The organism is Pseudomonas sp. 14P_8.1_Bac3 (genome assembly GCF_025466085.1).
In the GTDB taxonomy this organism is placed as follows: Bacteria; Pseudomonadota; Gammaproteobacteria; order Pseudomonadales; family Pseudomonadaceae; genus Aquipseudomonas.
In genome coordinates this window covers 1-57318 of the sequence record NZ_JANLOD010000017.1, presented here as the reverse complement: position 1 = coordinate 57318, position 57318 = coordinate 1, and the positions used below count along the sequence as shown (strand labels likewise).

At 61.5% G+C, this 57318-nt stretch carries 53 protein-coding genes (1 of these 53 only partly in view); 38 read left to right on the top strand and 15 right to left on the bottom strand.

What is annotated here, in order from left to right; translation table 11 throughout:
- The 17 genes from fliQ to NTD84_RS05245 form a co-directional block, all read left to right on the top strand.
- A protein-coding gene (gene fliQ, locus NTD84_RS05325; RefSeq protein ID WP_262163956.1) for a flagellar biosynthesis protein FliQ crosses the window boundary here: on the top strand, window positions 1-85 show its 3' end. Its footprint begins 185 nt before the window's first position; the window shows 85 of its 270 coding nt (coding positions 186-270); its start codon lies off the left edge, out of view; the stop codon is at window positions 83-85.
- A 3-nt stretch (window positions 86-88) separates the two neighbouring features.
- The gene (gene fliR / locus NTD84_RS05320; RefSeq protein ID WP_262163955.1) at window positions 89-874 is read left to right on the top strand and encodes a flagellar biosynthetic protein FliR; all 786 of its coding nucleotides are present in this window, start codon (window positions 89-91) and stop codon (window positions 872-874) included.
- 3 nt (window positions 875-877) lie between these two features.
- Complete coding sequence (flhB, locus tag NTD84_RS05315; protein WP_262163954.1) at window positions 878-2017, top strand: flagellar biosynthesis protein FlhB; 1140 nt, start codon at window positions 878-880, stop codon at window positions 2015-2017.
- Window positions 2018-2256: 239 nt separating this feature from the next.
- The gene (gene flhA, locus NTD84_RS05310; protein ID WP_262163953.1) at window positions 2257-4386 is read left to right on the top strand and encodes a flagellar biosynthesis protein FlhA; all 2130 of its coding nucleotides are present in this window, start codon (window positions 2257-2259) and stop codon (window positions 4384-4386) included.
- Between the two features lie 11 nt (window positions 4387-4397).
- The gene (flhF, locus tag NTD84_RS05305; RefSeq protein ID WP_262163952.1) at window positions 4398-5726 is read left to right on the top strand and encodes a flagellar biosynthesis protein FlhF; all 1329 of its coding nucleotides are present in this window, start codon (window positions 4398-4400) and stop codon (window positions 5724-5726) included.
- Window positions 5727-5841: 115 nt separating this feature from the next.
- Complete coding sequence (gene fleN / locus NTD84_RS05300; RefSeq protein ID WP_008001746.1) at window positions 5842-6672, top strand: flagellar synthesis regulator FleN; 831 nt, start codon at window positions 5842-5844, stop codon at window positions 6670-6672.
- On the top strand, window positions 6669-7409 hold the full coding sequence (fliA, locus tag NTD84_RS05295) for an RNA polymerase sigma factor FliA (protein WP_007894214.1): 741 nt from the start codon (window positions 6669-6671) through the stop codon (window positions 7407-7409). Before fleN ends, fliA begins: the two co-directional genes overlap by 4 nt.
- Before the next feature lie 167 nt (window positions 7410-7576).
- On the top strand, window positions 7577-7948 hold the full coding sequence (locus tag NTD84_RS05290; protein WP_003183998.1) for a chemotaxis response regulator CheY: 372 nt from the start codon (window positions 7577-7579) through the stop codon (window positions 7946-7948).
- 22 nt (window positions 7949-7970) lie between these two features.
- On the top strand, window positions 7971-8759 hold the full coding sequence (locus NTD84_RS05285) for a protein phosphatase CheZ (RefSeq protein ID WP_262163951.1): 789 nt from the start codon (window positions 7971-7973) through the stop codon (window positions 8757-8759).
- Between the two features lie 46 nt (window positions 8760-8805).
- Entirely contained in the window at window positions 8806-11052 is a 2247-nt protein-coding gene (locus NTD84_RS05280; protein WP_262163950.1) for a chemotaxis protein CheA, read from the top strand.
- Between the two features lie 51 nt (window positions 11053-11103).
- Entirely contained in the window at window positions 11104-12240 is a 1137-nt protein-coding gene (locus tag NTD84_RS05275) for a chemotaxis response regulator protein-glutamate methylesterase (RefSeq protein ID WP_262163949.1), read from the top strand.
- Window positions 12240-12980, top strand: a complete 741-nt coding sequence (locus tag NTD84_RS05270; RefSeq protein ID WP_262163948.1) for a flagellar motor protein — start codon at window positions 12240-12242, stop codon at window positions 12978-12980. Before NTD84_RS05275 ends, NTD84_RS05270 begins: the two co-directional genes overlap by 1 nt.
- A gap of 15 nt (window positions 12981-12995) precedes the next feature.
- Complete coding sequence (motD, locus tag NTD84_RS05265) at window positions 12996-13886, top strand: flagellar motor protein MotD (RefSeq protein ID WP_262163947.1); 891 nt, start codon at window positions 12996-12998, stop codon at window positions 13884-13886.
- Between the two features lie 39 nt (window positions 13887-13925).
- Window positions 13926-14714 carry a ParA family protein gene (locus tag NTD84_RS05260; RefSeq protein ID WP_262163946.1) on the top strand — a complete coding sequence of 263 codons (789 nt, stop codon included), beginning with the start codon at window positions 13926-13928 and terminating at the stop codon, window positions 14712-14714.
- Complete coding sequence (locus NTD84_RS05255; RefSeq protein WP_262163945.1) at window positions 14714-15607, top strand: CheW domain-containing protein; 894 nt, start codon at window positions 14714-14716, stop codon at window positions 15605-15607. Before NTD84_RS05260 ends, NTD84_RS05255 begins: the two co-directional genes overlap by 1 nt.
- A 74-nt stretch (window positions 15608-15681) precedes the next feature.
- A complete protein-coding gene (locus tag NTD84_RS05250; RefSeq protein WP_008024622.1) occupies window positions 15682-16167 on the top strand; it encodes a chemotaxis protein CheW in 486 nt (161 codons plus the stop codon).
- Complete coding sequence (locus tag NTD84_RS05245) at window positions 16168-16560, top strand: DUF2802 domain-containing protein (protein ID WP_262163944.1); 393 nt, start codon at window positions 16168-16170, stop codon at window positions 16558-16560. It begins immediately after the preceding gene.
- Between the two features lie 132 nt (window positions 16561-16692).
- On the opposite strand, the gene NTD84_RS05240 is transcribed toward NTD84_RS05245, so the two are convergent.
- Both NTD84_RS05240 and NTD84_RS05235 read right to left on the bottom strand, forming a co-directional pair.
- A complete protein-coding gene (locus NTD84_RS05240; protein ID WP_262163943.1) occupies window positions 16693-17022 on the bottom strand; it encodes an EscU/YscU/HrcU family type III secretion system export apparatus switch protein in 330 nt (109 codons plus the stop codon).
- Window positions 17019-18593, bottom strand: a complete 1575-nt coding sequence (locus NTD84_RS05235; protein WP_262163942.1) for a flagellar hook-length control protein FliK — start codon at window positions 18591-18593, stop codon at window positions 17019-17021. The genes NTD84_RS05240 and NTD84_RS05235 overlap by 4 nt, the downstream gene beginning before the upstream one ends.
- A gap of 196 nt (window positions 18594-18789) precedes the next feature.
- Here NTD84_RS05235 and ccmA point away from each other — a divergent pair, with 196 nt between their 5' ends.
- The 10 genes from ccmA (at window position 18790) to NTD84_RS05185 (ending at window position 26175) form a co-directional block, all read left to right on the top strand.
- On the top strand, window positions 18790-19425 hold the full coding sequence (gene ccmA, locus NTD84_RS05230; RefSeq protein ID WP_262163941.1) for a cytochrome c biogenesis heme-transporting ATPase CcmA: 636 nt from the start codon (window positions 18790-18792) through the stop codon (window positions 19423-19425).
- Window positions 19422-20090 carry a heme exporter protein CcmB gene (gene ccmB, locus NTD84_RS05225; protein ID WP_090188533.1) on the top strand — a complete coding sequence of 223 codons (669 nt, stop codon included), beginning with the start codon at window positions 19422-19424 and terminating at the stop codon, window positions 20088-20090. Before ccmA ends, ccmB begins: the two co-directional genes overlap by 4 nt.
- Window positions 20091-20185: 95 nt before the next feature.
- Window positions 20186-20941, top strand: coding sequence for a heme ABC transporter permease (locus tag NTD84_RS05220; protein WP_262163940.1), 756 nt, complete (start codon window positions 20186-20188; stop codon window positions 20939-20941).
- Window positions 20938-21114 (top strand): heme exporter protein CcmD, encoded by a 177-nt coding sequence (gene ccmD, locus NTD84_RS05215; protein WP_262163939.1) that lies wholly within the window; start codon window positions 20938-20940, stop codon window positions 21112-21114. The genes NTD84_RS05220 and ccmD overlap by 4 nt, the downstream gene beginning before the upstream one ends.
- On the top strand, window positions 21111-21566 hold the full coding sequence (ccmE, locus tag NTD84_RS05210; protein ID WP_262163938.1) for a cytochrome c maturation protein CcmE: 456 nt from the start codon (window positions 21111-21113) through the stop codon (window positions 21564-21566). The genes ccmD and ccmE overlap by 4 nt, the downstream gene beginning before the upstream one ends.
- A 3-nt stretch (window positions 21567-21569) precedes the next feature.
- Window positions 21570-23558, top strand: coding sequence for a heme lyase CcmF/NrfE family subunit (locus NTD84_RS05205; protein ID WP_262163937.1), 1989 nt, complete (start codon window positions 21570-21572; stop codon window positions 23556-23558).
- Entirely contained in the window at window positions 23555-24091 is a 537-nt protein-coding gene (locus NTD84_RS05200) for a DsbE family thiol:disulfide interchange protein (protein WP_262163936.1), read from the top strand. Before NTD84_RS05205 ends, NTD84_RS05200 begins: the two co-directional genes overlap by 4 nt.
- Entirely contained in the window at window positions 24088-24558 is a 471-nt protein-coding gene (locus NTD84_RS05195; RefSeq protein WP_262163935.1) for a cytochrome c-type biogenesis protein, read from the top strand. Before NTD84_RS05200 ends, NTD84_RS05195 begins: the two co-directional genes overlap by 4 nt.
- Entirely contained in the window at window positions 24555-25757 is a 1203-nt protein-coding gene (ccmI, locus tag NTD84_RS05190; RefSeq protein ID WP_262163934.1) for a c-type cytochrome biogenesis protein CcmI, read from the top strand. Before NTD84_RS05195 ends, ccmI begins: the two co-directional genes overlap by 4 nt.
- A 13-nt stretch (window positions 25758-25770) precedes the next feature.
- A complete protein-coding gene (locus NTD84_RS05185) occupies window positions 25771-26175 on the top strand; it encodes a hypothetical protein (protein ID WP_262163933.1) in 405 nt (134 codons plus the stop codon).
- A gap of 194 nt (window positions 26176-26369) precedes the next feature.
- Here the strand turns inward: NTD84_RS05185 and NTD84_RS05180 are convergent, their stop codons facing one another.
- The gene (locus NTD84_RS05180) at window positions 26370-27575 is read right to left on the bottom strand and encodes an MFS transporter (protein WP_262163932.1); all 1206 of its coding nucleotides are present in this window, start codon (window positions 27573-27575) and stop codon (window positions 26370-26372) included.
- A gap of 234 nt (window positions 27576-27809) precedes the next feature.
- On the opposite strand from NTD84_RS05180, the gene NTD84_RS05175 reads away from it, so the two are divergent.
- Entirely contained in the window at window positions 27810-28439 is a 630-nt protein-coding gene (locus NTD84_RS05175; protein ID WP_262163931.1) for a DUF5666 domain-containing protein, read from the top strand.
- A 176-nt stretch (window positions 28440-28615) separates the two neighbouring features.
- Here NTD84_RS05175 and NTD84_RS05170 read toward each other — a convergent pair whose 3' ends face one another.
- The 8 genes from NTD84_RS05170 to gcl form a co-directional block, all read right to left on the bottom strand.
- Window positions 28616-29611 carry a sulfate ABC transporter substrate-binding protein gene (locus NTD84_RS05170; protein ID WP_262163930.1) on the bottom strand — a complete coding sequence of 332 codons (996 nt, stop codon included), beginning with the start codon at window positions 29609-29611 and terminating at the stop codon, window positions 28616-28618.
- Between the two features lie 93 nt (window positions 29612-29704).
- Window positions 29705-30529 (bottom strand): ion transporter, encoded by an 825-nt coding sequence (locus NTD84_RS05165; RefSeq protein ID WP_262163929.1) that lies wholly within the window; start codon window positions 30527-30529, stop codon window positions 29705-29707.
- A gap of 21 nt (window positions 30530-30550) precedes the next feature.
- Complete coding sequence (locus NTD84_RS05160) at window positions 30551-31465, bottom strand: urea transporter (RefSeq protein WP_262163928.1); 915 nt, start codon at window positions 31463-31465, stop codon at window positions 30551-30553.
- A gap of 163 nt (window positions 31466-31628) precedes the next feature.
- Window positions 31629-33044: a pyruvate kinase gene (gene pyk / locus NTD84_RS05155; protein ID WP_262163927.1), complete on the bottom strand. Its 1416-nt coding sequence runs from the start codon at window positions 33042-33044 to the stop codon at window positions 31629-31631.
- Window positions 33034-34314, bottom strand: coding sequence for a glycerate kinase (locus tag NTD84_RS05150; RefSeq protein ID WP_262163926.1), 1281 nt, complete (start codon window positions 34312-34314; stop codon window positions 33034-33036). Before NTD84_RS05150 ends, pyk begins: the two co-directional genes overlap by 11 nt.
- A gap of 154 nt (window positions 34315-34468) precedes the next feature.
- Window positions 34469-35362 carry a 2-hydroxy-3-oxopropionate reductase gene (locus NTD84_RS05145; protein ID WP_262163925.1) on the bottom strand — a complete coding sequence of 298 codons (894 nt, stop codon included), beginning with the start codon at window positions 35360-35362 and terminating at the stop codon, window positions 34469-34471.
- A 159-nt stretch (window positions 35363-35521) separates the two neighbouring features.
- On the bottom strand, window positions 35522-36304 hold the full coding sequence (hyi, locus tag NTD84_RS05140; protein ID WP_262163924.1) for a hydroxypyruvate isomerase: 783 nt from the start codon (window positions 36302-36304) through the stop codon (window positions 35522-35524).
- A 137-nt stretch (window positions 36305-36441) separates the two neighbouring features.
- On the bottom strand, window positions 36442-38217 hold the full coding sequence (gene gcl / locus NTD84_RS05135; RefSeq protein ID WP_262163923.1) for a glyoxylate carboligase: 1776 nt from the start codon (window positions 38215-38217) through the stop codon (window positions 36442-36444).
- 267 nt (window positions 38218-38484) lie between these two features.
- Here gcl and NTD84_RS05130 point away from each other — a divergent pair, with 267 nt between their 5' ends.
- Complete coding sequence (locus tag NTD84_RS05130) at window positions 38485-38925, top strand: GlcG/HbpS family heme-binding protein (RefSeq protein ID WP_262163922.1); 441 nt, start codon at window positions 38485-38487, stop codon at window positions 38923-38925.
- Between the two features lie 212 nt (window positions 38926-39137).
- Window positions 39138-39596 carry an REP-associated tyrosine transposase gene (locus NTD84_RS05125; protein ID WP_262163921.1) on the top strand — a complete coding sequence of 153 codons (459 nt, stop codon included), beginning with the start codon at window positions 39138-39140 and terminating at the stop codon, window positions 39594-39596.
- Between the two features lie 103 nt (window positions 39597-39699).
- On the opposite strand, the gene NTD84_RS05120 is transcribed toward NTD84_RS05125, so the two are convergent.
- Window positions 39700-40305 carry a TetR/AcrR family transcriptional regulator gene (locus NTD84_RS05120; protein ID WP_262163920.1) on the bottom strand — a complete coding sequence of 202 codons (606 nt, stop codon included), beginning with the start codon at window positions 40303-40305 and terminating at the stop codon, window positions 39700-39702.
- A 261-nt stretch (window positions 40306-40566) separates the two neighbouring features.
- Here NTD84_RS05120 and NTD84_RS05115 point away from each other — a divergent pair, with 261 nt between their 5' ends.
- The 5 genes from NTD84_RS05115 to NTD84_RS05095 all read left to right on the top strand — a co-directional run bounded on the left by NTD84_RS05115 (window position 40567) and on the right by NTD84_RS05095 (window position 50418).
- Window positions 40567-41700 carry an efflux RND transporter periplasmic adaptor subunit gene (locus tag NTD84_RS05115; protein ID WP_262163919.1) on the top strand — a complete coding sequence of 378 codons (1134 nt, stop codon included), beginning with the start codon at window positions 40567-40569 and terminating at the stop codon, window positions 41698-41700.
- Between the two features lie 13 nt (window positions 41701-41713).
- A complete protein-coding gene (locus tag NTD84_RS05110; protein ID WP_262163918.1) occupies window positions 41714-44797 on the top strand; it encodes an efflux RND transporter permease subunit in 3084 nt (1027 codons plus the stop codon).
- Window positions 44787-47909, top strand: coding sequence for an efflux RND transporter permease subunit (locus tag NTD84_RS05105; RefSeq protein WP_262163917.1), 3123 nt, complete (start codon window positions 44787-44789; stop codon window positions 47907-47909). Before NTD84_RS05110 ends, NTD84_RS05105 begins: the two co-directional genes overlap by 11 nt.
- Before the next feature lie 132 nt (window positions 47910-48041).
- The gene (locus tag NTD84_RS05100; protein ID WP_262164015.1) at window positions 48042-49439 is read left to right on the top strand and encodes an efflux transporter outer membrane subunit; all 1398 of its coding nucleotides are present in this window, start codon (window positions 48042-48044) and stop codon (window positions 49437-49439) included.
- A 64-nt stretch (window positions 49440-49503) separates the two neighbouring features.
- Window positions 49504-50418: a DUF808 domain-containing protein gene (locus NTD84_RS05095; protein ID WP_262163916.1), complete on the top strand. Its 915-nt coding sequence runs from the start codon at window positions 49504-49506 to the stop codon at window positions 50416-50418.
- A gap of 87 nt (window positions 50419-50505) precedes the next feature.
- On the opposite strand, the gene NTD84_RS05090 is transcribed toward NTD84_RS05095, so the two are convergent.
- Both NTD84_RS05090 and NTD84_RS05085 read right to left on the bottom strand, forming a co-directional pair.
- On the bottom strand, window positions 50506-51294 hold the full coding sequence (locus tag NTD84_RS05090; RefSeq protein WP_262163915.1) for a VacJ family lipoprotein: 789 nt from the start codon (window positions 51292-51294) through the stop codon (window positions 50506-50508).
- On the bottom strand, window positions 51287-52585 hold the full coding sequence (locus tag NTD84_RS05085) for a serine/threonine protein kinase (protein WP_262163914.1): 1299 nt from the start codon (window positions 52583-52585) through the stop codon (window positions 51287-51289). Before NTD84_RS05085 ends, NTD84_RS05090 begins: the two co-directional genes overlap by 8 nt.
- A gap of 223 nt (window positions 52586-52808) precedes the next feature.
- Between NTD84_RS05085 and NTD84_RS05080 the strand changes: the two genes are divergently transcribed.
- Together NTD84_RS05080 and NTD84_RS05075 are read left to right on the top strand one after the other, a co-directional pair.
- Entirely contained in the window at window positions 52809-53177 is a 369-nt protein-coding gene (locus NTD84_RS05080) for a hypothetical protein (RefSeq protein WP_262163913.1), read from the top strand.
- A 232-nt stretch (window positions 53178-53409) separates the two neighbouring features.
- Entirely contained in the window at window positions 53410-54474 is a 1065-nt protein-coding gene (locus NTD84_RS05075; protein WP_262163912.1) for an RHS repeat-associated core domain-containing protein, read from the top strand.
- Window positions 54475-54507: 33 nt separating this feature from the next.
- On the opposite strand, the gene NTD84_RS05070 is transcribed toward NTD84_RS05075, so the two are convergent.
- A complete protein-coding gene (locus NTD84_RS05070) occupies window positions 54508-56103 on the bottom strand; it encodes a beta (1-6) glucans synthase (RefSeq protein WP_262163911.1) in 1596 nt (531 codons plus the stop codon).
- Between the two features lie 300 nt (window positions 56104-56403).
- On the opposite strand from NTD84_RS05070, the gene NTD84_RS05065 reads away from it, so the two are divergent.
- Entirely contained in the window at window positions 56404-57255 is an 852-nt protein-coding gene (locus tag NTD84_RS05065; RefSeq protein ID WP_262163910.1) for a glycine betaine ABC transporter substrate-binding protein, read from the top strand.
- Window positions 57256-57318: the final 63 nt, after the last annotated feature.

The following is a 57318-nucleotide window of genomic DNA, read 5'->3' as shown; positions in this document are numbered from 1 at the left end:
GATCGTCTCCGGCCCCTGGCTGGTGCAAACCTTCATGGAATACATCATTCAGCTGTACCACAACATTCCGCTGGTCATCGGTTAAGCCATGTCGTCGCTGCTGCAACTGACCGATACCCAGATCAGTACCTGGGTCGCGACGTTCATGTTGCCGCTGTTTCGCATCGGCTCGCTGCTGATGGTCATGCCGGTGTTCGGTACAACGCTGGTACCGCGGCGGATCCGCATGTACTTCGCCCTGGCGATCACCGTTGTGATTGCCCCGGGCCTGCCGCCGATGCCGCCGGTCAATGTGCTGGACCTTAGCGGTCTGCTGCTGATCGCTGAGCAGATTCTCGTCGGCGCGGCGTTGGGGTTCTCCCTGCAACTGTTTTTCCAGGCGTTCGTCGTCGCCGGGCAAATCGTCGCGGTGCAGATGGGCATGGCGTTCGCGTCCATGGTTGACCCGACCAACGGTGTGTCGGTGGCGGTGATCGGGCAGTTTTTCACCATGCTGGTGACGCTGTTGTTCCTGTCCATGAACGGCCATCTGGTGGTGTTCGAAGTCCTCACCGAAAGCTTTACCACGTTGCCGGTGGGCAGCGGTTTCATGGTCAATCATTTCTGGGAGCTGGCCGGCAAGCTTGGCTGGGTCCTGGGGGCGGCGCTGGTGCTGGTGTTGCCGGCGATCACTGCTTTGCTGGTGGTCAATATCGCGTTTGGCATCATGACCCGCGCCGCGCCGCAGTTGAACATCTTCTCCATCGGCTTCCCGCTAACCCTGGTGCTCGGCCTGTTCATCGTCTGGATAGGGCTTGCGGACATTCTCAATCAGTATCGACCGCTGGCCACCGAGGCCCTGCAGTTTCTACGCGATCTGGCACAGGCGCGCTGAGCCATGGCCGAGAGCGAGAGCGGTCAGGACAAGACAGAAGACCCCACCGAGAAGCGCAAGACCGACTCCCGCGAGAAGGGCGAGATTGCGCGCTCCAAAGAGCTCAATACCCTGGCGATCATGCTGGCCGGTTCTGGCGCATTGCTGATCTTCGGCGGGGCGCTCGCCCAAGACTTGATGGAGTTGATGCGGCAGAATTTTTCCCTGCCGCGGGAAGTCATTCTCGATCAGCGCTACATGGCCAATTACCTGATGAGTTCCGGGTTGATGGCATTGCTGGCGATTCAGCCAATCATGATCACCCTGGTGCTGGCCGCGTTGATCGGCCCCATTTCCCTGGGGGGCTGGCTGTTTGCAGCGGGTTCCCTGGCGCCGAAATTCAGCCGCATGAACCCTGCCGCAGGCCTCAAGCGCATGTTTTCGTTCAAGGCCATCGTCGAACTGCTCAAGGCCTTCGCGAAGTTCCTGATTGTCCTGACCGTGGCGCTGGTGGTCCTTTCTTCGGACATCGACGATCTGATACGCATCGCCCATGAACCGCTGGAGCTGGCGGTCATCCACTGCCTGCAAGTGGTGGGCTGGAGTACGTTGTGGATGTCCTGCGGGCTGATCATCATCGCCGCGGTGGATGTGCCCGTGCAGCTCTGGGAAAGCCACAAGAAACTGCTGATGACCAAGCAGGAAGTGCGCGACGAACACAAGGATGCGGAAGGGCGGCCCGAGGTCAAGCAACGGATTCGCCAGTTGCAGCGCGAGATGTCCCAGCGGCGGATGATGGCGGCCATTCCCGAAGCCGACGTGGTCATCACCAACCCGACCCACTACGCCGTGGCGCTCAAGTACGATCCGGAAAAAGGCAGTGCGCCGGTGCTGTTGGCCAAGGGCAGTGATTTCCTCGCATTGAAGATCCGCGAAATTGCCGTGGCCAACGAAGTGTTGCTGCTGGAGTCACCGGCGCTGGCGCGGTCGATTTATTACTCCACGGAGCTGGAGCAGGAAATTCCGGGCGGGCTGTACCTGGCCGTCGCCCAGGTATTGGCCTACGTCTACCAGATCCGCCAGCACCGCGCAGGCAAGGGCAAGCGGCCTGAGCCATTGAAGGACGATTTGCCGATTCCGCCGGATCTGCGGCGCGATTCCTGAGTTTTAGGGCGGCGGTGCCGGCCTCTTCGCGAGCAAGCCCACTCCCACAGGGGCTGTTGTCGTCCGCGAAATAAACTGTGGGAGCGGGCTTGCTCGCGAAGGCGTCCGTCCTGACCCCGTGAACCCCGAGACACCCCTCTATTCCCTATCCCCGCAAAAAGTTGGAAGGCTTCTTGCAGTAGCCGCTTTGCGCCCGCTTCTGGCGTCAAAAGTTTGCTTTAAAGGAACGGGGAAAACCGGTGGATCGCACTCAGTTACTCAACACTGCTCGCACGAACATGGCAGACCTCAGTCGAGGCAATCTGGGCGTGCCGCTGTTGCTGCTGGTCATGCTGGCCATGATGATGCTGCCGGTGCCGCCGTTCCTGCTGGACGTGTTTTTCACGTTCAACATCGCGCTGTCGATTGTCGTCCTGCTGGTGTGCGTCTATGCCCTGCGGCCGCTGGATTTCGCGGTGTTCCCGACGATTCTGCTGGTGGCGACGCTGTTGCGACTGGCGCTGAACGTGGCCTCCACGCGGGTGGTGATGCTCCACGGCCAGGACGGTCACGCCGCGGCCGGTAAGGTGATCCAGGCCTTCGGTGAAGTGGTGATCGGCGGCAACTACGTGGTCGGTATCGTGGTGTTCGCGATTTTGATGATCATCAACTTCGTCGTGGTGACCAAGGGTGCCGGGCGGATTTCCGAGGTGAGCGCGCGTTTCACCCTCGATGCGATGCCCGGCAAACAAATGGCAATCGACGCCGACTTGAACGCCGGCCTGATCGACCAGAACCAGGCCAAGCTGCGCCGGATGGAAGTGGCCCAGGAAGCCGAGTTCTACGGTTCCATGGACGGTGCCAGCAAATTCGTCCGCGGTGACGCCATCGCCGGCCTGCTGATTCTGTTCATCAACCTGATCGGCGGCATGGCCGTCGGTATCTTCCAGCACAACATGAGCTTCGCCGACGCCGGCAAGGTTTACGCGTTGCTGACCATCGGTGACGGTTTGGTGGCGCAATTGCCATCACTGTTGTTATCCACAGCTGCCGCGATCATGGTGACCCGCGCTTCCGGTTCGGAAGACATGGGCAAACAGATCAATCGCCAGATGTTCGCCTCGCCCAAAGCGCTGGCCGTGGCGGCGGGCCTGATGGCAGTGATGGGCCTGGTGCCCGGCATGCCGCACTTTTCCTTCCTCAGCATGGCAGCCCTGGCGGCCGGTGGCGCTTACCTGTTCTGGAAGAAGCAGAACGCGGTCAAGGTCCACGCCCTGCAAGAGGTCAAGCGTCAGCAGGAACTGCTGCCATCCCCGGCCCGCGCCCAGGAAACCAAGGAGCTGGGCTGGGACGACGTGACACCGATCGACATGATCGGCCTGGAAGTCGGCTATCGCCTGATTCCGCTGGTGGACCGTAACCAGGGCGGTCAGTTGCTGGCGCGGATCAAGGGTGTGCGCAAGAAACTGTCCCAGGACCTGGGCTTCCTGATGCCGACCGTGCATATCCGTGACAACCTCGACCTCGCGCCAAGCGCCTATCGCCTGACCCTCATGGGCGTGATCCTCGCCGAAGCGGAGATCTACCCGGACCGCGAGCTGGCGATCAACCCCGGCCAGGTCTACGGTTCGCTGAACGGCATCACCGCCAAAGATCCGGCTTTCGGGTTGGAGGCGGTCTGGATCGAAGTCAGCCAGCGTGCGCAGGCACAATCCCTCGGTTACACCGTGGTCGATGCCAGTACGGTAGTGGCGACCCACTTGAACCAGATTCTGTACAAGCATTCCAGTGAGCTGATCGGTCACGAAGAAGTGCAGCAACTCATGCAATTGCTGGCCAAAAGCTCGCCGAAACTGGCCGAGGAGCTGGTGCCGGGCGTGGTGTCGCTGTCGCAGCTGCTCAAGGTGCTCCAGGCGTTGCTGGCCGAACAAGTGCCGGTACGCGACATCCGCAGCATTGCCGAAGCGATCGCGAACAATGCCGCCAAGAGTCAAGATACTGCCGCTCTGGTGGCCGCTGTACGCGTCGGCGTATCCCGTGCAATCGTCCAAAGCATTGTAGGCACTGACTCCGAGCTGCCAGTTATCACCCTGGAGCCAAGGTTGGAACAGATATTGCTCAATAGTCTGCAGAAGGCAGGACAAGGCTCGGAAGAGGGCGTTCTGCTGGAGCCAAGCATGGCAGAGAAGCTGCAGCGCTCGTTGATCGACGCGGCGCAGCGTCAGGAAATGCAAGGTCAACCGGTGATTCTGCTGGTGGCCGGTCCGGTTCGCGCGATGCTCTCGCGATTTGGCCGACTGGCAGTCCCGGGTTTGCACGTGTTGGCTTACCAGGAAATTCCTGACAACAAGCAAGTGACCATCGTTGCGACAGTAGGGCCCAACGGCTGAGGTAGTGGTTTATGCAAGTTAAGCGTTTTTTCGCCGCCGATATGCGTCAGGCCATGAAACTGGTTCGTGATGAGCTGGGCGCTGATGCCGCCATCATTGGCAACCGCCGGATCGCCGGTGGTGTCGAGCTGACGGCTGCCCTCGATTACAAACTGTCAGCGCTGGCCCCGCGTGTTCCGAACATGGAACTCGAGGATGAGCTGCGCAAGACTCAGTCGCGGATCGTGACCGCCCAGGCCGAATTGAGCCTGCGCAGTGAGGGCGAGAGCGACAAATCGACCAATCGCCAGTTGTTCGCCGGCCTGCCGTTGACCGCCGCCGAGCCGCTGATCGAGCCGACCTATTCCGAGCCGCGTCGTGCGGCACCGGCCTCCGCGCCTGCCTCGAGCGGCGTCGATCCACGGGCTCTCGATTCGATGCGTTTCGAGCTCAACAGCTTGCGCGAACTGATGGAAGTGCAACTCGGCTCCCTCGCCTGGAACCAGCTGCAAGGCAGCCGCCCGGCCCAGGCCAACCTGTGGCGTCGTCTGCAACGCATCGGTTTGTCCGGCCCGTTGTCCCGTGATCTGCTGGACCTGATTACCGACATTGAAGAACCCCGTCAGGCCTGGCGCATGCTGCTGGCGCACCTGGCGCGGATGATCTCCACCCCGGAAGTCGAGCCGCTGGAAGAGGGCGGCGTGATTGCCATGGTCGGCCCTGCCGGCATGGGCAAGACCACCACCCTGGCCAAGCTCGCCGCCCGTTATGTGCTCAAGTACGGCGCGCAGAACATCGCGCTGGTGAGCATGGACAGCTACCGCATCGGCGCCCAGGAACAACTGAAGACCCTGGGGCGGATTCTCAACGTCTCGGTGACCCACGTCGATCCGGGCCAGTCCCTGGTGCAGGCGCTGGAGCCGTTGCTGCGCAAACGTGTGGTGCTGATCGATACCGCGGGTCTTCAGGCCAGCGATCCGGCACTGCGCATGCAACTCGAAAGCCTCGCCGGTCGCGGCATCAAATCAAAAAACTACCTGGTGTTGGCAACCACCAGCCAGAAACAGGTTCTAACCGCCGCTTATCACAGTTACAAGCGTTGCGGGCTCGCAGGCTGCATCCTGACTAAACTGGATGAAACGGCAAGCCTGGGCGAAGTGTTGAGCCTGGCAATCAGTCATGAATTGCCGGTGGCTTACCTGACCGATGGCCCGCGGATTCCGGATGATTTGCATCTGCCGCGCCGTCATCAACTGGTCAGCCGCGCCGTCAGCGTGCAAATGCAGGAAGAACCCAGCGAAGAAGCCATGGCTGACATGTTCGCTGATATTTACCACAGCCCGACCAAGCAGGTTGGCTAGGTATTAATGAACAATTTTTGTACCTACATCGATGGTCTGCCATGCATTGTTCAGCGACTGAACGCGCAGCCAGTAATGTGGCCTCCGTCTATGCAAGACAAGGTAAAGAAATAACATGGGCAGCATGCATCCCGTACAGGTGATCGCGGTGACCGGCGGCAAAGGTGGCGTCGGCAAGACTAACGTGTCAGTGAACTTGTCCCTGGCTCTAGCTGAGCTTGGCCGGCGCGTCATGTTGCTGGACGCCGATCTGGGGCTGGCGAACGTCGACGTCCTGCTGGGACTGACACCCAAACGCACCCTGGCCGACGTGATCGAAGGCCGCTGTGAGCTGCGCGACGTTCTGTTGCAAGGGCCCGGCGGTATCCGCATCGTCCCGGCCGCGTCCGGCACTCAGAGCATGGTTCACCTGAGCCCGGCCCAGCACGCCGGCCTGATCCAGGCGTTCAGCGACATCGGCGACAACCTCGATGTGCTGGTGATCGACACCGCTGCGGGCATTGGTGACTCGGTAGTCAGTTTCGTTCGCGCCGCGCAGGAAGTCCTGCTGGTGGTCTGCGACGAGCCGACCTCGATCACCGATGCCTACGCACTGATCAAACTGCTGAACCGCGACTACGGCATGAACCGCTTCCGCGTCCTGGCCAACATGGCCCAGAGCCCGCAGGAAGGTCGCAACCTGTTCGCCAAGTTGACCAAGGTCACGGACCGCTTCCTCGACGTCGCCTTGCAGTACGTCGGTGCGGTGCCGTACGACGAAAGCGTGCGCAAAGCGGTGCAGAAGCAGCGCGCCGTCTACGAAGCCTTTCCGCGCTCCAAGTGCTCGCTGGCATTCAAGGCTATCGCGCAAAAGGTCGATACCTGGCCGCTGCCCGCCAACCCGCGCGGGCACCTGGAGTTTTTCGTCGAGCGCCTCGTGCAACAAACGGCAGGACCCGTGCTATGACAGCCAGCGGTTACAACCTCTACAAGAAATCGGCACGTGACGCGCAGTACGAGCTGATCGAGCGTTACGCGCCACTGGTCAAACGCATTGCCTATCACTTGCTGGCGCGTTTGCCGGCGAGTGTGCAGGTCGAAGACCTGATCCAGGCCGGGATGATCGGCCTGCTCGAAGTGTCGACCAAATACGATGCCAGCAAAGGCGCCAGTTTTGAAACGTACGCGGGCATTCGAATCCGCGGCGCCATGCTCGACGAAGTGCGCAAGGGGGACTGGGCGCCGCGTTCGGTCCACCGCAATACGCGCATGGTCAGCGACGCCATTCGCTCGATTGAAGCTAAAACCGGTCGTGACGCTAAAGATCACGAAGTTGCGGCCGAACTCCAATTGAGTCTCGACGATTACTACGGGATTTTGAACGACACCTTGGGCAGCCGTTTATTCAGTTTCGACGATCTGTTGCAGGACGGCGAACACGAAGGGCTGCACGAGGATGGCGCGAGTGCTCATCTCGAGCCGTCACGCGATCTGGAGGATGAACGCTTCCAGGCAGCGCTGGCGGACGCGATTGCCAATTTGCCGGAGCGTGAGCGACTGGTGTTGGCGCTGTACTACGACGAAGAGTTGAATCTCAAGGAAATCGGCGAGGTCCTGGGGGTCAGCGAATCTCGGGTCAGCCAGTTACACAGCCAGTGCGCAGCCCGTTTGCGGGGGCGTTTGGGGGAGTGGCGAGCGCGCTGAAGGCAGTGTGGGGACACTGCGAACGTGGCTGGTGTGGTGTTGAACCGCGCCGGTCTCGATCTGTTGTGCTCCAGACAGTCATCGAGTGTTTTGCCGGATTGATTGAAATGGCGCGTCCAGGTGCTGGGCGCGTTTAAGACTGCTTGGAGGTCGAATTGGACAAGAACATGAAAATCCTCATCGTTGATGACTTCTCAACGATGCGGCGGATCATAAAAAACCTGTTGCGTGACCTTGGGTTCACCAACACGGTCGAGGCTGACGATGGCACTACCGCCATTCCGGTCCTCAACAGCGGGAGCATCGACTTTCTGGTAACGGACTGGAACATGCCCGGCATGACCGGTATCGACCTGCTGCGCCACGTGCGCGCCGATGAAAAGCTCAAGCACCTGCCGGTGTTGATGGTGACGGCTGAAGCCAAGCGCGAGCAGATCATCGAAGCGGCTCAGGCCGGTGTAAACGGCTATGTGGTCAAACCCTTCACGGCCCAGGCGTTGAAAGAAAAAATCGAGAAGATTTTCGAACGCATCGGTTGAGACACTGCGCCACGGGGGAGCTATGGACCACAAAGAATCTTCACAGGGCGATTTTGAATCGACCCTGAAAAAACATGCGGTCGAACTGGTCGCCAGCCTTGAAAAAGGCAAGTTCGGCGACGCTGTGCAACTGATCCATGAGCTCAACCAGACCCGTGACCGCGGCCTGTATCAGGAAGTGGGCAAGCTCACGCGCGAGCTGCATAGCGCGATCGTCAATTTCCAGATTGACCCGCACATGCCGCAAGCCGAGGAAGTGTCCCAGATCACGGACGCCACCGAGCGTCTGGGCTACGTTGTCAAGCTGACAGAGGCCGCGGCCAACCGCACCATGGACCTGGTCGAGAACTCCACGCCACTGGTCAATCGCCTGAGTGATGAAGCCCAGGCGTTGAGCACGGATTGGGGGCGGTTCATGCGCCGCGAAGTCGGGGCTGAAGAGTTCCGCGAGCTGGCACGGCGTGTCGACGGTTTCCTCACCCGCAGCAGCCAGGATAGCCGCGTGGTGTCGAGCAACCTCAACGACATCCTGCTCGCACAGGATTACCAGGACCTCACCGGTCAGGTGATCAAGCGTGTGACCCAATTGGTCACCGATGTTGAAAGCAACTTGCTCAAGCTCGTGCTCATGGCCAGCCAGGTGGACCGCTTTGCGGGCATCGAGCATGACCGTGAAGCGATGCTCGCCGAAAAAGATCCGCAAAAACATCTCTCTCAGGGTGAAGGTCCGCAGATTCATGCCGATAAAAGAGAAGACGTTGTGTCCGGTCAGGACGATGTGGACGATTTGCTATCCAGCCTAGGGTTTTAGACTTTTAGGTTTTTTAGGTTTTTAGACCTGTAGGAGCACACCCTTAATGAGCTTCGGCGCCGATGAAGAGATCCTTCAGGATTTCCTGGTTGAGGCCGGCGAGATTCTAGAGCAACTGTCCGAACAGCTGGTCGAGCTGGAAAGCCGACCGGATGATGCGGATTTGCTCAATGCAATTTTTCGCGGTTTTCACACTGTAAAAGGGGGCGCCGGCTTCCTCCAGCTCAACGAGCTGGTGGAGTGCTGTCACATCGCCGAGAACGTGTTCGACATCCTGCGCAAGGGTGAGCGCCGCGTCGACTCGGAACTCATGGACGTGGTTCTCGAAGCGCTGGATGCGGTGAACAGCATGTTCACCGAAGTTCGCGAACGCAGCCCGATCACGGCTGCCACGCCTGAATTGCTCGCCGCGCTGGCCCGTCTGGCCGAGCCGCAATCGGCCGATCAAGCCGCACCTGTGGCTGAAGTGGTTGAAGCACCGGTTGCCGAAGCCGAGTCGGGTGACATCACCGATAACGAATTCGAACAACTGCTGGACTCGCTGAACGCCGTCAAGGCCCAGGCCGAGGCGCCGGCGGTGGCTCCAGCTGCGCCGGTGGCAGCAAGCGATGCGGCCAGCGACGAAATCACCGATGCCGAGTTTGAGTCGTTGCTCGATCAACTGCACGGCAAAGGCCAGTTCGCCGTCGATGCGGTGGCCCCGACGCCTGCCGCACCCGCGGCGCCAAAAGCGCCCGGCGACAGCTCCGACATCACCGACGACGAATTCGAAGCCCTGCTCGATCAATTGCACGGCAAAGGCAACTTTGCCGTCGACGCGCTGGAATCGGCGATCGCCTCGGTCCCGACCCCGGCAGCCCCAAGCGCCGCTGCGGCCGGCAGCGATCTGATCTCCGACCATGAGTTCGAATCGCTGCTCGACGAACTGCACGGCAAAGGCAAGTTCACTGAAGTCGGCACCGGTTCTGCTTCCTCTTCAGTGGCAGCGCCTGTCGCCAAAGCCCCGGCACCCGCCGCCAAAGCGCCCGAGCCAAAAGCCGAAGCGCCGAAGCCTGCTGCCGCCGCTGCACCGGCACCGGCCCGTGCGCCAGCCCCGGCACCGGCGGAAAAGCCGGCCAGCGAAGCCGAAACCACCGTGCGGGTCGACACCGCGCGTCTCGACGAAATCATGAACATGGTCGGCGAACTGGTGCTGGTGCGTAACCGCCTGGTGCGCCTGGGTGCCAACAGCGCCGACGAGGCCATGTCCAAGGCCGTGTCGAACCTCGACGTGGTCACGGCTGACCTGCAAACCGCGGTCATGAAGACCCGGATGCAGCCGATCAAGAAAGTCTTCGGGCGCTTCCCGCGTCTGGTTCGTGACCTGGCTCGCCAGCTCAAGAAAGAGATCAACCTGGAGCTGGTCGGCGAAGAAACCGACCTCGACAAGAACCTCGTCGAGGCCCTGGCCGACCCGCTGGTCCACCTGGTGCGCAACGCGGTCGACCACGGCATCGAATCGCCGGAAGAACGCGAAGCCTCGGGCAAGTCCCGCGGCGGCAAAGTCATCCTCGCGGCCGAGCAGGAAGGCGACCACATCCTGCTGTCGATCTCCGATGACGGCAAAGGCATGGACCCGAACGTCCTGCGTTCCATCGCGGTAAAACGCGGTGTGATGGACAAGGATGCGGCCGATCGCCTGAGCGACACCGAATGCTACAACCTGATCTTCGCTCCGGGCTTCTCGACCAAGACCGAGATCTCCGATGTGTCGGGTCGTGGCGTCGGCATGGACGTGGTGAAAACCAAGATTTCCCAGCTCAACGGTTCGATCAACATCTACTCGACCAAGGGCCAGGGCTCGAAGATCGTCATCAAGGTCCCGTTGACCCTGGCGATCATGCCGACGCTGATGGTCATGCTCGGCAACCAGGCGTTTGCGTTCCCGCTGGTGAACGTCAACGAGATCTTCCACCTCGACCTGTCGCGCACCAACGTGGTGGACGGCCAGGAAGTGGTGATCGTGCGGGACAAGGCGCTGCCATTGTTCTACCTCAAGCGCTGGCTGGTCAGCTCCGCCGCTCACGAAGAGCAGCGCGAGGGCCATGTGGTGATCCTTTCGGTAGGCACCCAGCGGATCGGCTTCGTCGTCGACCAACTGGTGGGCCAGGAAGAAGTGGTCATCAAGCCATTGGGCAAAATGCTCCAGGGAACCCCGGGCATGTCGGGCGCCACCATCACCGGTGACGGTCGCATTGCACTGATTCTCGATGTGCCGAGCATGCTCAAGCGTTACGCCGCACGGCGTATTTGATTCTGGGGGGGGCGGGGCGACTGAGCCGCGCTCCCGCCTAACGGAGTGTTTATGGTAGTCAAAGTCCTGGTGGTGGACGATTCGGGGTTTTTCCGCCGCCGCGTCTCGGAAATTCTTTCAGCGGATTCGAATATCCAGGTCGTCGGCACGGCGACCAACGGCAAAGAGGCGATCGATCAGGCGCTGGCCCTCAAGCCGGACGTGATCACCATGGACTACGAGATGCCGATGATGGATGGCATCACGGCGGTGCGGCACATCATGCAGCGCTGTCCGACCCCGGTGTTGATGTTCTCCTCGCTGACGCACGAAGGCGCCCGGGTCACCCTCGATGCGCTGGACGCTGGCGCGGTGGATTTCCTGCCGAAGAATTTCGAAGACATCTCGCGCAACCCCGAGAAGGTCAAGCAACTGCTGTGCGAGAAGATTCTCAGCATCTCGCGCAGTAATCGTCGCATCAACAGCTACAGCGCACCGGCACCGGTTGCCGCACCCGCCCCGACCCCGGCGCCTTCCAGCGTTGGCAGTTATGGCAGCAGCGCGCCTGTCCGTCCTGCACCGATCCCGGCCCGAGCGGCGGCGTCGGCCCACGCCCATTCACCGTCGTCACCGGCGCCGAAACGCAAAGCCTACAAGCTGGTGGCCATTGGCACGTCCACGGGCGGTCCGGTTGCCCTGCAGCGGGTACTGACCCAGTTACCGGCCAACTTCCCGGCCCCGATCGTGCTGATCCAGCACATGCCGGCGGCCTTCACCAAGGCGTTCGCCGAGCGTCTGGACAAGCTCTGCCGCATCAGCGTCAAGGAAGCCGAAGATGGCGACATCCTGCGGCCGGGCCTGGCGCTGCTGGCGCCGGGCGGCAAGCAGATGATGATCGACGGCCGTGGCGCGGTGAAAATCCTGCCGGGCGACGAGCGTTTGAACTACAAGCCGTGCGTGGACATCACCTTCGGTTCCGCGGCCAAGTCCTACGGCGACAAAGTTCTGGCGGTCGTCCTGACCGGCATGGGCGCCGACGGTCGTGAAGGCGCGCGCCTGCTCAAGCAGGGTGGTAGCTCGATCTGGGCTCAGGATGAAGCCAGCTGTGTGATCTACGGCATGCCGATGGCCATCGTCAAAGCCGAACTCGCCGACGCGGTGTATGGCCTCGACGACATTGGCAAACACCTGGTCGAGGCCTGTATCTGATGGATGTACTCAGCCTTATCGGGATCATCATGGCGTTCGTCGCCATTATCGGTGGCAACTACCTGGAGGGTGGTCACCTCGGCGCACTGGCCAACGGCCCGGCGGCGTTGATCGTGCTCGGCGGAACTGTCGGCGCCGCCTTGCTGCAATCACCGGTGAGCGCCTTCAAGCGTGCCATGCAGATTCTTGGCTGGATCCTGTTTCCGCCGCGCGTGGACCTGGCCGGCGGCATCGACCGCGTGGTGAACTGGAGCCTGACCGCCCGCAAGGAAGGTCTGCTCGGTCTGGAAGGGGTGGCCGACGCCGAGCCCGACAGCTACTCGCGCAAAGGCCTGCAACTGCTGGTCGACGGCGCCGAGCCGGAAGCGATTCGCAGCATCCTGGAAGTGGATTTCTACACCCAGGAAGCCCGCGACATCGAAGCCGCCAAAGTCTTCGAAAGCATGGGCGGCTACGCGCCGACCATCGGCATCATCGGTGCGGTCATGGGCCTGATCCACGTCATGGGCAACCTGGCCGATCCGGCGCAGCTGGGCAGCGGCATTGCCGTGGCCTTCGTCGCCACCATCTACGGGGTGGCCAGTGCCAACCTGGTGCTGCTGCCGATTGCCGCCAAACTCAAATCCGTTGCCCTGCGCCAGTCCCGTTATCGCGAAATGTTGCTGGAAGGCATTTTGTCGATCGCCGAAGGTGAGAACCCTCGCTCTATTGAGTTGAAGCTTCAGGGCTTCATGGATTGATGGGGGTAATGGACTATGGCGCGTCGCCGGCAACCTGAAGAACACGTCAACCATGAACGCTGGCTGGTTTCCTACGCCGACTTCATCACGTTGCTGTTTGCCTTTTTCGTGGTGATGTACTCGATCTCTTCGATCAACGAAGGCAAGTACAAGGTCATCTCGCAAGCGCTGATCGGCGTGTTCACCGATGCGGATCGCTCGCTCAAGCCGATTCCCATCGGCGAAGAGCGTCCACAAACCGTCACCCCGGCCAAGCCGCTGGTCAAGGACAGCGAGCAGGTCGACGCCGGCATCGCCGGGGCCAGTGATCCACTGAAAAGCATCGCCGACGACATCAGTGCGGCGTTCGGCGACCTGATCGCTTCCAACCAAATGACCGTGCGTGGCAACGAGCTGTGGGTCGAGATCGAACTCAACTCCAGCCTGCTGTTCGGCAGCGGTGATGCCATGCCCAGCGACATGGCCTTCCACATCATCGACAAGGTCGCGGGAATCCTGAAGCCGTTCGACAACCCGATCCACGTCGAAGGCTTCACCGACGATCAACCGATCCGCACCGCGCAGTACCCGACCAACTGGGAATTGTCTTCGGCGCGTTCGGCGAGCATCGTGCGCATGCTGGCGATGCAGGGTGTGAACCCCGGACGGCTGGCGTCGGTGGGTTACGGCGAATTCCAGCCGGTGGCCAACAACGCCACGGCGGAGGGCAGGGCGCGCAACCGTCGTGTGGTGCTGGTGGTGTCGCGAAATCTCGATGTGCGGCGCAGCCTCACCGGCACCGGAACCGCTCATGCGCAACCGGACGCGGCATTGAAGCGTGCTGGCACACAAACTGCACCTGCACCGGTCAAGTCGCCGGGACGAGAGAGCGCCGTCAATTCTCCGTCACCCGCATTAACACGTTGAGCTATTTCCCGGTCGACCCGACCGGGTGGAACAATCCGAATGAGAGTCTGGGCAGTCGCCAATCAAAAGGGTGGTGTCGGTAAAACCACTTCCTCCATCGCTTTAGCCGGGTTACTGGCCGAGGCGGGCAAGCGCGTGGTCGTGGTCGATCTCGATCCCCACGGCTCGATGACCAGCTACTTCGGCTACGACCCCGACACCCTGGAACACAGCAGCTACGACCTGTTCCTGCACAAGGGCAGCGTGCCTCAAGGCTTGCCCGGCCAGTTGTTGTTGCCCACCAGCCACGCGAGTATTTCCCTGCTGCCGTCGAGCACCGCGCTGGCGACCCTCGAGCGTCAATCGCCCGGCCAGAGTGGCTTGGGCCTGGTGATCGCCAAGAGCCTTGCGCAACTGTGGCAGGACTTTGATTACGCAGTGATCGACAGCCCGCCATTGCTCGGCGTGCTGATGGTCAATGCCTTGGCGGCCAGCCAGCAACTGGTGATCCCGGTGCAGACCGAGCACCTGGCGGTCAAAGGCCTGGAACGCATGGTCAACACCCTGGCAATGATCAACCGCTCGCGCAAACAGCCACTGGCCTTCAGCATCGTGCCGACCCTGTTCGACCGCCGCACCCAGGCCTCCCTGGGTACGCTGCGGGTGTTGCGCGACAAATACCCGGACGAAATCTGGCAGGGCTACATCCCGGTCGATACGCGTTTGCGCGACGCCAGCCGTGCCGGCGTCACGCCTTCGCAATTCGACGGCAAGAGCCGCGGCGTGCTGGCATATCGTGCGCTGCTCAAGCACATGCTGACCCAGCAATCCGTCGCGCAGGTGGCTTGATGAATCGCCCGGTCAAGATTACTTCCCGCCCGCAACTTGCCCTGCAGTCTTATCTCGACAGCTTGTTGATGGAGGCGACCGAAGAGTGGCCACCGGAAGTCGAAGCGGTGCCCGACGTCCAAGCGATCGAAGTGGTTGAAGTGGAAGCGGCGCTGGACGAGTTCCAGGCCGCAGTGCTCGAAGAGCAGGCCCGCGATGCGCAGAAACCGGTTGAGAAACCCGCCGCCGTTGTCGCGCCGATCGCGGCACCTGAGGTGAAAGCCCCCTTGGCGCTGGTCGAAGCGCCGGCACCGGTTCTGGCGCCCGTGTCGACCATCGCGCCGCTGCTCCAGGCGCTGGTGCCGCCGATTGTCGAAGTCCACCTGCCCCCGAGCAACACGCCGCCACCGGTGGAAACCGACGGTCGTCCATCCTGGGCTGCGGAGCCGTTCGAATGCCTGTTGTTCGATGTCGCCGGCTTGACCCTTGCGGTGCCGCTGGTGTGCCTGGGCTCGATCTATTCATTGGCCGGTCAGGAGCTGACACCGCTGTTCGGTCAGCCGGAGTGGTTCCTCGGCATCCTGCCGAGCCAGGCCGGCAACCTGAAAGTGCTCGATACCGCGCGTTGGGTCATGCCCGACCGCTATCGCGATGATTTCCGTCAGGGCCTGCAATACGTTATTTCGGTTCAGGGCTATGAGTGGGGGCTGGCGGTGCATCAGGTCAGCCGCTCGTTGCGCCTGGACCCGAACGAAATCAAATGGCGCAGCCACCGGGGTCAGCGGCCATGGCTGGCCGGCACGGTCATCGAACATATGTGTGCACTGCTCGACGTTGCCGCACTGGCCGAACTGATCGCCAGCGGCGGCGCCAAGCACATGGGCGGCAGCAAGCCGATCCATAAACCGACATAAAAACACGCGGGGCAAAATGATTTGCCGTCGCACCGAACACACACCGCCAGGGCGGTTTTTCGAGGGGTCAGGGTATGAATGATAAAGCGTCGTCTGCAAAAGGTTCTGAAGATCCGATCCTGCAATGGGTAACCTTCAAGCTGGACAATGAAACCTACGGCATCAACGTGATGCGCGTTCAGGAAGTCCTGCGTTACACCGAAATCGCTCCGGTCCCGGGTGCGCCGAGCTACGTGCTGGGCATCATCAACCTGCGCGGTAACGTGGTCACCGTGATCGACACCCGTCAGCGCTTCGGCCTGATGAATGCCGAGATCAGCGACAACACCCGTATCGTCATCATTGAAGCCGACAAGCAAGTGGTCGGCATCATGGTCGACAGCGTGGCCGAAGTGGTTTACCTGCGTCAGTCGGAAATCGAAACCGCGCCGAACGTGGGTAACGAAGAGTCCGCCAAGTTCATTCAAGGCGTGTGCAACAAGAACAACGAACTGCTGATCCTCGTCGAACTCGACAAGATGATGAGCGAAGAAGAATGGTCGGAACTGGAGAGTATCTGATTGATTCTTGAGGTGGCGGTCATTGTCCTGTTCCTCTTCTGGGCAGGCACGCTGGCGATGTTTCTGGCGTACATTCGCGGTCAGCGCCAGATCGCCGCGCAACAGGCTCAAGGTGACGTGCTGCGCGATCAGCGCCTCAAGGACCTGGCCAAGCGCGTGGACGATTATCAACGCGGCAACGTGCGCATGGGTGAAGACCTGCATGAACTGCGCGCCGTCGTCGGGCCGTTGCCGGACAAGCTGGCCCAGCTTGAACAGCGCGACCCATCGAGCCTGTCGTTCGCCCAGGCGGCGCGCCTGGTCGGGATGGGCGCAAGCGTCGACGAACTGACCCAGTCCTGCGGCTTGACCCAGGCTGAGGCGGAGTTGATGAGTAAGTTGCACAAGAACTGATTTTTGCGGTTGCCCTGAGACTGCCTCGCGAGCAAGCCCGCTCCCACATTGGATCTTCAGCGAACACGGGTGTCGTGTTCCACCGAGATCCGATGTGGGAGCGGGCTTGCTCGCGAAGGCGTCCTTGAAGCCTCAATAATCATCCCCGCGATCGGTAATGTCCTTCTCGACCATCGGCGCATTCGGGTCATTTCCTTCCGGAAACTTGCCCTTCAAATTCCAGGCAAACGCAATGATCTCGGCGATCGTGCGGTACAACTCCTCCGGAATGCTGTCCCCCAGTTCCATCTTCGCCAGCAGCGTCACCAGCTCGGCATTCTCATAAATAGGCACTTCATAATCGCGGGCAATCCGCAGGATTTCTTCCGCCAGCGCTTCGTCGCCCTTGGCCGTGAGGGTCGGGGCGTGGGTGCCGTCGTATTTGAGGGCGATGGCCTGGCGCGGCGTGTTCGGGTTTTTCATGCGGTTTCGTCGACCCAGCGTTGTTCCAGTCGGGTTTGGGGGCCATGTGCCGGTGTGCCGAGGTGGCAATCCAGATCGCCGACGTTCAGGCCCGAGGCCAGCAGGCGTTCGCGCAACCCGTGCAGATGGCTCTCGATCAGGCTGGCGGTATACGGCCGTTCCGCCCAGAGCTGGCCCGACAGGCTGCCCTGGATCAACTGCGCCTGAATCTGCATCGGCCCCAACGGCTCCATGGCGAAGGCCAGTTCGACGCGCCACAACTGTTGTTTGGGCGCGCGTTCATCACGGTGTTCCTTGGGCGGTTCTTGCTCCGGCGCTTCCTCGCGTTGGAACTTGACCTGCAGCGGCACGATGTCCTGCAGGTTGCGCATCGGGATTTCCAGCTGCCAGGTGCTCATCAGGCGACCGTCGTCGGTGACGCCGGTTTGCTCCAGGCTCGACAGCTGGTGACTTTGCAGGCGCGAGACTGCCGCGGCTGCCAATCGCAGCAAGTGCTCCAGATCACCTTCATCCTCCGCGCTTTGCAGAAAGCGCTCGGGCAGGGGAAAGCTGGTGGGCTGTGGTTTCGCGCTGACCTGGCCGAGCATGCCGAGGGCACTGCGAACAAAGCTGGGCATGGCCTGCGCCAGGGTATTGGCGGCAATGATTGCGCTGAGATTGGTATTCGCCGGCAACCCCTGACTCAATTGCGCGATCACCCTGAGCAGATCGCCTTTCAGGTCGGGGGCCAGCGTCGGGTTTTGCCCGCCGAGCAGTTTCGCCTCAAGGAACGCGCCGCTGTTGGCCAGCGCCAGGGCCAGGCCCTTCGGCGTGCTGAGTTGCTGAACGTCCGGCAGGCCGGCGAGCAACTTGTCCACCGCGGCCCGCAGATCGCTGGAGGTCTGATCCGGGGCGGGGAGGTTTTGCAGGAGTTTGAGCAACCCGTCCAGCGAACCCTGGCGGCTTTGCTGGCTGACCAGTTGCTGGGTGACCGCCAGTTGTTCCTGGCGGCTGCTCAGCGGGACGAATTTCAGGGTCTGGGTGTCTTGCACCAGCGCGCTCAGGAGCGTGCCGATGCGCAGCGGGGTCGGGCTGTCGATGCTCAGCGTGCTGCCGCTCAGCGCCGTATTGAGCAGGCTGACCAGCGAGCGAAACACCGTCGGCTGGCCCGGCACTTGTGGCAGCACCTGCGAGGTCAGCACTTTACCTTGCAACAGGGTGCCTACGGGCAACTGCGCGGTGTCGATGCGGGTGAGGGTGGCGACGCTGGAAGCAATGGCCTGCTGCACCGTCACCGCCAGGTTGCCCGCCGACGGTTGGGTGACCGCCAGGCTCGTGCCCTGGGGCAGTGGCTGGGTGCTGGTGGCCTGGACCGTGGTCTGGCGGCCGCTGTCGAGGGTGACCTTGAGCAGCAGTTGAAAGGTCTGGTCCGCCTGCTTGAGCGACAACACTTCGGCCTTGGCGCTCTGTCCGGCCGCGATCAGGCCTTCCATCGGCGACAGCAGCTTGAGCAGGTCACCGCTGACCACCTGCGGACGCGACGTCGCGGGGATGGGCTGCGGGAGCGGGAGGATGTTCATTTCGCCTGTCATACGCGGTCACAACCTGAGGAAATTGCCCTCTTTAGAGTAGGGCACGGCATGTATAATGCCGCCCGTCTTTCCGAGAGTGGCGAAAACATTGCAATTGTTTGACGCAGCTCTCTGGAACAGGCCGCCAATGTATCTATGCTGCATCTCTTTAGCGGCCGCTCCGCCGCCGACTTGAACCGTAAAGGCCCGTGATCTCTTGACCAGTCCTGTCCTGCAAACCGTTGCCCTCGCCTGTGAGCGAGACCTTCGGCTGCTCTTCGAAAATCTCGAATTGAGACTGGCCAGTGGCGAAATGTTGCAAATCAGCGGCCCCAACGGCAGCGGCAAGACCAGTCTTTTACGGCTGTTGTCCGGTCTGATGCAACCGACCGCCGGTCAGGTCCTGTTGAACGGTCAATCGCTCAACGAACAGCGCAGCGAACTGGCGCGCAACCTGTTGTGGATCGGGCACGCCGCCGGCATCAAAGACTTGCTGACGCCCGAAGAAAACCTCAGCTGGCTTTGCGCCTTGCACCAGCCAGCCACCCATGAAGCCATCTGGGACGCGCTCGCCGCCGTTGGCCTGCGTGGTTTCGAGGATGTTCCTTGCCACACCTTGTCCGCTGGTCAGCAAAGGCGCGTGGCCCTGGCGCGGTTGTACCTCGACAGCCCACCATTGTGGATCCTCGACGAGCCGTTCACCGCGCTCGACAAACAAGGCGTGGCGCAGCTCGAAGAACACCTGGCCTCCCACTGCGAGCGTGGTGGCATGGTGGTCTTGACCACTCACCACACGCTGACCCGGATGCCGGCCGGCTATCGCGACATTGATCTGGGGAATTGGGCCGTATGAGTGTCTTCGGCCTGTTGGTCGCCCGCGAGGCCCGCCTGTTGTTCCGTCGACCTGCGGAACTGGCCAACCCGCTCGTCTTCTTCGCCATCGTGGTGTCGCTGTTCCCGTTAGCGGTCGGTCCCGAGTCGCAATTGTTGCAAACCTTGTCTCCGGGGCTGGTCTGGGTCGCGGCCCTTTTATCGGTTTTGCTCTCGCTGGACGGGCTCTTCCGCAGTGATTTCGAAGACGGTTCCCTCGAACAGTGGGTCCTTTCGTCGCACCCCCTGCCTCTTCTGGTTCTGGCCAAGGTACTGGCACACTGGGCCTTCTCGGGTCTGGCACTGGTTTTGCTCGCTCCACTGCTGGCGCTGATGCTCGGTTTGCCAACCGCCTGTCTGCCGGTGTTGCTGCTTTCCCTGTTGCTGGGTACACCGGTGCTGAGCTTGCTCGGCGCGGTGGGCGCAGCCCTGACGGTGGGGCTGAAACGGGGTGGCCTGTTGCTGGCGTTGCTGATTCTGCCGCTGTACATCCCGGTGTTGATTCTTGGCAGTGGCGCCTTGCAGGCGGCCTTGCAGGGCATGCCGGCGACCGGTTATCTCTTGTGGCTTGGTAGCCTGACCGCCCTGGCGATAACCCTGACACCGTTTGCAATAGCTGCTGGCCTGAAGATCAGCGTCGGCGAATAATAATGAGGTCTGGTCAAATTTTGACCGCTTTCTTTTGAAAGAAAGGCAGACCCTTTGGCTCTTCATAGCGAAGAGCAACCGTGATGGAAACAGTAATGAACTGGACCTGGTTTCATAAGCTCGGCTCACCCAAATGGTTCTACGGCATCAGTGGCAAATTGCTGCCGTGGCTGAGCGTCGCGGCGTTGCTGCTGATCGGCGTCGGTGTGGTCTGGGGCCTGGCCTTCGCGCCGCCGGATTACCAGCAAGGCAACAGCTTTCGCATCATCTATATCCACGTCCCCGCCGCGATGTTGGCGCAGTCCTGCTACGTGATGCTGGCCGTGTGTGGCGTCGTCGGGCTGGTGTGGAAAATGAAACTGGCCGACGTCGCCCTGCAATGCGCCGCACCCATCGGTGCCTGGATGACCGCCGTGGCGCTGGTGACCGGCGCGATCTGGGGCAAGCCGACCTGGGGCTCGTGGTGGGTCTGGGATGCGCGACTGACGTCCATGTTGATCCTGCTGTTTCTGTACTTCGGTCTCATTGCGCTGGGCAACGCCATCAGCAATCGTGACAGCGCGGCCAAGGCCTGCGCGGTGCTGGCGATTGTCGGCGTGATCAACATCCCGATCATCAAGTACTCGGTGGAGTGGTGGAACACCCTGCACCAGGGCGCGACGTTCACCCTCACCGAGAAACCGGCGATGCCGGCCGAAATGTGGTTGCCGCTGTTGCTGACGGTGCTGGGTTTCTACTGTTTCTTCGGCGCCGTGCTGTTGCTGCGCATGCGTCTCGAAGTACTCAAGCGTGAAGCCCGCGCCAGTTGGGTCAAGGCCGAAGTGCAGAACAGCCTGGAGGCCGCTCGATGAGTTTTGCTTCATTCGGCGACTTTCTCGCCATGGGCCATCATGGCCTGTATGTCTGGTCGGCCTATGGCATTTGCCTGGCGGTGCTGGTTTTCAACGTGGCGGCGCCGGTCCTGGCCCGCAAGCGGTATCTGCAACAAGAGGCGCGTCGTTTGCGCCGGGAGAACGGCAAGTGAATCCGCTGCGCAAAAAGCGTCTTATCATCATTCTGGCGATCCTGATCGGGGTCGGCGCTGCCGTTGGCCTGGCCCTGAGCGCCCTGCAGCAGAACATCAACCTGTTTTACACACCGACCCAGATCGCTAATGGCGAAGCGCCGCACGACACGCGCATTCGTGCCGGTGGCATGGTCGAGAAGGGATCGCTGCAACGTTCCGGCGATTCCCTGGACGTGAAATTCATCGTCACCGACTTCAACAAATCCGTGACCATCAGCTACCGCGGCATCCTCCCGGACCTGTTCCGTGAAGGGCAGGGCATCGTCGCGCTGGGCAAACTGAACGCCGACGGGGTGGTGGTGGCGGACGAAGTGCTGGCCAAACACGACGAGAAGTACATGCCACCCGAAGTGACCAAGGCTTTGAAAGACAGTGGTCAATCCGCTCCAACGCCCGCTAAGGAGGGTTGATCGATGACTTCCGGAATCTTTATCCCCGAGCTGGGCCACCTGGCCATGATCCTGGCGCTGTGTTTCGCCCTGGTTCAGGCCGTGGTGCCCCTGCTCGGTGCCTGGCGCGGCGACCGCTTGTGGATGAGCCTCGCCCAGCCGGCGGCGTGGGGCCAGTTCGCTTTCCTGGTGTTTGCCTTCGGTTGCCTGACGTACGCGTTCATGACCGACGACTTCTCGGTCGCCTACGTCGCCAGCAACTCCAACAGCGCGTTGCCGTGGTACTACAAGTTCAGCGCCGTGTGGGGCGCGCACGAAGGTTCGTTGCTGCTGTGGGCGTTGATCCTCGGCGGCTGGACCTTCGCCGTGTCGGTCTTCTCCCGGCAGTTGCCGCAAGTGATGCTGGCGCGGGTGCTGGCGGTGATGGGCATGATCAGCACCGGTTTCCTGCTGTTCCTGATCCTCACGTCCAACCCGTTCTCGCGGATCCTGCCGCAGATTCCAGCGGACGGTCGCGACCTCAATCCGTTGCTGCAAGACATCGGCCTGATCGTGCATCCGCCGATGCTGTACATGGGCTATGTCGGATTTTCCGTGGCGTTCGCCTTCGCCATCGCGGCGTTGCTTGGCGGTCGTCTTGATGCAGCCTGGGCACGCTGGTCGCGTCCATGGACCATCGTCGCCTGGGCCTTTCTCGGCATCGGCATCACCCTCGGTTCGTGGTGGGCCTATTACGAACTCGGCTGGGGCGGCTGGTGGTTCTGGGACCCGGTGGAAAACGCCTCGTTCATGCCGTGGCTGGTGGGCACCGCGCTGATTCACTCGCTGGCGGTGACGGAAAAACGTGGCGTGTTCAAGAGCTGGACCGTGTTGCTGGCCATTGCCGCGTTCTCGCTGAGTTTGCTGGGGACGTTCCTGGTGCGCTCCGGCGTGCTGACTTCGGTGCACGCCTTTGCGTCCGACCCTGAACGCGGCGTGTTCATCCTGATCTTCCTGCTATTCGTGGTCGGTGGCTCGCTGACGCTGTTCGCCCTGCGTGCGCCGGTGGTGAAGAGCCACGTCGGCTTCAACCTCTGGTCCCGGGAAACCCTGCTGCTGGGCAACAACCTGGTGCTGGTGGTGGCGGCGTCGATGATCCTGCTCGGCACCTTGTATCCGCTGATCCTCGATGCGATGACCGGCGCCAAGCTGTCGGTCGGCCCGCCGTACTTCAACGCGCTGTTCATTCCGTTGATGGCGCTGCTGATGGTGGTGATGGCGGTGGGCATGCTGGTGCGCTGGAAAGACACCCCGGTCAAATGGCTGATGGGCATGCTGACGCCGGTGCTGCTCGGCAGTGCCGCGATGGCGGTGGTGGCTGGCGTCGCCTATGGCGATTTCAACTGGGCAGTGATCGCGACCTTCATGCTCGCGGCCTGGGTGTTGCTGGCCGGCGTGCGCGACATCTTCGACAAGACTCGCCATAAAGGCCTGATCAAAGGCCTGCCGACCCTGACCCGCAGCTACTGGGGCATGCAGCTCGCGCACTTGGGCATCGCCGTGTGCGCGCTCGGTGTCGTGCTGTCGAGCCAGAACAGTGCCGAACGCGATTTGCGCCTGGCGCCGGGCGAGTCCATGGACCTGGCGGGTTATCACTTTGTGTTCGAAGGTGCCAAACACTTCGAAGGCCCGAACTTCACCTCCGACAAGGGCACCGTGCGGGTGATCCGTGACGGCAAGGAAGTCAGCGTGCTGCACCCGGAAAAACGTTTGTACACGGTGCAGAACTCGGTAATGACCGAAGCCGGGATCGACGCCGGTTTCACCCGTGACCTCTACGTCGCCCTCGGCGAACCCCTGGGCGATGGCGCCTGGGCCGTGCGCGTGCACGTCAAACCGTTCGTGCGCTGGATCTGGTTCGGTGGTTTGCTCACCGGGCTGGGCGGGTTGCTGGCGGCGCTGGACCGGCGTTACCGGGTCAAGGTGAAAAGCCGTGTGCGTGAAGCGCTGGGCATGACGGGAGCCACTGCATGAGACGTTGGTTGATGCTGCTGCCACTGGCGATTTTCCTGGTGGTGGCTGTTTTTCTGTACCGCGGGTTGTACCTCGACCCGGCCGAGTTGCCGTCGGCGATGATCGGCAAGCCGTTCCCGGAGTTTTCCCTGCCGGCGGTGCAGGGCGACAAGACCCTGACCAGGGCTGACATTGTCGGTAAGCCGGCGCTGGTCAACGTGTGGGGCACCTGGTGCATTTCCTGCCGGGTCGAACACCCGGTGCTGAACAAACTCGCCGAAAAGGGCGTGGTGATCTACGGCATCAACTACAAGGACGTCAACACCGACGCCTTGAAGTGGCTGACGGAATTCCACAACCCGTATCAACTGGATATCCGTGATGACGCCGGCACGCTGGGCCTGAACCTGGGCGTGTACGGCGCGCCGGAAACCTTCTTCATCGACGCCAAGGGCATCATCCGCGACAAGTACGTCGGTGTGATCGACGAGCAGGTCTGGCGGGAAAAACTGGCGGCCAAGTACCAGGCCCTGGTCGACGAGGCCAAGCCATGAAGCGCTGGATCGCTGCCGTCGTGCTGGGCTTGAGCATGGCGGGCGTGGCGCACGCCGCCATCGACACTTACGAGTTCGCCAAGGACAGCGATCGCGAACGTTTTCGCGAGCTGACCAAGGAGCTGCGTTGCCCCAAGTGCCAGAATCAGGACATCGCCGACTCCAATGCCCCGATCGCCGCCGACCTGCGCAAAGAGATTTTCCGCATGTTGGGCGAGGGCAAGGACAATCAACAGATCATCGACTTCATGGTCGACCGCTACGGTGATTTCGTCCGCTACAAACCTGCCCTCAACGCCAAGACCGCTTTGCTCTGGTTCGGCCCGGCCGGCTTGTTGCTGGGCGGTTTCGTGATCATCGCCGTGATCGTCCGCCGTCGCCGCGTGCAACCTGCGGATACCCGGGACGCGCTTTCTGCCGAGGAGCGCCAGCGCCTCGACCACCTGTTGGATAAAAACCAAGAATGATTGATTTCTGGCTTGCTGCAGGTCTGCTGCTTCTGGTTGCCCTGAGTTTTCTGTTGATCCCCGTCCTGCGTGGCCGTCGCGCTCAGCTCGAAGAGGATCGTACTGCCCTGAACGTCGCGCTGTATCAGGAGCGCGTGGCCGAGTTGCAGACTCAGCAGGAAGAGGGCGTTCTCGACACCGCACAAATGGACACCGGTCGTGCCGAAGCGGCCCGTGAGCTGCTCGCCGACACTGAAGGGGTCGAGGCACCGCGGGTGTCGCGCTTGGGCAAACCGCTGCCGTTACTGGCGGCGATCCTGGTGCCGGTGCTGGGGCTGGGTCTGTATCTGCATTTCGGCGCCAGCGACAAAGTTGAACTGACCCGGGAATTCTCCCAGGCGCCGCAGTCGATGGAAGAGATGACCCGTCGCCTGGAGCGCGCCGTTGCAGCCCAGCCGGATTCTGCGGAAGGCCTGTATTTCCTGGGTCGGACCTACATGGCGCAGGACCGTCCCGCGGACGCAGCGAAGGTCTTCGAACGCACGGTGAACCTGGCCGGTCGTCAGCCTGAATTGCTGGGGCAATGGGCGCAGGCTCAGTACTTCGCCGATGGCAAGAAATGGTCGGACAAGGTTCAGGCGCTGACTGACGAAGCATTGAAAGCCGATCCGAAAGAAGTCACCAGCCTGGGCCTGCTCGGCATCGCCGCGTTTGAGAGTGAGCGTTATCAAGACGCCATCGACTACTGGAACCGCCTGCTGACGCAATTGCCGCCGGAGGACAATTCTCGCGCCGCACTGCAAGGCGGGATTGCCCGGGCCAGCGAGAAGCTCGAAGCCAGCGGCGGCAAGGTGGCCCAGGCGCCTGCGGCCAAGGCCGGGGCGTTGCTCAAGGTCAGCGTCGATCTGGCACCGGAGCTCAGGGCCAAGGTGCAGCCGGGCGACAGCGTGTTCATTTTTGCCCGCGCCACGTCCGGCCCGCCGGCACCGCTGGCGGCCAAACGCCTGACCGTGGCCGACTTGCCGGTGACCGTCGAACTCGGCGATGCCGACGCGATGATGCCGCAGTTGAAACTGTCGAACTTCCCTGAAGTCCAACTGGTTGCACGCGTCTCACGCGCCGGCCAACCGACTGCCGGCGAATGGATCGGTCGCAGCCAGCCCCTGGCCAGCAGCACCACCGCGCCGCAGACACTGACTATCGACAGTCCGGACCAATGACAGGAAACCCACCATGACCGCTATCGCACGTATCACCCTGCTCAGCATGGTTCTGGGGTTAAGCGCGTGTGCGGTCCAGCGGCCCGAGCCGGCGCCGCTGCCACCGATTCCGCCCTCGCAGCCCAGCCCTACGCCTTCGACCTCACCCACTCCGGGCAAGCCGGGCGTTCCAGCCAAACCCGCCAAGCCATTGCCACGCACCTCCGCCAGCTTCGCGCCGCCGCCGGGTGGCAACAGCCATTGGGATCCGAAGCTTGGCGTGTATGTGCTGGATGACCAGACCAACACCTTCTACCGCCAGCGCACGTATTACCGTTGGGACAACGGCTGGAGCCGCTCGATCAGCCCCAACGGGCCATGGGAAGAGACCGACATCCATGGCGTGCCGGGTGGCTTGGGCAGGCAGTTCGGGCAGTAATGAACAAGGCGACCATCGGGTCGCCTTTTTCATGCGTACCGCAATCTGATCGGGCCACCCCGTTCCATTGAGGGTGCGAGCCTGTTCTCGAAAGCGGTGGGTCAGGCGACATCATTTTTGAATGGCCGTCCTCGCTCCTATCACACTCTGTAAAACAACGCCTTCGCGGCAACGCCGCGAGGCGTTTGGCGTCTTTATGCCGTGGCCAGTGAAGGCTTCTGCGCAACGCTCAGGAACCGCAACAACGCCAATAACGGAAACGCGCTTCCCACGATTACGATCCACAGCCAGCCGCCCTGTTCATACACCGGGCTGGCCACCGACGAACCCAATGCGCCGCCGATGAAGATGCTGGTCATGTACAGCGCATTCAGGCGGCTGCGGCTTTTGGCGTCGAGGGCGTAGACCGCGCGTTGGCCGAGGACCATGTTCATCTGCACGCAGAAGTCGAGGACCACGCCGGTGACGGCAAGGCCAATGACGCTGTAGGCCGGATGGATGAACGCGGGCAGGAAGCTCAGGCTGGCGAACAGCAAGGCCAGCAGCGACGCAATGCGGGTATGTCCGGCGTCGGCCAGTCGACCGGCGATGGGCGCGGCGATTGCGCCAATGGCGCCCACCAGCGCGAAGATCGCGATCTGGGTTTGCGACAGACCATGGTTGCGCGCCAGTTCCAGCGGCACGGCGGTCCAGAACAGGCTGAAGGTCGCGAACAGGCAGCCCTGATAAAACGCGCGCTGACGCAATACCGGTTGCTGGCGCAGCAGTGTCCACAGCGAGCCCAGCAACTGACCATAGGAAGCACTGTGATCAGGCTGGCGTTTGGGGATGGTCACGGCGAGCACGATACTGATCGCCGCCATCAACGCCGCCGCAATCACGAACATCGCGCGCCAGCCAAAGTGGTCGGCCACCACGCTGGACACTGGCCGCGCCAACAGAATCCCCAACAGCAAACCGCCCATGATGCCGCCCACCACCCGGCCACGGGTCGCTTCCGGCGCAAGGTGCGCGGCCAGGGGGATCAGGATCTGTACCGACACCGAACTGAACCCCACCAGCAACGAGATCAGCAGAAACACATTCGGTTGATCGGTGAGTGCCGCGCCCAACAGGCTGGCAATCGCCACCAGGGTGGTGATGATCATCAACCGGCGGTTCTCCAACAGATCCCCCAGCGGCACCAGGAAAAACAGGCCCAGCGCGTAACCGATCTGGGTCAGCGAAACGATCAGGCTGGCCATGGTGTTGCTGAGGCCGATGTCCGGCGCGATCAGGCCGATGATCGGTTGGGCGTAGTAAATGTTGGCGACAATGGCGCCGCAGCAAAAGGCGAACAGCAGCACCATGCCTTGGGTCATTGTCGCGGCACCGTGGGGCACCTGGTTCGCTGGGTTCATAACGTGTCTCGCTGAGCAAAATGGGATGGGCGCAGGCTAAGCGGCGGGCCGAAACGGCAGAAGGGATGTAAGTGTTGGCAATCATTCCCTTGCGGAATGAGCGACGCCGACTTGTGCGGTGGGCCGATGAGTTCTGCGACATAATTTCCAGGTTCGATGATACATTCACTTACATCTTGTTCGATAGCGTGCTTATGTTCTCTCTTCACGATTCATCACCGGAAGGGCACTTTCATGAACGCAATGTTCCGTCACTGGCTGCGCGGCGCTTCAGTTGTCGGTTTGATTGGTTTGTTTGCGGCAGGTCTGGCCCAGGCGGCTGACGCGCCGGGCCTGCGCATCGGCGTACGCGGCGAGATCACCGGGGTCAGCCCCGACGCTTTGAAGGTCCACGCCAACAGCGGCGAAAACGTGGTCGTCAATCTGACTGCCGACACGAAAGTTCGCGCGGTCACCCTGGCCAACATCGAAGACATCAAGCCCGGCAGCTACATCGGCTCGGCGGCCATGCCGCAGGAAGATGGCACGCTCAAGGCGCTGGAAGTCCACGTCTTCCCACCGGAACTGGCCGGCAGCGGCGACGGTCATCGGCCGTTCGATCTGGGCAAGGGCAGCAGCATGACCAATGGCAGCGTTGGCGACCTGGTGGTCAGCAATGGTCGTGTGCTGACCGTCAACTACAAGGGCGGCCAGCAGAAAATCCTGGTGCCGGAGGACGTGCCGATCGTCAACCTGATGCCGGGGGATCGCAGCTTGCTGAAAGTCGGGGTGAAGATCGTGACGTTTGTCACGCAGAGTGCCGACGGGACGCTGACGGCGCAGTCCATCTCGGCCGGCAAGGATGGCGTCACACCGCCGATGTAATGCCCCTATGGAAACCCCGGGTGGGAGCGGGCTTGCTCGCGAAGACGGTGTGTCAGGCGCTAGGGATGTTGACTGACACACCGCCTTCGCGAGCAAGCCCGCTCCCACAAGGGAATTTCATCGGCCACAAAAAAGGCGACCTGCACAGGTCGCCTTTTTCGTTAAGCGGTCAGCGCTTACTGAGCATAAATCTGATCAAAGATCCCGCCATCATTGAAGTGGGTCTTCTGCACGGTGCGCCAGTCACCAAAGGTCTTCTCGACCGAGAGGAAATCCACTTTCGGGAAGCGGTCGGTGTACTTGGCCAGCACCGCCGGGTCACGCGGCCGCAGGTAGTTGGCGGCGGCAATTTCCTGGCCTTCCGGCGACCACAGGTACTTCAGGTATTCCTCGGCGGCAGCGCGGGTGCCTTTTTTCTCGACCACTTTGTCGACCACGGACACCGGCGGTTCGGCTTCAGCGGAAACGCTTGGGTAGATGACTTCGAACTGGTCACGACCAAACTCGCGGGCAATCATTTCCGCTTCGTTTTCGAAGGTCACCAGCACGTCGCCGATCTGGTTGGTCATGAAGGTGGTGGTGGCGGCGCGGCCACCGGTATCGAGCACGGGTGCTTGTTTGAACAGCTTGCCGACGAAGACCTTGGCCTTGTTCTCGTCACCGCCGTTTTTCAGCACATAGCCCCAGGCCGAGAGGTAGGTGTAGCGGCCGTTACCCGAGGTTTTCGGGTTCGGCACGATGACCTGTACGCCATCCTTGAGCAGATCCGGCCAGTCTTTCAGGGCTTTCGGGTTGCCTTTGCGGACGATGAACACGGTGGCCGAGGTGAAGGGCGCGCTGTTGTTCGGCAGGCGGGTCACCCAGTTGTCCGGGACCAGTTTGCCGTTGTCCGCCAGGGCGTTGATGTCGGTGGCCATGTTCATGGTGATGACGTCAGCCGGCAGGCCGTCGATGACCGAGCGAGCCTGTTTGCTGGAACCGCCGAACGACATCTGCAGGGTGATGTTCTCGTTGTGCTCGGCTTGCCAGTGCTTCTGGAAGGCGGCGTTGTAGTCCTTGTAGAAATCTCGCATCACGTCGTAGGAAACGTTGAGCAGGGTCGGTGCAGCCTGAGCCACGCTGGTCAATGCCAGGCCAGCGGCCAGAAGTGAGGCGCCAAAGAGTTTTTTCACCACGCATTCCTTGTTCTATTTTAAAAATGAGGCAATTTGCCAGCGACTATAACTGGGCTTGCATAGTCCTTTAAAGATTAAAAAGCACTTTGCTTATTCCAGTTTCCTGAACAGTGCGTTTCCGCATCGAGAACAGAACGCGGCGCCATGCTCGTGGCTGTTTTTCTTGCACACCGGGCAGTCGTGCTGCAGTTGTTCACCGCGCATGGCGTTGGCCAGCTCGGCGGTGAAAATCCCGGTCGGCACGGCAATGATCGAGTAACCGGTGATCATCACCAGCGACGAAATCACTTGGCCCAGCGGGGTCTTGGGCACGATGTCGCCGAAGCCCACGGTGGTCAGCGTCACGATAGCCCAGTAGATGCCTTTCGGGATGCTGGTGAAGCCGTGCTCCGGCCCTTCGATGACATACATCAGCGTGCCGAACACCGTGACCAGCGTGCAGACGCTGACCAGGAACACCACGATCTTCTGCTTGCTGCCACGCAGCGCCGACATCAGGTAATTGGCTTGCTTGAGGTACGGGCTGAGCTTGAGCACGCGGAAAATCCGCAGCATCCGGATGATCCGGATAATCAGCAGGTACTGCGCATCGGCGTAATACAGCGCCAGAATGCCCGGCACGATCGCCAGCAAATCCACCAGCCCGTAGAAGCTGAACGCATAGCGCAGCGGCTTCGGCGAACAGTACAGGCGCATGCCGTATTCGATGGCGAAAATGACCGTGAAACCCCACTCGATGTACGCCAGCACGTTGGCGTAGTTCTGATGAATCGAGTCGATGCTGTCGAGCATCACGATGACGATGCTGGCGAGGATGATTAACAGCAGGATGCCGTCGAAACGTCGTCCCGCTTTGGTGTCGCTCTGGAAAACCATGACGTAAAGCTCTTCACGCCAGTTTTTGCTGCTGTCCATGGAAAACGCCTGACTCAATGATCAGCGCAGCCTAGGGTGATTCTCCCCGGTAGCGCAAGGCGCACTTTCGACGCTGGCATTGCCGGACATTTGCACGGCGCTGCGGATCAGCCAGCAAGCGAGGATGAATGGCGCGGTCAGCGTGGGCAGGCCGACGGCGGCGAACAGCGGCGTCAGCAACAGCGCCAGGCCGATACCCACCAGTGGCAGCCACGGTTGACGCCGCTGCGAACTGAAGGCGAGGGCGGCGAGCACGGCGTTGTAGCCGCCGAGGCCGAGCAGTGCGGTGTAGAAGTCGTGGTGCAGCACGCTCCAGCCCATGCCCGCGACGGACGCCAACATCGCCCAGCAGAATGCGCGGCGATCAGCGATCAGCAACCCGGCGGCAATCATCGCACCGGCCAGCGGATGACCGAGAAACATGACTTGGCCCAAGCCTTTGAGCGGTGCGGTGAGCATGTTCAGCGTGCTGACCTCGATCAAATGCGCCTCGGTCGAGGGCGTGGCAAAGCACAGCAGGATCCAGCTCATCCCCACGAACGGTGCGGTGTAGGCGGGCAGGTATTGGCTAACGCGGGCGCGTTTGAGCCATTGCTGGGTGAGCATGGCGCTCAGGCCACCGGCGGCGAGGATCAGCAATGGCAAGAGCGCGGACCAGGGGAAATACAGACTCAGCAGCAGGCCGAGCAGGACGCCGTTGTAGCTGAACAGGCCGGCCTGGCGATCAACCTTGGCGTAACCACGCCGTTGCGCGGTCAGCAACCCGGCGACACCGCCGAGCAGCGCGCCACCAAGCAGGGCCGGTGCGGTAAACAGAATGGCGAGCAGGCACAGCAGGCCGCACAGCGGATGGCGCTGGAGGAAAATCTGGCTGAAGCCGTTGAGCAGGGCTGTCGCCCAATCGGGGCAGTGGGTGTTGAAGTGGTTGGCAGGCATGGCAGTTCTAAAAAGTCAGAGGGAGCGTGTCGGTCGAGCGCGACCCCGGCTAATCGCCAGCAGGCGGGCTCCCACACTGAATCTCCGTTCAGTGATGATTTCGTGATCGACACAAAACCAATGTGGGAGCCAGCCTGCTGGCGAAGAGGCCGGTATGTGCGCTCTAGATCAACGTCTCGATACGCAAGGAGTTAGTCGACCCCGGCTGCCCAAACGGCACACCTGCCGTGATCAACAACGTATCCCCGCGCTGCGCCATGCCCTGGGCCTGGGCAATCTCCAGCGCCGTCGAGCACACCTCGTCCACCTGGCGCAGGCGATCATTGACCACCGAATGCACGCCCCACGCCACGGTCAACCGGCGAGCCGTCTGCAGGTTCGGCGTCAGGTTCAGGATCGGCACGGTCGGCCGCTCCCGCGCCGCGCGCAGGCTCGACGTGCCCGACTCGCTGTAGTTGACCAGCACCGCCACCGGCAGCACGTTGCTGATACGGCGGATCGCACAGCTGATCGCATCGGAAACGGTCGCTTCGGCCTTCGGTCGGCTGACGTCCAGTTGCGCCTGATAGTCCGGACCGTTTTCCACCTGGCGGATGATTTTGCTCATCATCTGCACGGCTTCGATCGGGTACTCACCGGACGCGGTTTCCGCCGACAGCATCACCGCGTCAGCGCCTTCGGCCACGGCGTTGGCCACGTCGGTGACTTCGGCGCGGGTCGGCGCCGGGGAGAAGCGCATCGACTCCAGCATCTGCGTCGCCACCACCACCGGTTTACCGAGTTGGCGGCAGATGCTGATGATGTTCTTCTGGATCTGCGGCACGCTTTCCGCAGGCACTTCGACGCCGAGGTCGCCACGGGCGACCATGATCGCGTCGCTCAATTCGGCGATCTCCCGCAGCTGAGTGACCGCCGACGGCTTCTCGATCTTGGCCATCAAGAATGCCTTGTCGCCGATCAGTTCACGGGCTTCGCGAATGTCTTCCGGGCGCTGCACGAAGGACAGCGCCACCCAGTCCACCCCCAGCTCCAGACCGAAACTCAGGTCGCGGCGATCCTTGGCCGTCAGCGGGCTCAGTTCCAGCACCGCTTGTGGCACGTTGACGCCTTTGCGGTCCGACAGTTCGCCACCATTGAGCACGGTGGTGTCGATCGCGTCGGCGTACTTGGTGACCACCCGCAGACGCAGCTTGCCGTCGTCCAGCAGCAGGTCCATGCCTGGCTGCAGTGCGGCGATGATCTCCGGATGCGGCAGGTTGACCCGGCGTTGATCGCCCGGTGTCGGGTCGAGGTCCAGGCGCAGGGCCTGGCCGCGATGCAGCTGCACCTTGCCGTCGGCGAACTTGCCGACCCGCAGTTTCGGACCTTGCAGGTCCATCAGGATGCCCAGTGGATAATTCAGCTGGCGCTCGACTTCGCGAATCCATTGATAGCGCTGGGCGTGGTCGGCGTGATCGCCATGGCTGAAGTTGAGGCGGAAAATGTTGACCCCGGCCTGCACCAGCTCACGGATGTCCTCGATGCCGTCGGTGGCCGGGCCGAGGGTGGCGAGGATTTTGACCTTTTTATCAGGCGTCATGTTTAGGGTTCTCGAGAATCAGAATGGCGCGGAAATCGTTGACGTTGGTGCGGGTCGGCTCGGTGACGATCAGGGCGTCGAGCGCCGCGAAATAGCCGTAGCCATTGTTGTTGTCGAGTTCATCGCTGGCGCTCAGGCCGAGTGCGGCGGCACGGGCGTAGCTGTCCGGGGTCATGATCGCGCCGGCGTTGTCTTCGGAGCCGTCGATGCCATCGGTGTCACCGGCCAGCGCGTAGACACCCGGCAGGCCTTTGAGGCTGTCGGTCAGGCTGAGGAGGAATTCGGCATTGCGTCCGCCGCGGCCATTGCCGCGCACGGTGACCGTGGTTTCGCCGCCCGAAAGGATCACGCAGGGCGCTGGCAGCGGCTGGCCGTGCAAGACCACTTGCCGTGCAATGCCGGCGTGGACCTTGGCCACCTCGCGGGATTCGCCTTCCAGGTCGCCGAGAATCAACGGGCTGAACCCGGCTTGACGGGCCTTCACGGCGGCGGCTTCCAGCGATTGCTGCGGTCGGGCGATCAATTGGAAATGACTGCGCGCCAAGCTCGGATCACCCGGTTTGACCGTCTCCGATTCCGGGCTTTGCAACCAGGTGCGCACCGACGCTGGAATGTCGATGGCGTAGCGTTTGAGGATCGCCAGCGCTTCAGCGGAGGTGCTTGGGTCGGCCACGGTGGGGCCGGAGGCAATGACCGTGGCGAGGTCGCCCGGCACATCGGAAATCGCGTAGGTGTAGACAGTGGCGGGCCAGCAGGCCTTGCCGAGACGGCCGCCCTTGATCGCCGAGAGGTGCTTGCGCACGCAGTTCATCTCGCCGATGGTCGCGCCGGATTTGAGCAGGGCTTTGTTGATCGATTGCTTGTCGGCGAGGGTGATACCGGCCGCAGGCAACGCCAGCAGCGCCGAGCCACCGCCCGACAGCAGGAAGATCACGCGGTCGTCTTCAGTCAGGTTGCTGACCAGTTCAAACACGCGCTTGGCGACCGCTTGGCCAGCGGCGTCCGGCACCGGGTGCGCGGCTTCGACCACTTCGATTTTTTCGCACGGGGCACCGTGGCCGTAGCGGGTGACGACCAGGCCGGACACTTCACCCTGCCAGCAGCGCTCGACCACCTGGGCCATGGCGGCGGCCGCTTTACCGGCGCCGATCACGATCACCCGACCGGTGCGGTCGGTGGGCAAATGGGCTTCGAGGACTTGCTGCGGATGGGCCGCCTCGATGGCGGTGGCGAACAGCTCGCGCAGGAATTGTTGCGGATCGACCGACATGGCGGGCTCCCGGAATTCTTGTTATTGGAAGGGCAACTCGATTCCCCTTGTGGGAGCGGGCTTGCTCGCGAAGGCGGACATGCATTCAACGCAGACGTTGCCTGATCCACCGCTTTCGCGAGCAAGCCCGCTCCCACATGGGTTTGTGCAGGGCTTACTTCTTGTCGCGAATCGAGAAGTTGGCCATGTGCTCCAGACCCTTGATCAGCGCCGAGTGGTCCCAGTTGCTGCCACCGATGGCCGCGCAGGTGCTGAACACTTGCTGGGCATTGGCGGTGTTCGGCAGGTTGATGTTCAGTTCCTTGGCGCCTTGCAGGGCCAGGTTCAGGTCCTTCTGGTGCAGGCTGATGCGGAAGCCTGGATCGAAGGTGCCTTTGATCATGCGCTCGCCGTGCACTTCGAGGATCTTCGACGAAGCGAAACCACCCATCAGCGCTTCACGCACCTTGGCTGGGTCGGCACCGTTTTTCGAGGCGAACAGCAGGGCTTCGGCGACGGCCTGAATGTTCAGCGCGACGATGATCTGGTTCGCCACTTTGGCGGTTTGCCCGTCGCCGTTACCGCCGACCAGGGTGATGTTCTTGCCCATCGCCTGGAACAGCGGCAGGGCGCGTTCGAAGGCATCGGCATCACCGCCGACCATGATGCTCAGGGTCGCGGCCTTGGCGCCGACTTCACCGCCGGACACGGGCGCGTCGAGGTATTGAGCGCCTTTTTCGTTGATTTTGGCTGCGAAGGCTTTGGTCGCGGTGGGCGAGATCGAGCTCATGTCGATCACGATCTTGCCTTTGCCGACACCGGCCGCGATGCCGTCGGCGCGGAACAGCACGTCATCGACCTGTGGGGTGTCGGGGACCATGACGATGATGAATTCGGCTTCTTGCGCGACTTCTTTCGGGTTTGCCAGGGCGACGGCGCCAGCGGCCACCAGGTCGGCAGGCGCGGCGTCGTGGTGCGCGGACAGGAACAGGCTGTGACCGGCTTTCTGCAGGTTCGCCGCCATTGGGTGGCCCATGATGCCGGTGCCGATAAATCCGATTTTAGCCATGAGAAATTCCTCGTGTTTTTGTGTTGCTCAAGCAAATAGGGGAGCCGCTTTGGGTGGGAGAGGGCTTGCTCGCGACGATGGTGTGTCAGGCGCCAGGGATGTTGACTGACACACCGTCTTCGCGAGCAAGCCCGCTCCCACAGGGTTTGTGCTGTTCTTTCAGATCGCGTTATGGGTTTTCAGCCAGCCCAGACCCGCTTCCGTGGTGGTCAGCGGCTTGTATTCGCAGCCAACCCAACCCTGATAACCGATGCGGTCCAGGTGTTCGAACAGGAAGCGGTAGTTGATTTCACCGGTGCCCGGTTCGTTACGCCCCGGGTTGTCGGCCAACTGGATATGGTTGATCTCGCCCAGGTGCGCGGCCATGGTGCGGGCCAGGTCGCCTTCCATGATTTGCATGTGGTAGATGTCGTATTGCAGGAACAGGTTGGCGCTGCCGACCTGCTCGCGAATCGACAGGGCTTGCGCCGTGTTGTTCAGGTAGAAACCCGGGATGTCGCGGGTGTTGATCGCTTCCATCACCAGTTTGATGCCCGCCGCCTGCAGCTTGTCGGCCGCGTATTTCAGGTTGGCGACGAAGGTTTTTTCCACGGTGGCATCGTCGACGCCTTGTGGACGAATGCCGGCCAGGCAGTTGACCTGGGTGTTGCCCAGCACCTGCGCATAAGCGATCGCTAAATCGACACCGGCGCGAAATTCTTCAACCCGCTCCGGCAGGCAGGCGATGCCACGTTCGCCCTTGGCCCAGTCACCGGCCGGCAGGTTGAACAACACCTGGGTCAGACCGTTGGCGTCGAGCTTGGCCTTGATCTCGGCGGAGCTGAAGTCGTAGGGGAACAGGTATTCCACACCCGTGAAGCCGGCCTTGGCGGCCGCGTCGAAACGGGCGAGGAAATCCTGTTCGGTGAACAGCATGGACAGGTTGGCTGCGAAACGCGGCATGGTGGTCTCCCGTGAAATTGTGAGGGCCCCTGTGGGAGCGGGCTTGCTCGCGAAAGCGGTATGTCATTGAGCATCCGTGTCGACTGACACACCGGTTTCGCGAGCAAGCCCGCTCCCACATTGGAAGCGGTCAGCTGTTAATCGAGCAACGAAATCGCCGTCGGCGCATCGTTACCGACCAGCGCCAGGTCTTCGAATTCGTTGACGGCGTTGATCTCGGTGCCCATGGAAATATTGGTCACGCGCTCCAGGATAATCTCGACGATCACCGGCACCTTGAACTCTTCGATCAGTTCCTGGGCCTTGCGCAGCGCAGGCTGGATCTGACCCGGTTCGAACACACGCAGCGCCTTGCAACCGAGGCCTTCGGCGACCGCGACGTGATCGACACCATAACCGTTGAGTTCCGGAGCGTTCAGGTTATCGAAGGACAGCTGCACGCAATAGTCCATGTCGAAACCGCGCTGGGCCTGACGAATCAGCCCCAGGTACGAGTTGTTTACCACCACATGGATGTACGGCAGTTTGAACTGCGCGCCCACCGCCAACTCTTCGATCATGAACTGGAAGTCATAGTCGCCTGACAACGCCACGACCTTGCGGGTCGGATCAGCCTTGACCACGCCCAGCGCCGCCGGAATGGTCCAGCCCAATGGGCCGGCCTGACCGCAGTTAATCCAGTGACGCGGCTTGTAGACGTGCAGGAACTGCGCGCCGGCAATCTGCGACAGACCGATGGTGCTGACGTAGCAGGTGTCCTTGCCGAACACCTGGTTCATCTCTTCATACACGCGCTGCGGCTTGACCGGCACGTTGTCGAAGTGGGTCTTGCGCTGCAGGCTGGCTTTGCGCTGCTGGCAGTCTTGCAGCCAGGCGCTGCGGTTTTTCAGCTTGCCGGCGGCTTGCCATTCGCGAGCGACTTCGATGAACACGGTCAGCGCGGCGGCGGCGTCGGAGACGATGCCCAGGTCCGGGGTGAACACACGGCCGATCTGCGTGCCTTCGATGTCGACGTGAATGAACTTGCGGCCTTCGGTGTAGACATCGACCGAACCGGTGTGACGGTTGGCCCAACGGTTACCGATGCCCAGTACCACGTCGGATTTCAGCATCGTCGCGTTGCCATAGCGGTGCGAGGTCTGCAGACCGACCATGCCGACCATCAACGGGTGATCGTCGGGAATCGTGCCCCAGCCCATCAGGGTCGGGATCACCGGAATGCCCGTCAACTCGGCGAACTCCACCAGCAAATCGCTGGCGTCAGCATTGATGATGCCGCCACCGGCCACCAGCAATGGACGTTCAGCCTGATCGAGCAGGGCCAGGGCTTTTTCCACCTGAATGCGGGTCGCGCTTGGCTTGGCCAAGGGCAGCGGCTGGTAGGCGTCGATGTCGAATTCGATCTCGGCCATCTGCACGTCGAACGGCAGGTCGATCAGCACCGGACCTGGGCGGCCGGAGCGCATTTCATAGAAGGCTTTTTGAAACGCATACGGCACCTGGCCCGGTTCCAGGACGGTGGTCGCCCACTTGGTGACGGGCTTGACGATGCTGGTGATGTCGACGGCCTGGAAATCTTCCTTGTGCATCCGGGCGCGGGGTGCCTGGCCGGTGATGCAGAGGATGGGGATCGAGTCGGCCGAGGCGCTGTAGAGCCCGGTGACCATGTCGGTACCGGCCGGGCCGGAAGTGCCGATGCACACGCCGATGTTGCCGGCCTTGGTGCGGGTGTAGCCCTCGGCCATGTGCGAGGCGCCTTCAACGTGGCGAGCGAGGACGTGATCGATGCCACCGACCTTCTGCAAGGCGTTGTACAGCGGGTTGATCGCGGCGCCCGGGATGCCAAAAGCGGTATCAACCCCTTCGCGGCGCATCACCAGAACGGCGGCTTCGATTGCTCTCATTTTGCTCATGGTTTTGTGCCTCTTACGTTTTGTAATTGTATACAAGTGGCTTTGCGCAGAGTGTATTAACGGCGGACGGCGCAGGTCAATCCATTTTCTCAAGCGACTGTTTCATTCGTCGGAAGCCCGTTCTACTGTGGCTTTTCGTCGCATGTGGCGCTTTTCGAGAATTATTGTATACAAAAAAATAATTCATTGTGTTCTATTTGTTGTATTGGACTGCGGCACAAACGCGCAGCCCTGCAGCTTTCCCTATAACAAAATGAGGACGGCACCATGAGCGCTTTAACCTTGAAAGTGGCAGTCAGCCTGACCAGTCAGGCCATCGCCGCCGCACGTGCAATTTCCGCGGCCCCCTTGACCATCGCCGTGCTGGACGCCGGCGGGCACCTGATCTCGCTGCAACGCGAAGACGGCGCCAGCCTGCTGCGACCGCAAATCGCCATCGGCAAAGCCTGGGGCGCCATCGCCCTGGGCAAAGGCTCGCGCCTGCTGGCCCTGGACGCCCAGCAACGCCCGGCCTTCATCGCCGCGCTGAACAGCCTGGGCCAAGGCAGCGTGGTGCCGGCACCGGGCGGTGTGCTGATCCGGGATCAGGACGGGAATGTGCTGGGGGCAGTGGGGATCAGCGGGGATCTGTCGGATGTGGATGAGCAGTGTGCGATCAATGCGATCGAAGGGTTGGGGTTGAAGGCGGATGCTGGGGTGAGTGCTTGATCGTCGCCGACTGAACTACCGCTTTCGCGAGCAAGCCCGCTCCCACGTGTGCTGTGGTGGACACAAAATACTTGAACACCGCAGATCTATTGTGGGAGCGAGCCTGCTCGCGAAGGCAATCTCCCGGACACATCCAGCTAAAAGTCTCTCCTACTCTCTGGCATTGTCAGGGCTAGCCTTCTCATGACTCAATCTTTAGAAAGGGCAAAGGAATGCCGGATCTGGCCGCTTCACACCGTTTGCGCATCGGTCGCTTCGCCGAACCCAGCAGAATTTATCTACTGACCGCCAACACACAGGGTAGAGAGCCTGTTTTCAGCGATTTTGTCTTGGGCAGGTTAGTCGTCTCACAATTCCGTGCTGCTCAAGATCAAGGTTCTGCTAACTCATTGGCCTGGGTCGTCATGCCTGATCACTTTCATTGGTTGATCGAGTTGCAACAGGGGTCGTTGAGTGGGCTGATGCAGAAGACCAAATCGTTGAGTACCAAGGCGGCAAACAAAGCCATGGGGCGTAAGGTCAGTCTTTGGCAGCGAGGCTTTCATGATCGGGCACTGCGGCGGGAGGAAGATCTGGTAAAGCTGGCTCGCTACGTTGTGGCAAACCCTTTACGTGCGGGGTTGGTTAAGAAACTGGGCGACTATCCGTTGTGGGATGCGATCTGGGTCTGAGCGGGCACCGAGTTGCCTTCTTCGCGAGCAAGCCCGCTCCCACAGGAGGGCGCATCCCAAAGTGGGAGCGAGCCCTGCTCGCGAATCAGGCCGCCGCGGTCTGTCAGTCCGGCTCACACCCTTTCAACACCAACCGGATAATCGTCTGCGCCGCCGCTTCGTAATCCTCTTCATCCAGCTTGGCCTTGCCGGTAATGGCGGTGATCTGCCAGTCGAAGTCGGCGTAGGTCTGGGTGGCGGCCCAGATGCTGAACATCAGGTGGTTGGGGTCGATGGGGGCGATCTGGCCGCGGTCGATCCAGGTCTGGATGCAGGCGATGTTGTGCCTGGCCTGGCTGTTGAGCTGTTCGACCAGGTCGGTACTCAGGTGTGGGGCGCCGTGCATGATTTCGCTGGCGAACACTTTGGAGGCAAAAGGCAGGTCACGGGAGATGCGGATTTTCGAGCGGATGTAGCCGCTCAGCACGTCGCTGGGCACGCCTTCAGGATTGAAGGGCGTCGACGCCTGCAGAATCGGCTCGATGATACTTTCCAGGACCTCGCGGTAGAGGTTTTCCTTGGATTTGAAATAGTAGTAGACGTTGGGCTTGGGCAATCCCGCCTTGGCTGCGATGTCGCTGGTTTTGGTCGCAGCGAAGCCCTTGTCGGCAAATTCCTCACTGGCGGCACGCAGGATCAGTTCTTTGTTGCGCTCGCGGATTGTGCTCATAAACCCGGTGGTTCCTTGCCTGTTCTGGCGGTGGCGCATGGTAGCACCGGGCTCGCGCGTGGCTCAAGAATGCCCCGTCGCACCGTTCGGCGGTGCCGGCTGTCGCGGGGCTGAACGAAGCAGCGGGTCTTCGGGTGAATCATTGAGGCGCTGCTAGAGTTCAGGACAGCGATCAAGCCATGGGCCATGAATTTGCGTTGTCGGGCCGGGCTTCATTTTCCATTGCCGTGCAGCGCTGTCGGCCCGTTTGAGTGATACGCCGTGGAAAAACCCAGACGCAGGACATTCGGCCTGGCCATCCTCACGCTGGGGATCGTATTGCTCGCGCTGTTGCTGTGGATGTTCCTCGCTTCGAACCAACGCAAGCCCAAACCGCCGCCGCCTGCCGAGCCGGTGGCAGCGGTCGCGGTCAAGTTGCAGGATGTGCCGGTGTACATCGATGCGCTCGGTACCGTCACACCGACCCGCAGCGTCACGGTCATATCCCAGGTCGACGGCATTCTCAGCTCGGTCGAATTCCAGGAAGGCCAGCAGATGCACAAGGGCCAGGTCATCGCCCGCATTGACGACCGCGCACTGAAGGCGCAATTGCAGGTGGCCAAGGGCACGCTGATGCACGATCAGGCATTGCTCGCCAACGCCGTACGCGATCTGGCGCGCTATCGCGAGCTGATCAAGGTGGGTTCCACCACCCAGCAAACCCTCGACACCCAGGCCTCACTGGTGCAGCAACTGCAAGGTACGGTCGCTTCCGATCAGGGCAGTGTGCAGAACCTCGAAGTGCAATTGAGCTACTGCACCATTACCTCGCCGGTAGATGGCGTGGTTGGCCTGCGTCAGGTCGATCCCGGTAACTACGTGACCACCACCAGCACGACCGGGATTGCGGTCATCACCCAGATGACCCCGGCCACCGTGGTGTTCGCCGTGCCCGAGGATGATCTGGGCGCGATCAATCAGGCCATGGCCAAAGGCGCGGTGACCGTCCTCGCCTACGACCGCAACAAACACAATCTGTTGGCCACTGGCAAATTGCTGGCGCTGGATAACCAGGTCGATACCAGCACCGGCACAATCAAGGTCAAGGCGCAGTTCGATGACGCCGGCAAGACGCTGTTCCCCAATCAGTTCGTCAACGCGCGGCTCAAGGCCGACACCCTGACCCAGGTCAGCGTGGTGCCGACCCGGGCGATCCAGCACGGCAGCAAGGGCGATTTCGTCTTCGTGGTGATCGACCCGGGCAACAAGGTCCGCCTGCGCAACATCAAGACCGGACCGGCGACAGGGGATGTCTCGGCCGTGCTCGACAACGGCGTGAAGGCCGGTGAGCAGGTGGTCACCGAAGGTGCCGACAAACTCGACGATGGCTCTACGGTGAAAGTCGTCGCACAGTGAGGAGGCGCCCGCCATGAACGTCTCGCGTCCCTTCATCGAACGCCCGGTCGCCACCACGCTGTTGATGGTGGCGGTGCTGTTACTCGGCCTGCTCGGTTATCACTTGCTCTCGGTGTCGGCGTTGCCCGAGGTCGATTACCCGACCATTCAGGTCTTCACTCAATACCCCGGTGCGAGTCCCGAGGTGATCAGTTCGTCGATCACCGCGCCGCTGGAGCGTCAGCTTGGCGAGATGCCGGGCCTGAAGTCGATGAACTCCACCAGCTCCGATGGCGCTTCGGTGGTGACCCTGCAATTCGATCTGGCGCTGTCGCTGGATGTCGCCGAACAGGAAGTCCAGGCCGCGATCAACGCCGCCGGCACGTTCCTGCCGGCGAACCTGCCGTACCCGCCGGTGTACAGCAAGGTCAACCCGGCCGATGCGCCGGTGTTGACCCTGTCGCTGACCTCCGACGTGCTGCCGCTGACCAAGGTTGAAGACCTCGCCGACACGCGGCTGGCGCAGAAAATTTCGCAGATCACCGGCGTCGGCCTGGTCACCATCAGTGGTGGTCAGCGCCCGGCGGTGCGGGTCGAGGCCAACACTTCGGCGCTGAACAGTCTCGGCCTGTCCCTTGATGACTTGCGCACCGCGCTGGGCACGGCCAACGTCAATCAGGCCAAAGGCAATATCGACGGCAAGTATCAAGCGTATTCGATCGGCACCAACGACCAGTTGCAGTCGGCGGAGGAGTACCGCGACCTGGTGATCGCTTACAAGAATGGCGCGCCGATCCGCCTGTCGCAGATCGCCAGTTCGACCCAGGGCCCGGAGAATCCACGGCAAGCGGCGTGGACCGACAGCACGCCGTCGATTGTCCTGAATATCCAGCGCCAACCGGGCGCAAATGTGATCGATGTGGTCGACCGTGTGCAGCAACTGTTGCCCAAATTGCGTGCCAGTCTGTCGGCGACGCTCAAGGTCAACGTGCTCACCGACCGCACGCAAACCATTCGTGCTTCGGTCACCGATGTGCAGTACGAACTCGGTGTGGCGGTGCTGCTGGTGGTGATCGTGATTTTCCTGTTCCTGCGCAATCTTCCGGCGACGATCATTCCGGCGGTTACCGTGCCGCTGACCCTGGTCGGCACACTGGCAGTGGCGTACGGACTGAGCTTTTCACTGAATAACCTGACGCTGATGGCGCTGACTATCGCCATCGGTTTTGTGGTCGATGACGCCATCGTCATGATCGAGAACATCACCCGCTACCTCGAAGCTGGCGACTCGCCGATGGAGGCTGCACTCAAGGGCTCGGAGCAGATCGGCTTCACGATCATTTCGCTGTCGGTGGCGCTGATCGCGGTGATGATTCCGCTGCTGTTCATGGGCGATGTGGTCGGGCGATTGTTCCGTGAATTCGCCATGACCGTGGCGGTGACCATCGTCATCTCGGCGCTGATCACCCTGACCCTGACACCAATGATGTGCTCGCGCATGCTCAAGCACAGGCACGAGGAGCGCCGGGTCGATTTCTTCGACCGGATCAACGGCTATTACGTCAAAGGCCTGGACTGGGTGTTACTGCACCGCGGGCTGACGCTGATTTCCATTGTGTTCACCGGGGCACTGACCCTGCTGATCATCGTGGTGATGCCCAAGGGCTTTTTCCCCGAGCAGGACACCGGGCTGATCCAGGGTATTTCCCAGGCCTCGCCGACGATTTCCTTCCAGCAGATGCAGATCGAACAGCAACGGCTGGCCGCACGAATTCTGAAAGATCCAGCGGTGGCCAGCCTGTCGTCGTTCGTCGGTATCGACCAGACCAACCCGACGATCAATCAGGGTAACCTGCTGATCAACCTCAAGCCCCACGGCGACCGCGACAACAGCGCCGCAGTGATTCGTCGCCTATCCGATGCCAACGCCGACGACGCCGGGATTCGCCTGTACCTGCACAGCGTGCAGGACCTGACCCTCGACGCCACGGTCTCGACCACCAGCTACCGCCTCGGCCTGCAGGCCACCGACCCGGATGAGCTGGAGCAGTGGACCAACACATTGCTGGCGGCGATCAGGCAGGACCCGATGTTCACCGATGTGCAGAGTCAGGCGCTGCAATTCGGCAATCAGATCCAGCTCAACTTCGACCGCGCCACCGCCTCGCGGCTCGGCATCACTCCGCAGGCCATCGACGATGTGCTGTACGACGCCTTCGGACAGCGCCAGGTGTCGACCATCTACACCCAGCTCAATCAGTATCACGTGGTGATCGCCACCGATCATCCGCCGCACAATCTCGCCGATCTGCTGACCGGGCTCTACGTCGACATTCCGGGCGGCGGGGTGGCGCCGCTGTCCAGCATGGCGACCCTGCAGGTGATTCGCGCGCCGGTGACCATCAACCGCCTCGGGCAGTTTCCCTATGCCGATGTGTCGTTCAACCTCGCCCCCGGGCAAACCCTTGGCGCTGCAGTGACGCGGCTCAAGGACATCGAGACCAAGGCCGGTCTGCCGCTGTCGGTGCAGGCTAACCTGGAAGGTGCGGCGGCGACGTTCGAGGCGTCGCTGTCCAACCAGGTGTTTCTGGTGCTGGCGGCGATCATCGTCGTGTACCTGATGCTGGGCATTCTCTACGAGAGCTTCGTGCACCCGGTGACGATTCTTTCGACCCTGCTCTCGGCAGCGCTGGGCGCCTTGCTGGCATTGCTGATCACGGGCACGCAGTTCGACATCATCGGCCTGATCGGCATCGTGCTGCTGATCGGGATCGTGATGAAGAACGGCATCATGATGGTCGACTTCGCCCTTGAGCTTGAGCGCGAGGGCGGACTCGATGCGGTGGCGGCGATTCGTCAGGCGGCCGAGCTGCGGTTTCGGCCGATCCTGATGACCAGCATGGCCTCGCTGTTCGGCGCGGTGCCGCTGGCGCTGGGCACCGGGATCGGTTCGGAGCTGCGCCATCCGCTGGGCATCGCGATCATCGGCGGGCTGCTGTTGAGCCAGTTGCTGACACTGTTCTCGACCCCGGTGATTTTCCTCGCCATGCACAGTCTGGAGCAGCGTTTCAGCCGACGTCGGCCAGCGCAGGTCGAAGGCTATCGCGATGAACCTTAGCGCGCCGTTCATCCAGCGCCCGATCGCCACGACCTTACTGGCGGTGGGGCTGGCGCTGTTCGGCGTGCTGGCGTTCAACCTGCTGCCCGTAGCGCCGTTACCGGAGGTGGATTTCCCCACCATCAGCGTGCGTGCCTCGTTGCCCGGCGCCGACCCGAGCACCGTCGCATCGTCGGTGGCGACGCCGCTGGAGCGCCAGTTCGGGCAGATCGCCGGGGTCACCGAAATGACCTCGTCGAGTTCGCTGGGGGCGACGCGCATCACCCTGCAATTCGACCTCAACCGCGACATCGACGGCGCCGCCCGGGACGTGCAGGCGGCGATCAACGCGGCGCGCAGCAACCTGCCGAGCGACCTGTCCGGCAACCCGACCTACCGCAAGGTCAACCCGGCCGACTCGCCGATCCTGATCCTCAGCCTGACCTCCGACAGCGCCACGCGCGGGCAGATGTACGACGTGGCCTCGACCCTGCTCGAACAACGCCTGTTGCAGACCACCGGCGTCGGCGACGTGACGGTGGGCGGCGCGGCGCTGCCGGCGGTGCGCATCGAGCTCAATCCGGACCGGCTCAACCGCTACGGCGTCAGCCTCGAACAGGTGCGCCAGGTGATTCAGGCGTCCAACGTCAATTTGCCCAAGGGCACGGTGTCGGTGGGTGATCAATCCTATGGTTTGAAGGCCAACGACATGCTCTATCACGGTGCCGATTACGCGCCGTTGGTGGTGAAGAAAAACAATGGCGATCTGGTGCGCATTTCCGATCTGGGCGACGTCACCGAAGACGTCGAAGACCTGCGCAACTTCGGTCTGTCCAACGGCAAACCAGCGGTGCTGCTGGTGGTGTTCAAGCAGCCCGGGGCCAACGTCATCGACACCGTGGATGCGGTGAAGGCTGATCTGCCGTTTCTGCAGAGTTCGATCCCCTCGGCGATCAGGATCAACATCCTGATGGATCGCACCACCACCATTCGTGCGTCGTTGCATGACGTGGAAATGACCCTGCTGATTTCCATCGCACTGGTGACGCTGGTGACGTTCGGCTTCTTCCGCGACTGGCGCAGCACGCTGATCCCGGCCATCGTCGTGCCGTTGTCGCTGCTCGGCACATTTGGCGCGATGTACTTTCTCGGCTATAGCCTGAACAACCTGTCGTTGATGGCACTGACCATTTCCACCGGGTTTGTGGTGGACGATGCGATCGTGGTGGTCGAGAACATCATGCGCCATCTGGAGAAGGGCGAGAGCCGCGTGCAGGCGGCGCTGGCCGGGGCGCGTGAGGTGGGTTTCACGGTGATGACCATCAGTGTCTCGCTGGTGGCGGTGTTCATTCCGCTGTTGCTGATGGGCGGGATTGTCGGGCGGCTGTTCCGCGAGTTTTCGATTTCGCTGTCGGTGGCGATTGTGATTTCGATGCTGGTGTCGCTGACCGTGACGCCGATGCTCGCCAGCGTGCTGCTGCGCACCAACGAGCAGGCTGGCGACGGCGAGGATCACCCGGACTCGCGCTTTCATCGCTTCTACGATCGCACCCTCGGCTGGGTGGTCGAACATTCGTTGCTGATGGGTCTGCTGACGATGCTGGTAATCGTGCTGGCGTGTGTGCTGTATGTGCTGGTGCCCAAGGGCTTCTTCCCGCAGGAAGACACCGGGCGCATGTCCGGCAGCATCATCGCTGCGCAGAGCATTTCCTTCGGTGCGATCCAGTCGAATTTCAGTGAGATCAACAACAAGGTGCTGAGCAACCCGAACGTCGCCACCGTCGGGGGATTTGTCGGCGGCGGGGGCGGCATCGGTGGCGCGGTGAACAGTGCGCAGTTGTTCATCACCCTCAAGGCACTGGCGGATCGCAAGGACAGTGCCGATCAAGTCATCGCGCAGATTCGCCGCACCCTCGGCGACATGCCCGGCACCCGTTTGTATCTGCAATCGGCGCAGGACATCACCGTCGGCGGACGGCAGAGCGGGGCGCAGTACCAATACACGATGACCGCCGATGACCAGAGCACGCTTGACGAATGGGTGCCCAAAGTCGTCGCCGCGTTGCACGGATTGCCGCAACTGACCGACATCAACACCGACCAGCAGGACAACAGTCTGATGGCCAGCGTCACGGTCAATCGCGATGCTGCCGCGCGGCTCGGGGTGAGCATGTCGGCCATTGACCAGACCCTGTACGACGCCTTCGGCCAGCGCCAGGTCTCGACCATCTACCGCGCCGCCAACCAGTATCACGTGGTGATGGAAGTCGCGCCGCCGTACTGGGCCGCCCCGACGACGTTGAAAAATATCTACGTGCCGGTGGGCACTGCGGCGGTCGCCGCCAAGGGCGCGGCAGTGGCACCGAATCTGAGTGCCAGCGCCGCGCACGCGTTGGTGCCGCTGTCGGCACTGGCGGATTATTCGGTGGGGCGTACGGCGATTTCCATCAGTCATCAGGGCACCTTTCCGGCGGTGACCGCTTCGTTCAACCTCGCGCCGGGGGTGTCCATCGGTCAGGCGACAGCGCTGGTTGAAAACGCCGTCAAACAATTACGCATGCCGGCCAGCGTGATCGGCCAGTTCGCCGGCACGGCGCAGGTGTTCCAGTCGTCGGTGGCCAGTGAGCCGTTGCTGATCGTCGCGGCGTTGCTGTCGGTGTACGTGGTGCTGGGCATGCTCTATGAAAGTCTGGTGCACCCGCTGACGATTCTGTCGACCTTGCCCTCGGCCGGGGTCGGCGCGTTGATCGCTTTGCTGCTGACCGGCACCGAACTGTCGATCATCGCGCTGGTGGGGGTGATCCTGCTCATCGGGATCGTGAAGAAGAACGCGATCATGATGATCGACTTCGCCATCACCGAGCGCCGCGAACTCGGCCTGAGTGCGAAAGAAGCGATCCGCCGCGCCTGCCTGATCCGTTTCCGTCCGATCATGATGACCACACTGGCGGCGATCCTCGGCGCACTCCCGCTGGTGCTCGGCACCGGCTATGGCTCGGAGCTGCGCCGGCCGTTGGGGATTTCGATCATAGGCGGATTACTGTTCAGCCAGTTGCTGACGCTGTACACCACGCCGGTGATCTACCTTTGGCTGGATCGGGCATCGCAGCGTCTGAAGCGTAAGGAGCGATAGATGAAGTGCCACACATCCCCTGTGGGAGCGGGCTTGCTCGCGAAGACGTCGGGTCAGCCAGCATTGATGGAGAAGGTGAAATCGCCTTCGCGAGCGAACCCGCTCCCACGGGGGCTGGTGCTGGCATTGATCATGGCGCTGTTGTTGAGCGGCTGCATGGTCGGTCCGGATTATCAGAAACCGGCGATCGAGCTGCCGCAGACATTCAAGGAAGGTGCGCAATGGCAGCGCGCCCAGGCCAATCCGCAGGGCGCGCTGAACAGCCAGTGGTGGCGGATTTATCAGGATCCGATACTCAACGATCTGGTCGAGCGCTCGGCCAGGGCCAATCAATCGATCATCGGTGCCGAAGCCGCGTATCGGCTGGCGCAGGCGCAGGTGGCATCGAGCCGTGCCGGGTTGTGGCCGACGGTGGGCGTGGGCTTGTCCGGTGCACGCGGGGTTGGTGGCGGGGCCAGCGGCAGCACCACCAGTGGGCTGACCGGCAGCAGCGGCGGCACGGTTGAGCAGACCGTCAGTGCGACCCTGACGGCCAGTTGGGAGCCGGATCTGTGGGGCCAGGTGCGGCGCGGCATCGAGTCGAGTCAGGCCTCGCTGCAATCCTCCGATGCATTACTCGCCGGGGTGCGGCTGTCGATCGGTGCCAGCGTGGCGACCAATTATCTCGGGCTGCGGCAGCTTGATATCGACATTGATCTGTTGCAACAACAGCAGGCCATCAACCAGCAATTAATGACCATGATTCAGGCGCAAACCATGCAGGGCACGGCCACCAACGATCAGTTGCTGGTGGCGCAGGATCAACTGAGCACGGTGATCGCTGCGTTGCAAAACGCCCAGCGCTCCCGCGAACAGGCCGAGCATGCGCTGGCGGTTCTGGTGGGTGTGGCGCCGGCGCAGTTCAATCTGCCCAAGGTTGCCGACTATCAGTTCACGACGCCGATGCCGCCCTCGGTATTGCCGTCGAATCTGCTGCTGCGCCGTCCTGATGTGGTCTCCGCCGAGCGCTTGGCTGCGGCGGCCAACGCGCGAATCGGCGTCGCCGAAGCCGCGTTTTTTCCGACCTTGAGCCTGACCGCCGAAGGTGGCTTTCGCGGCACCGCGCTGGGCGGTCTGTTCTCGGTGCCGAACCGCATCTGGACCCTCGGCCCGGCGCTGGCTGAAACCATTTTCGACGGCGGCGCCCGCGAAGCGGCCAAGCAGGAAGCCGAGGCCACTTACGATCAGGACGTGGCGAATTATCGCGGCACCGTGCTCGGCGCGTTGCAGAACGTCGAGGATAACCTGTCGGCGATCAATCACCTGCAGACCCAGGCGCAGGCGTACGCGCAGATGTTCCAGCGCAACCAGCAATTGTTCGGCAGTCAGCAGGCCCAGCAGCGCGCGGGCACGGTCAGCCAGCAAACGGTGCTGACCCAGCAACTGGTGCTGTTGCAGGCCGAGCAGAACTTGCGTGACACCCAGGGTTTGCTTGGTCAGGGCAGTGTCGCGCTGTTCCAGAGCCTCGGGGGTGGCTGGCAGGTGCCATAGCGTCTCGCTCCGGTGAGTGCGGCACGGTATGCTGCGGCATTATTCACATAAGGAAACGAGATTCATGGCAGGAAGCAGTTTGCTGGTGCTGATCGACGATATTGCCACCGTTCTGGATGACGTGGCGTTGATGAGCAAGATGGCCGCCAAGAAGACCGCCGGCGTACTCGGCGATGACCTGGCGCTCAATGCCCAGCAAGTCTCCGGCGTGCGCGCCGAGCGGGAAATTCCCGTCGTCTGGGCGGTGGCCAAGGGCTCGTTCCTCAACAAACTGATTCTGGTGCCCTCGGCGCTGGCAATCAGTGCATTCGTGCCGTGGCTGGTGACACCGCTGTTGATGGTCGGCGGCGCCTATCTGTGCTTCGAGGGCTTCGAGAAACTCGCGCACAAGTTCCTGCACAGCAAGGCCGAAGATGACGCCGAGCATGCGCAACTGACCGAGGCGGTCGCTGAGCCGACCACCGATCTGGTGGCTTACGAAAAGGACAAGATCAAAGGCGCGATCCGCACCGATTTCATCCTTTCGGCGGAAATTATCGCCATCACCCTCGGCACCGTGGCTGACGCTTCGCTGACCCAGCAGGTGATCGTGATGTCCGGCATCGCCATCGTCATGACCGTCGGCGTTTATGGCCTGGTGGCCGGCATCGTCAAACTCGACGACCTCGGCCTGTGGCTGACGCAGAAATCCGCTTCGACAGCAAAAAGCATTGGCAATGCGATCCTGCGCGCCGCGCCGTACATGATGAAAGGCCTGTCGGTGATCGGCACGGCGGCGATGTTCCTGGTCGGCGGCGGCATCCTCACCCACGGCATCCCGGTGGTGCATCACTGGATTCAAAGCGTCGGCGCTGCGGCCGGTAGTGCCGGGTTTGCGGTGCCGGTGTTGCTCAACGGCGTGGCGGGAATTATCGCGGGCGCGGTGGTGCTGGCGGTGGTTTCGGTGGTCGGCAAAATCTGGCGCGGAATCCAAGGCTGAACACATTCCCCGTGTGGGGGCTTGGTTGTGCCATGAAAAAGGGCCATTCGACTCGCATCGAATGGCCCTTTTTTGTTGCCGCCGAGGTTACTCGGCGATCTGCAGCTTGCGCGACTCGGTGTACACGTAGCGCACTTTCTCGTACTCGAATGGCGAGTTCATCTGGCCGTAGCGGAAGTTGGTCTGGTAGCGCTTGTCGATGCTGCGCAGCACCCAGATTTCCGGATGGTTGGAACTGACTTCAGAGACGTTCAGGAAGTTGATCGCCGATTCGGCGGTGAAATCCACGGCCAGGCCTGCGGTGTCGCGGATGTTCGACGGGCCGAGGATTGGCAACACAAAGTACGCACCGCCCGGTACGCCGTAGAAGCCCAGGGTCTGGCCGAAGTCTTCGCTCTGGCGCGGCAGGCCCATGGCGGTAGCAGGGTCCCACAGGCCGGCGATGCCGATGGTGGTGTTGAGCAGCAGGCGCGCGGTGGTTTCCATTGAGCGCTTGCCTTTGAACTGCAGCAGGCTGTTCACCAGGTTCGGCACGTCGCCAAGGTTGTTGAAGAAGTTGCTGACGCCGGTGCGCAAAAAGCTCGGCGTAATGTAGCGATACCCGTCGACCACCGGCAGGAATACCCATTGGTCGAAGCGGTAGTTGAAGTGATAAACCCGGCGGTTCCACTCCTCCAGCGGGTCGTAGACCGCCAGCGCGTTGAGCGTCGAGCGCTCGAACTCGCGCTGGTCAAGGCCCGGGTTGAACTTGAGTTTGCTCAACGGTTCCTTGAAACCGTCGTTGTCGATGACCACCGGCGCGTTAGCTTTGCTGTTGTCGGCATTGGCGACGCCTGCACAGAGTAACGCTGCGATAAGCAGGAGATATTTAGCCACGGAAGAACTCCAGCATGGCGTCGCTGTTGACGCGATAGTTAAGGTTGCCGCAATGGCCGCCCAGTGGGTAAACGGTCAAGCGATCACCGAAGGTCCTGCGCAGGAAACCGAGGTCGCCCGGGCCGAGAATCACGTCGTCAGCGTTATGCATGACCGCGATTTTCGGGCTGTCGTGCAGGTAATCCTTCAAGGCATACAGGCTGACCTGGTCGATCAGCTGCAGCAGGCTGCCGCCGTCGGTGCGGGCGCGCCACATCGGGATCACTTGTTCAGTGATGTAGCAATCGAAGTCGCATTGCAGCGCACGCTTGAGGTACGGCGTGAGGCTGGTGCCTTCGGTGATGGGGGTTTTCGGCGGTGTGATGAGGCCCCGACGGTTGATAAGGTCCGACGTGAAGGCAATGTCGGCGGCCGAGAAACGGAACGAGGTGCCGATCAGCATGGCCATCTGTTCGTTGGTCAGGTGCTGCTTGGACTGCTGGAAGTCGTAGAGCAAGGCATCGTTGAGGTCGATGTAGCCTTTCTGCTGGAAGTAGCGGGTCAGTTTGTTCAACACCAGCTCATAGAAAGTGGTGCTGTTGTTGATGCCTTTAACTTCGGTCTGGACCAGCTTGTCGAGGTTGGTGATCGAGGTGTAGAGGTTGACCGGCGGGTTGAGCAGCAAGACTTTCTTGAAATTGAAGCTGCGGCGGGTTTCGTCCAGGTGCGCAACGAATGCCGCGTCCAGCGCGCCCAGGCTGTAGCCGGTCAGGTAATAATCGGTGACGTGTACATCGGGGTTCTGTGCCCGCACCGCCTGCATCACCCGGTACATGTCTTCGGCGTCTTCCTTGGTGATGCCGGGTGTGGCAAAGCGTGAGGCGGCGCTCATGAAGTCGAAGCTGGTAGGCGACGACAGTTGCACCACATGGTAACCGGCCTTGTAGTAGAGCTTCTTCAGGTATTCGTTGAGGCTGCTGTCATAGCGCGCGCCGGTGCCGGCGATCAGGAAGATCAGCGGTGCTGCTTTGCCTTGAGTGGCGATGCGATAGGTGAGCTTCTTCACTGGCCAGAAGTTGTCCGGCAATTCGAATTCACGCTCCGGGCGCAACGTGATGCTGCGGGTCTTCTGATCGATGTCATCGTCAAGCGGCAACTCCGGACGCAGGTCCGGCGGCGTCGTGGCGATGGTCGCCTCGAACGGGTTGGTCAAGGGGTAGCCATAACTGGCGGCGTCGATGTCGACCGCCAGTGCAGACGCACTCAGAATAAGGCCGCCAAACAGGGCGGCGAAGCGCAAGGAACGGAGCATGACTGAATCCCTAGAGAAAGGTGCCGAATGAAGTTCGCAGGCTAAGACCACGGGGTGAGCGCCAAAGTGCCATGGACCGGCACCCATCAGGCCTAATTTCGGAGTAATAGTAGCTGGACGATACACTTTGCAGAGATTTCGTGACCATTTATCTGTTACCCGCGTTTGCTTACGGCGAACAGGCGATTAAGCTGGCCGCCGTTTTCGATATTTGGAGTGCTCCATGTCCCGCCGTTTGCCCGTGATTCTGCTGCTTGTTTTCCTGCCGTTATGGCTGGCCGCCAGTTATGGCGCGCGTTATGGCTTCATGGAGGATGCGCAGTGGGTCGGCCTCTGCGTGGACGATGCGAGCCGTTGGGAATGCCTGCTCCGCTCTAACCTGGGGTTGATGATTCATTTCCAGATATTGGGCTGGGCGGCGTTGGCAGCCGCCGTGATCGGTTTTGTCCTGCCGGGGCGGGCAGGGTGGTGGCTGGCGGTGCTCGCCCTGGTGTTCGGGTTTCCGGCGCTGGCGTTGTACAACACGACGATGGCGGTGTTTGCCGTGGTGATTGCGGGGTTGAGGCTGGTCAGGGCGTCTCGTAGCGCCTGATCATCCGTCTTCGCGGGCAAGCCCGCTCCCACAGGTACCCCGGCGTACATTAGGTTTTGTGTCCGCTGAAGATCCCTTGTGGGAGCGGGCTTGCTCGCGAAAAAGGCAGTAGCCACACTGACAAAATCTCAGACTGTTCCATCCACTACCTATCAGTTCTGATAGTAGACAACCCTCCCGATAGCTCCGAATCTAGTCATCCATGCTTCTGGATGTGAAACGGAGCCACACCATGGCTGTTCAGCGAGAAATGCTTCTTTGCCGTTATCACTACGATCCGCTGGATCGGGTGGCGGGTTGCGCGCCGCTGGGCGAGCCGAGCATCCAGCGCTTTTACCGCGGGGATCGTTTGGCCACTGAAATACAGGGGCAGGTACAGTGCTCGGTTTTTGAAACTGAGGTGCAGGTGCTTGCGCAGCAAAAACATCAGGCTGGCCGGGTCGGCTGCGCCCTACTGGCAACGGACCTGCAGTGTTCGATTTTCCACTCCATCGACGCAGCTCAACATCAGCAGCGCGCTTATTCCCCCTACGGTCATTGGTTCCCTGAAGCCGACTTAATCGGCCTGTTGGGGTTCAATGGAGAGCGAAGGGATTCAGTGACAGGTCATTACTTACTAGGAAATGGGCATCGCGTTTTCATACCTGTTTTGATGCGATTCAATCGCCCGGACAAATTGAGTCCGTTTGAGAAGGGTGGCATTAATGCGTATGCGTACTGTGCCGGGGACCCTGTTAATCGGGTTGACCCAAAAGGGCGTTATTTTGTCCCTGCCTTCGTAACGGGTATGGTCCAAGGGGCGTTCATTCAAAGAGTCTTCAATGTGCTCGACACTGTGAGTGCGGCTCCGTCAAGTATTCAGGCCATTTTAAGTCGCGGATTTCGAGCCGGCGTTAAATCTGTTAACGATCTGCGTCCAGCAATAAGACAAGCCGCCGCCAACACTGAAAGACTGGAAAGTATTGCTGATTTTCAGCGGCTAAATAGGTACACCACTGAAAGCCCACCCTTTACCAACACGAAGAGCTACGTTGAGAGGACAAAAAAAAAGGTTGAGGAATTTATCGGGCCGCGATACTTGGAGAATGGCCCAACCCTTGATTTCGCGAAGTTATTGGAGGATGAGGCGTTGGCACGCGCAACGCTTAGTAGGGTTAAGACTCATCATGAAAACCTTCAACGTGCGAGAGAACGGATGGACGTGGCGATCCGGAAATGGCAAACGGAGATGCGATTTGGCCCCAAGGATCTTGATCGCGTCATGAGGTCGGCGCTTAATCTTCGTAACGGACCGTAGGCAAAGCTAAATTTGCCTACGTCGGGTCAATTTTCAGGCGTTGCGAACCCGCAAACACCGCCACAGCGCCGCCACCATCAACACACTCACCAGCGTCCAACCCCAGGCCTGCTGGTTCTGCAGCCCTTCACGAAACAGCTGCGGCGCAATGCCGGCACCGATGATGAAGGTCAGCAGCGCAATTTCCCGACGCGGCACGCTCACCGGCCTGCACAGATACACCAGCGCCGGCACGATGAACGCCACACTCGGGAAGCTGCGATAGCGCGGATCGAACACCAGCTCCAGCATCATCACCGTCGCGGCGAAACCGGCTGCCGCCAGCATCCAGCCAGCGCGACGCTCGAGAAAATTGAACACCCGCTCACGCCAGCCGATGCGAGCGCTCAGCGTCAGCGCGGCATGAGCCAACACCAGCACATTCAACAACGTCAGCAGACCGACCCACACCCACTCACCGGCAAACCGTGTAGTGACGCGGGCCAGATCGCCCCAGGCGCCGATCGAGCAAGCCGCCAACGCACCCAGCAAGGGCAAGACCAATGCCGCACGGGTACTGCGTACGCGTCCCCCGAGGATCAGCGTGCCCAGGAAGATCACACCACCCACCACCAGCCACTGCGACCAGTACGGTACGTTCGACACCGGCCCGGCGAGCACGCCCTTGTCCTGACGGTCTGCATCAAACAGCCCCCAGTAACCGCCGACCGCGCCTTCGCTGGCGCGTTTCCACGGTTGGTCGAATGCTTCGATCAGGTTGTAATGCCAGCCTTGCTGTTCGGCCATGATCACAAAGCTGCGAATGAACTTGGCCTCGTTGACCCGGCTTGGCAGGGCGGTTTCCCGTTGGCGGCCTTCGCTCGGCCAGCCGGTTTCGCCAATCATCACGTCCTTGGGCGCGAACTTGTTGCCGAACACCTGGCGCACTTCGGCCACATGCTGCAGCGCGGCGTCGATGTTCGACGGATCGTCTTCCCAGTACGGCAGCAAATGGATGGTTAGGAAATCCACCGCCGGGGCGACTTCCGGGTGCTTGAGCCAGAACTCCCAGACGTCGGCATAAGTGACAGGCTGCTTGACCTGGCTCTTGACCCTGTTGATCAGCTTCGCCAGTTGCGCGCCGGTGACTTCCTTGCGCAGCAGGGTTTCGTTGCCGACGATCACCGAGGTCACTACATCGGGGTTGGCGTTGGCCGAGGCGATCAGCAGGTCGACTTCTTTCTCGGTGTCCACCGGGTTGCTGTTGACCCAGGCGCCGATCATCAACTTCAGGCCATGCTTGCGTGCCAGATCGGGCAGGGCCTCGAGGCCGGTCATGGAATAGGTGCGGATGCATTCGAAGCGGGTGGCCAGCAGCGCGAGGTCAGCGTCCATGCGCTCGGGACGCAACTTGAACGGCTGATCGAACGGCGACTGGTCCTTGTCGAACGGGGTGTAGGAAGCGCATTGCAGTTTATGCGAAGCGCTGGCCACGTCCGGCAGAATCACCGGTTTGCCAAGGCCATACCAAAAACCGCAAAGGGCAAAAAGCCCCAGCAGGCAGGCGAACAAATAAGCAAAAAAAGGAAAGCGTGAGGTCGCGGACATGGTCAAGGCGTCTGGGAGCAAAGCCGCGCATGTTACCTGCATTTGTCCCGCGCTTGGTGGCCTGCATGATTTTGACATGCAAAGTTCGGGCGGATTGCCGGGGGCGCCTCGGGTGGTCGGGATTAATGGCGTTCTGATGTCGTTTCTCGATGCCCCGAGGTCGCTGACAGCACAGGTTCGGGTTGGCGTCAGGTTGATGATCAAGGCGTCAGTGCTCTCATTGGTAAATCGCGCTGATGATCGAACGGGTTTGCGGTGAGGCGTGATGGGGCGCTGTGCACCATAACAATACGTTGACGCGACTCGGCACCCGTCGAGCGCAGCACTTTCGGGGAAGTAACGATGAAGATGCGACGACTTTTAGGCGCAGGTGCCGCTCTGGTGCTTGCGATTGGCTCCACGATGGCCAGCGCCGAGAGCAAAACCCTGAGCATCGGTTACGTTGACGGCTGGTCCGACAGCGTCGCGACCACCCACGTGGCGGCCGAAGTGATCAAGCAGAAGCTGGGTTATGACGTGAAGCTGCAAGCCGTCGCGACCGGCATCATGTGGCAGGGTGTGGCCACCGGCAAACTCGACGCCATGCTGTCCGCCTGGCTCCCGGTGACGCATGGCGAATACTGGACCAAGAACAAGGATCAGGTCGTCGACTACGGACCGAACTTCAAAGACGCGAAAATCGGTTTGATCGTGCCTGAGTACGTCAAGGCCAAGACCATTGACGATCTGAAAACCGACGACAGCTTCAAGAAACGTATTGTCGGCATCGACGCCGGTTCGGGTGTGATGCTCAAGACCGAGCAGGCGATCAAGGACTACGACCTGACCGGGTATCAACTCAAGGCCAGTTCCGGCGCCGGCATGATTGCCGAGCTGACCCGTGCCGAGAAGAAAAACGAATCCATCGCCGTCACCGGCTGGGTGCCGCACTGGATGTTCGCCAAGTGGAAACTGCGCTTCCTGGACGACCCGAAAGGCGTTTACGGCGCGGCTGAAACCGTGAACAGCATCGGCAGCAAAGAACTGGCGACAAAAGCGCCGGAAGTGGCCAAGTTCCTGAAGAACTTCCAGTGGGCGTCGAAAGACGAAATTGGCGAGGTCATGCTGGCGATTCAGGATGGTGCCAAGCCTGAAGCGGCGGCGAAGGATTGGGTGGCCAAGCATCCGGAGCGTGTTGCTGACTGGGTCAAGTAAAACCAGGCACCCCCCCCTGACTCTGTAGGAGCGGGCGTGGTCGCGCTTGGGTACAGTGAGTCA

Bases quoted from the DNA above. Each gene is read 5' to 3' on its own strand.
- fliR (WP_262163955.1), top strand. From the start codon at position 89: ATGTCGTCGCTGCTGCAACTGACCGATACCCAGATCAGTACCTGGGTC.
- flhB (WP_262163954.1), top strand. From the start codon at position 878: ATGGCCGAGAGCGAGAGCGGTCAGGACAAGACAGAAGACCCCACCGAG.
- flhF (WP_262163952.1), top strand. From the start codon at position 4,398: ATGCAAGTTAAGCGTTTTTTCGCCGCCGATATGCGTCAGGCCATGAAA.
- fleN (WP_008001746.1), top strand. From the start codon at position 5,842: ATGGGCAGCATGCATCCCGTACAGGTGATCGCGGTGACCGGCGGCAAA.
- fliA (WP_007894214.1), top strand. From the start codon at position 6,669: ATGACAGCCAGCGGTTACAACCTCTACAAGAAATCGGCACGTGACGCG.
- NTD84_RS05290 (WP_003183998.1), top strand. From the start codon at position 7,577: ATGAAAATCCTCATCGTTGATGACTTCTCAACGATGCGGCGGATCATA.
- NTD84_RS05285 (WP_262163951.1), top strand. From the start codon at position 7,971: ATGGACCACAAAGAATCTTCACAGGGCGATTTTGAATCGACCCTGAAA.
- NTD84_RS05280 (WP_262163950.1), top strand. From the start codon at position 8,806: ATGAGCTTCGGCGCCGATGAAGAGATCCTTCAGGATTTCCTGGTTGAG.
- NTD84_RS05275 (WP_262163949.1), top strand. From the start codon at position 11,104: ATGGTAGTCAAAGTCCTGGTGGTGGACGATTCGGGGTTTTTCCGCCGC.
- NTD84_RS05270 (WP_262163948.1), top strand. From the start codon at position 12,240: ATGGATGTACTCAGCCTTATCGGGATCATCATGGCGTTCGTCGCCATT.
- motD (WP_262163947.1), top strand. From the start codon at position 12,996: ATGGCGCGTCGCCGGCAACCTGAAGAACACGTCAACCATGAACGCTGG.
- NTD84_RS05260 (WP_262163946.1), top strand. From the start codon at position 13,926: ATGAGAGTCTGGGCAGTCGCCAATCAAAAGGGTGGTGTCGGTAAAACC.
- NTD84_RS05255 (WP_262163945.1), top strand. From the start codon at position 14,714: ATGAATCGCCCGGTCAAGATTACTTCCCGCCCGCAACTTGCCCTGCAG.
- NTD84_RS05250 (WP_008024622.1), top strand. From the start codon at position 15,682: ATGAATGATAAAGCGTCGTCTGCAAAAGGTTCTGAAGATCCGATCCTG.
- NTD84_RS05240 (WP_262163943.1), bottom strand. From the start codon at position 17,022: ATGAAAAACCCGAACACGCCGCGCCAGGCCATCGCCCTCAAATACGAC.
- NTD84_RS05235 (WP_262163942.1), bottom strand. From the start codon at position 18,593: ATGACAGGCGAAATGAACATCCTCCCGCTCCCGCAGCCCATCCCCGCG.
- ccmB (WP_090188533.1), top strand. From the start codon at position 19,422: ATGAGTGTCTTCGGCCTGTTGGTCGCCCGCGAGGCCCGCCTGTTGTTC.
- NTD84_RS05220 (WP_262163940.1), top strand. From the start codon at position 20,186: ATGAACTGGACCTGGTTTCATAAGCTCGGCTCACCCAAATGGTTCTAC.
- ccmD (WP_262163939.1), top strand. From the start codon at position 20,938: ATGAGTTTTGCTTCATTCGGCGACTTTCTCGCCATGGGCCATCATGGC.
- NTD84_RS05205 (WP_262163937.1), top strand. From the start codon at position 21,570: ATGACTTCCGGAATCTTTATCCCCGAGCTGGGCCACCTGGCCATGATC.
- NTD84_RS05200 (WP_262163936.1), top strand. From the start codon at position 23,555: ATGAGACGTTGGTTGATGCTGCTGCCACTGGCGATTTTCCTGGTGGTG.
- NTD84_RS05195 (WP_262163935.1), top strand. From the start codon at position 24,088: ATGAAGCGCTGGATCGCTGCCGTCGTGCTGGGCTTGAGCATGGCGGGC.
- ccmI (WP_262163934.1), top strand. From the start codon at position 24,555: ATGATTGATTTCTGGCTTGCTGCAGGTCTGCTGCTTCTGGTTGCCCTG.
- NTD84_RS05185 (WP_262163933.1), top strand. From the start codon at position 25,771: ATGACCGCTATCGCACGTATCACCCTGCTCAGCATGGTTCTGGGGTTA.
- NTD84_RS05180 (WP_262163932.1), bottom strand. From the start codon at position 27,575: ATGAACCCAGCGAACCAGGTGCCCCACGGTGCCGCGACAATGACCCAA.
- NTD84_RS05175 (WP_262163931.1), top strand. From the start codon at position 27,810: ATGAACGCAATGTTCCGTCACTGGCTGCGCGGCGCTTCAGTTGTCGGT.
- NTD84_RS05165 (WP_262163929.1), bottom strand. From the start codon at position 30,529: ATGGACAGCAGCAAAAACTGGCGTGAAGAGCTTTACGTCATGGTTTTC.
- NTD84_RS05160 (WP_262163928.1), bottom strand. From the start codon at position 31,465: ATGCCTGCCAACCACTTCAACACCCACTGCCCCGATTGGGCGACAGCC.
- pyk (WP_262163927.1), bottom strand. From the start codon at position 33,044: ATGACGCCTGATAAAAAGGTCAAAATCCTCGCCACCCTCGGCCCGGCC.
- NTD84_RS05150 (WP_262163926.1), bottom strand. From the start codon at position 34,314: ATGTCGGTCGATCCGCAACAATTCCTGCGCGAGCTGTTCGCCACCGCC.
- NTD84_RS05145 (WP_262163925.1), bottom strand. From the start codon at position 35,362: ATGGCTAAAATCGGATTTATCGGCACCGGCATCATGGGCCACCCAATG.
- hyi (WP_262163924.1), bottom strand. From the start codon at position 36,304: ATGCCGCGTTTCGCAGCCAACCTGTCCATGCTGTTCACCGAACAGGAT.
- gcl (WP_262163923.1), bottom strand. From the start codon at position 38,217: ATGAGCAAAATGAGAGCAATCGAAGCCGCCGTTCTGGTGATGCGCCGC.
- NTD84_RS05130 (WP_262163922.1), top strand. From the start codon at position 38,485: ATGAGCGCTTTAACCTTGAAAGTGGCAGTCAGCCTGACCAGTCAGGCC.
- NTD84_RS05125 (WP_262163921.1), top strand. From the start codon at position 39,138: ATGCCGGATCTGGCCGCTTCACACCGTTTGCGCATCGGTCGCTTCGCC.
- NTD84_RS05120 (WP_262163920.1), bottom strand. From the start codon at position 40,305: ATGAGCACAATCCGCGAGCGCAACAAAGAACTGATCCTGCGTGCCGCC.
- NTD84_RS05110 (WP_262163918.1), top strand. From the start codon at position 41,714: ATGAACGTCTCGCGTCCCTTCATCGAACGCCCGGTCGCCACCACGCTG.
- NTD84_RS05105 (WP_262163917.1), top strand. From the start codon at position 44,787: ATGAACCTTAGCGCGCCGTTCATCCAGCGCCCGATCGCCACGACCTTA.
- NTD84_RS05100 (WP_262164015.1), top strand. From the start codon at position 48,042: ATGGCGCTGTTGTTGAGCGGCTGCATGGTCGGTCCGGATTATCAGAAA.
- NTD84_RS05095 (WP_262163916.1), top strand. From the start codon at position 49,504: ATGGCAGGAAGCAGTTTGCTGGTGCTGATCGACGATATTGCCACCGTT.
- NTD84_RS05085 (WP_262163914.1), bottom strand. From the start codon at position 52,585: ATGCTCCGTTCCTTGCGCTTCGCCGCCCTGTTTGGCGGCCTTATTCTG.
- NTD84_RS05080 (WP_262163913.1), top strand. From the start codon at position 52,809: ATGTCCCGCCGTTTGCCCGTGATTCTGCTGCTTGTTTTCCTGCCGTTA.
- NTD84_RS05075 (WP_262163912.1), top strand. From the start codon at position 53,410: ATGGCTGTTCAGCGAGAAATGCTTCTTTGCCGTTATCACTACGATCCG.
- NTD84_RS05070 (WP_262163911.1), bottom strand. From the start codon at position 56,103: ATGCAGGTAACATGCGCGGCTTTGCTCCCAGACGCCTTGACCATGTCC.
- NTD84_RS05065 (WP_262163910.1), top strand. From the start codon at position 56,404: ATGAAGATGCGACGACTTTTAGGCGCAGGTGCCGCTCTGGTGCTTGCG.